Below are 57,671 nucleotides of genomic sequence, written 5' to 3'. Positions count from 1 at the left end.
CGGGGATCGTATTTGTAATCGGATTCAATCATATCCGTATTTCCTGCATGCATTTCAATAGGGTCATGATTGATGTCCCAATTGATTCCGTCTTTACTGAAACCGGCAAAAATATTCATCTGTACTGCCCTGTTGTCGCAACGGAACACTCCGGCAAATCCGTCCTCAAAGGGAATTACGGCACTATTGAATATACTGTTGGATGTTGGTATAGCGTATCTGTTAATGATCGGGTTTTCGGAAAACCTCCACATGATATCATTACAACCTTCCGGGCGATCCTGCCAAGGGATCATTACTGATTGAGCTGTCATAAAGTATTTTTTACTTTTTTATTTTTAATTATTATGAATTGATTTGTTGTTCTTTCTGATTTTCCGGATGAGGAAAAGGAACAAATAAAGTGACCAAAAATGCAGGAATGGTAGCAATCAGTACCCAGATAAAGAACATTTTGTATCCGATCCAGTCACTGATCATTCCACTGAACATTCCGGGAATCATTACGCCAAGATTCATAATCCCTGTTGCAAATGCGTAATGTGCCGTTTTGTGTTTTCCGGGTGCAATCTGCTGCATCATGTAGAGCATTAGTCCCACAAAACCAAATCCGTAACCGAAATATTCCACTACCACCGCAATTCCTACCGGTAAAAGATCTGCCGGCTGATAATAAGCCAGTAATGCATAGACCACAAATGGAATATTGAATGCACAGCATAGCCATATCAAAGATCTTTTCAATCCGCGGGCTGAGATAAAATACCCTGCCAATACGGACCCCAGGATGAATGCTGCAGAACCATATGTCCCATAAATAAGCCCGATATCGGAAGTAGATAATCCTAATCCTCCTAATGTTCTTGGAGCTTTAAAAAATAAAGGCGCAATTTTGATCGCAAATCCTTCTGCAAAACGGTACAGAATTATAAAGAGGATACACCATAGAATTTTCTTTTTGGTGAAGAAAGAGGTAATCACTTCCAATAGTTCCTGACGAACATTTCCGGCAGTCTTTCCATCTTTCCGTTCTTCTTTGTTTTCCTTCGGCAGAATGAAATAGTGGTAAATAGCCAGTACAAAAAAGAGTAATGCATAGATCACCATAATGATCATCCAGGCATGGGTTACCCCTTTTGTCTTTTCTAAAACCCCGGCAAAATAAACGAGTGCTCCACTGCTGATAATCTTCGCCAGGTTGTAAAAAGCACCTTGCCATCCAATATACTTTGCCTGCTCTTTATTGGTCAAAAACCCAATATACGTTCCGTCTGCTACCACATCATGGGTAGCTCCGCAAAATGCAACTATCGCAAAAAGGGCAATACTGTATTTGAAAAAATCATGCATTGGCAGGCTTAAGGCCACTAATGCAAACAGAATTCCTATCGCAAACTGAGTAAAAACAACGAAGAATTTTTTGGTTTTATAGATCTCCAGAAAAGGGCTCCAAAGAGGTTTTAATGTCCAGGAGAACATGATAAGGGCAGTCCAGAAAGTAATCTGCGAGTCCGAAACCCCCATATCTTTATACATGATTCCTGAAACCGCATTAATGGTTACAAAGGGCACTCCCATTGCAAAATATAATGTTGAAATCCAAAGAATCGGCTGAATCCGACGGGTTCCGGAGTTGTTTTTTCCCATATTTAAAATAAGATTCTAAATAAAAGAGAACATCTCAAAAATACATTCAGGCTAAAAAAACGAAACTATAAATTTTTTGGAGATTCTACTCTATTCTCCCGCCTTAATGAATGCATCAAATAAAAATCTGATCTTGAGATGTCTCTTTATTAATGAGTGATTCTGAATATTTTTTATTTCTTATCCCACCAAAGTTTTGTACCTCCGGTATCAGGACCGTTAAGCATTTGAGCGGCCTGCTGGTAATTATATAATGATGTTTTGGTATCAATAGTGAAAGGAATTCTCCTGATCATTGCTTCTGTACTGATAGCTCCGCCGCTGTCATTCTTTCTTACCTTGAAAAGAACCGGATATCCTGTTCTTCTCTGTTCAGCCCATGCTTCCGGTCCGTTTGGATAAAGGGATAGCCATTTTTGGGTAATAATTCTTTCTAATTTTCTTTCGTTGGTATCACCGTTATTCCACGCAATCGTAATGGTACTTAACTGGGGGTTTCCAACAAGTACGTTATTGTCTGCATTTTTCGGATCAATATAAGGTGCTTCAGTAGAAGTATTATCGGCAAGATAAGCAGCAACATTAGCACTTTTCCCCCATTCTCCGAAAGACTGCTGAACTCCGGTTGTATAGTTGGTTTGAATATCTCCTGCTCCTGCATATCCTCTCAAAGCAGCTTCAGCTCTAAGGAACCATGTTTCTGCAGCGGTGAATAATTTCATTTTACCATCGGTACCGGAAAAATAATCTCCGCTGGCAGATTTTGCCTGTGGCTGTGAGAACCCTCCGTACGTTGATTTACCATTTAATAAATCAATTCCCTGGCGGATTCCTATATATTTCCCCTGCAAGCTTGGGTCAGATGCCGGAATAGCATATGCTGGAAGTCTTGGGTCATTATATCCGTTCATATATGCCATCAAAGGGGCTCCGATTAAACAGTCTCCCCATGAGTAAATGATAAAACTTAATTCTGACTGTCCTACACTGATCAACGCATTGTCCGCATTATCCGTAATCAATCCTGCAGGTGAAGCCAATGCTTCTTCTGCATATTGTTTAGATTTCGCAGGATCAGCATAGCTCATTCTCATGGCTAACCTCAGCTTTAATGAATTGGCAAATTTTGCCCATTGCGCCATATTTCCGCCGTATACTAAATCTGCTTTTTTCAATGCCGATTTATCTTCTACGTTCTGTGTCGCTGGCATGGCAATTACTTTCTGCAAATCGTTAATAGCTGCGCTAAGATCAGCAATAAAATAATTGTAAGCTTCCTGTTGAGAATCAAAATCTGTAACTCCATTCGGATTGGGCTTTTCATATTTGCTGTAGACTACCGGGCCGTGACTGTCTGAAACTCTTGCTGCCGTAATAACTTTCAGAATTTTTTTAACAGCAAATGTTCCTGTAAAATCTACACCTTTATAGATTTCCTTAGCCGTATTATCGATGATAAGGGAGTAATTGAAAATATCCTGTTGTCTGGCAATGATTCTGTTATTCCATCCGTCCATCATCGAATAAGTAAGATTATTTACCCCTCCATTAAATGGTGTTGCTGTACTGAACATTCCACTGTACATATCTGCACTAAGGTTAGGGTACAGCTGATAATCTGACTGTAATCCTCTCTGCATGGATTTCATCGGATCAACAACAGCGATGAAATCAGCGTAAAAATTTTCAGGACCTCCTGCTTTTTCCTGATTATACTGTTCAAAGTCATTTGTACATCCTGAAGCAGAAAATAACAGTACAGCTCCGAATGCCAATATTTTAATATGATTGATTTTCATTTTCTTAATTGTAAAAGTTAGAAGTTAGCTTTTAATGATAATCCAATAGATCGGGTAACCGGTAATCCGAATGAATCTACCCCTACTCCACCAGGTGTATTTCCTGATACCTGCTCAGGATCAAATGGTGCTTTTTTGTAGAAGAAAAATAAGTTGGTTCCTACTAAGCTTACGGTTGCGTTTCTCATATATTTAGATTGAATATCGAAAGTATATGAAATGGAAGCCTGGCGTAAACGTATTGTTGTAGCACTGTACAGATAGGCTTCATCAATACCTTTTCCAAACCCTTCTGTTGTTCCTACTGCTTTATAGTAATCTTTTGCATTGGTTAAACCCGTGTAAGCCTGTCCCGCATTTGGTGTTCCCGGTGCATATACTGCATTTGGAATAGATACACCTCCAGCATCTCTTGCATCAGCTGTAGACTGACTAACTCCATAGATATCGTTTGCTTTTTCTGTAAGGGAAAGTACCTTCCCTCCAAATTTACCATCAATAAGGAAAGAGATTCCCAGCTTACCAATATTAAAGGAGTTATTGAATCCCATAATAAACTTAGGATTCGGATTGCCAAGATAAGAAGGAGTACCTTCTGCTAATGGGATTCCTTTTTCATTCACTAAAATACGTCCCTGATCGTCTCTTTTGAACTTGATTCCGTAAAGATCACCGAAAGATCCTCCCAATTTCAGTTTGGTGTATTCCCCTCCACCTGTTAATGAGAAAAGTTGGTTTTCTGATATAGGTAAGCTTGGTGGAAATAATTCAACAATAGTATTTTTGTTAGCCGATGCATTTAATGTAGTTGTCCATCCAAATTTTTCTGAACTGAAGACCTTATATGACAATGAAGATTCAAAACCTGTATTTCGGATTTTTCCTGCGTTGATATAATATGATCCAGGAGCTATTCCTCCGAAATAAGAATCTATTTTTGTTTCTAACAATTGATTACTCGTATTGGAGTTGTAGTAAGTAATATCAAAACTTAATTTATTACTAAACATCCTTAGCTCTGTTCCAACTTCAAAAGTTTTATTAAATTCAGGTTTCGGAAACAGGTCTTTATACTTAGGATCAGTAATGAATGAACTCTTTGGAAACACAAGTGTTCCCGCATCTACACCAACAGTATATCCTTTATTATATTCAATCATAGCATTGGAAATATTGGTAGGCAACCCTAATCCTACCGTTGCATAAGATCCTCTTACTTTCCAGAAACTAATGACTTCCGGAAGTTTGAAAACAGAAGATAACACAGCATTAGCTCCTACAGATTCATAGTCAAATCCCGTTCTCCCTGTTAAGGCAAGACTGGAATCCCAGTCATTTCTAAAAGTCATGTCCACATAAAACATATTTTTATACCCTACTGTAGCACTTGCAAATACAGATTGTACCTGCTTCTTCATATTGGTATAGATATTATGATATCCATCACCAGGGGATCTTTTTTTACCCCATTCAAGATTACTCACAGTGAAAAGGTTAGGGTTTGTCAGATATGCGTTATCAATTTGTCCTATTTTATTTCTTGTTGTATTGATACTTCCTCCTAACGTAAAATCTAAAGAGAAAGACTCACTAATTTTAGGACTACCGATAAGCAACACGTCCCCATATGTTGAAGAGTTTTCATAGGTATTCTTAAGAATTCTTCCATTAATTCCTTCCTTAACAGCCAGTAAAGTAGGTGCTGAAAAAGCAGCAATATCACGCTGACTGTCTGAAATATTCCAGCTATAATTTCCTCTCACTCTTGCCGTTAACCAAGGATTGATCTGGTAAGATAATGAAAGCGCTCCATAGGTATTTTTATTGCTTACAGTAACAGGATTACGGTTTAAAATCCAATAAGGGTTCTGTGTTGGTGGGTTTCCTTTAAAACTTCCATCCGGATTAACCTCCCACCAGTTTTGAGCAGGTAAAAATCTTTCTTTATTTAAATAAGTGTAATTATCTGGACCATACTGATCAAAATCTACTCCTCTTGGCAACCAGTACAAACTCGTCAAAGGAGAAAAAGATGCTCCGGGAGTCTGTCTGTTCTTACTTTCCTGTAATGAACCGATGAAGTTGGCATCTAATGTTAACTTATCATCCAGAAACTTACTTGAATTTCTGAAAGAAACGTTATACTGATCAAAATAAGACATGGGAACCACTCCTTTGTTGGTGGTATTTCCGATTGAGAAATAACTTGTTGATCTCTCATTTCCTGACTGGAAAGAAAGGCTATTTACCCAAGTTGTTCCTGTCTGAAGGAAGTCTTTAAGATAATCTTTAGAAGATCCTTTTGCGCCCCAGCTTTCTACTGACTGTCCCGGCTGTGATCCCGATACAGAAGGGTCATAAGACAGATAACTGTGCTGTAGTTTTGGAAGACTATAAGCCCTGTCCACTGTAAGGCTGGAGCTGTAAGTAATTGAACTTTTCCCTGCACGTCCTTTTTTAGTTGTAATCAGGATAGCCCCATTACCTCCGGCAGAACCGTACAATGTAGAAGCAGAAGCTCCTTTCAGGAAGTTGATGCTTTCAATATCATCAGGATTGATGGAGCTCAATACATCCCCCGGATCCGGCATATTGGAATACTGTCCGATATCTGCTGATTTTCCTGTTCCGTTGATAATGGGAATACCATCAATCACATACAGTGGCTGTGCACTGTTGACAGACTTATCTCCTCTCATGACCACCCTTACGGAGCTACCTACACCATTGGTTCTGTTGATCTGCACATTGGAAACTTTTCCGTTGATCGAATTTAATAGATTGGGAGTTTTCACTTCTGTAAGCTCATCCCCGCCAATCTGCTGACTGGAATACGTCAAAGAGCGGGCCTGCCTTTTTATCCCCAAAGAGGTGACCACGACCTCCTCAATACTGGTTGTCTTCGTAGTATCGGCTGTTTTTTTCTCCTGTGCATTCGCAGTGAGTGAAAAAACAAACAGAACGGGTATAACTGCTTTTCTCATAAGGTATAGATTCGTTAGATTTAATTGAGAATCAATGACATTACTTTATTTTTTAATACAAAAAAAATTATTGTTCTTTCAGCAAAATTTTGCCGTTTATGTATTAAATTATTTAAAGTTTTGTTAAGATTTAATTCACATTCACAAATCTAAATTTTGTAACCAGTCTGATATAATACTATTTTATCATAAAACGATATTATTTTTTCAGCAATTAATTTTAAAAGACATTAAAACCCTATATATCAACATAATACAACACTCTCCAAACATTAATAAAAAGAGGATTTATTCTGATATTCTGACAAAATAAAAGAAGATTTTTGCACAGAATTTTAGTGCAAAAAATAGTATGTTAAAAAGAAAAAATAAATTTTTAAAACGTATTATTCAATCTTTTTAACTCCTTTGAACTGTTCTCTAAATTCGGTTGGAGTTGTCTTTTTGATCGACTTAAATACTTTATTAAAGTTGGCGATATTATTAAAGCCAGCCTCAAAAGCAATTTCAAAAACAGTCAGATTCTTTTCCATCAACCAGCGTGCAGCATAGCTGATTCTTATCTCGTTAAGATAATTGATAAAGGTTTTTCCTGTTCTTTTTTTAATAAACCTATTGAACGTCACATTGCTCATATTCACCAATGATGCTGCATTATCCAGTGTAATTTTGTTTTCAAAATTTTTATGGACAAAATCATGAACCACTTTCATTTTATCATTATCTGCGAAAGTTTCAAGTTCAATACTATACGAAGATAAAAGTGTTTTATCCTCTGCCACAGCCAGTTCATTCAGAATCTTCATAATTTCTATGAAAGATTCAAAGCTGTTCATCTTTGAAAGATTGAGAAACGAATCTTTTAGTTTCTCGGCAGTTTCTGTAGAAAAAAGAATTCCCCGGATGGAATCTTTCATAAGATTATTGATAGGTTTCAGGATATTTTTCTCCATCAGTGACTGATTAAAGAAATCCTGATTGAATTGTATGGTAATTTCGTGGGTCTTTCTGTTCTTACATCTGTAATTAGCCCAGCAATGCGGTAAATTTGGACCTACCAACACCAATTCTATATTTCCGATCTCTCCGGTATGATCTCCCACCATTCTTTTGTAGCCCTTCCCTTTATAAATAAAATTGATTTCTATTTCCGGGTGGTAATGATATGGAAAGTCAAATGAGGCCTTAATCCTGTCAAACACGAGAAAACTATCCTCAGGAGATAGTGGAGTTATTTCTCTCAGAATATTTTCTAATTCGCTCATACAGGCAGTTATGAAAAAAAGTTAATACTTTTAGGTTACAATACAAATCTTTGTAAAAATGATAAAATAATATCAATGTAAAAACATATTTCCAATTTATTTTTATTTCAATTTTATATATCAAACATAAGAAATCATAGGTTGGATAATTTAATACGGATCAAATCATGCTTTTTTGTATCTTTAAACTAAAGTTAAAGGATGCCGCAACAGCTTATTTTTGAAGACCACTATAAAAGACTCGGACTGGAAGTATTTTCAGAAGAGAATCTGGAGAATTTCAACGGAAGTCGGTTCTCTTCAGATATTAAAGTATTTTTTATTCCTTCAGGATATGAACTTACAGTAGATTTTAATCATTATAAAACAAAGAAACCTTCACTTTTCTTCCTCACCAACCAACATTTGAGTATCCAAAAAGGCAAAGATGAATCTATTCTTCTTTTCTACAACCGCGATTTCTACTGTATCCAGATCCATGATAAGGAAGTGGCTTGTGACGGGCTTCTCTTTCATAATGTATTTGAAATTCCTTATGTGGAACTTGACAACTCAGAAGCCACACTTATAAAATCCCTGTTCCAGAATATTCAGGATGAACTTGAAGGGAAGGATTCTTCCGCAGAAGAAATGATCAGAACCTATGTAAAACAAATCATCATTAGGGCTACCCGCAAGTGGAAGAAACAAAATCTGGATAATGATACGCTCAGAATACCAGGCAGTGAGCTTGATATTTTCAGAGATTTCAGCAGACATCTGGAAATTCATTTCAGAGAAAAACATAATGTCGCTGATTATGCAGAGCTTCTTCACATCGCTCCGAAAACTTTAACTCATAAATTTAAAAACTTAAAGCTGGAGTCTCCCAACCAGTTTATCATTAACAGAATTTTATTAGAAGCAAAAAGGTTACTTTTTTATACGGATAAACCTGTCAAAGAAATTGCTTATGATCTGGGTTATGAAGATCCGGCTTATTTCAACCGCCTTTTCACCAATAAAACAGGAAGCACTCCCGCAAATTTCAAAAAAAAACTATAACACGGGAAAAAAGTACAATATTTAAGTCTTTTTATCTATTGAAAACTCCTTATCACAGACATACCTTTGTAACATCAAAATCAAACAACAATACTAAATACAAAAAAACAAACATTATGAGACGTAACGCAACAGCCGTTTGGAACGGTACCATTAAAGAAGGAAAAGGACATTTAACAACTCAGAGTACAACTTTAAACCAGACTCAATATTCTTTCAACAGCCGTTTTGCGGATGGTGTAGGTACCAACCCCGAAGAATTACTGGCAGCAGCCCATGCAGGATGCTTCACGATGAAACTGGATGCAGAATTATCTCAGGCAGGTTATAATCCTGAAGAATTAAAGACGACTTCTGTCATTACCCTTGATCCCAATATTGGTAAGATTACAAAATCTGAATTGACATTAACCGCTAAAGTGCCGGGAATCTCAGAAGAGGAATTCCAGAAATTTGCGAAAATTGCAGAAGAAGGATGCCCTGTAAGCGCCGCATTCAACTTTGAAATTACTTTGAATGCTACTTTGGAAAACTAATTTAAGTATTCATTCAATATCAATAGAAACGGGCTAAAAGTCCGTTTTTTTAATTTAAAAAAAATCCATTGGCTTCAGCCAAAACTTAAATCCAAAACATTCAAATTAATTATTCGTCCTCAATAAAATATACCGAGTGGTATATTTTTGTATATTTGCATCATATTTAAACATTTATAATGTCAAAGGCAGAAAAAACAAAACAGCATATCATTGAGAAAACAGCAACTCTTTTTAATACCAAGGGTTATATTTCCACATCGCTGTCAGACATTACCCAAGCAACCGGATTGACGAAAGGCAGCATTTATGGAAATTTTGAAAACAAGGATGAAGTAGCCATTGAGGTTTATAAATACAATGCCGCCGTGTTGAGTAAAACCCTCAGCCGCTCCTTTGGCAATGAATTCCCTACGTCATTGGATAAGCTCCATGCATTTATAGATTTTTACCGAAAAAACTGGACGTTTGTCTTTGCCAACGGCGGATGTCCGCTGATGAATGCTGCTACGGAAGCTGATGATTCATTTCCTGCTTTAAAAACTCAGGTGAAAAGGTCTTTTACACAATGGATGACCAAAATATCAACTACTATCGCTGAGGGCCAAAATAAAGGTGAAATTGATCAAAAAATCAATGCTGAGCAATATGCTTCCCTGTTCATCATGCTTATTGAAGGTGGAATTCTGCTTTCAAAAACAATGGGAGATCAAAGTTATCTCAACCATGCCTTGGATAAGGTTGCCCAAATGATTGATCATGAACTCAATATTCTTCCATCATAAATTACACCATATGGAAACAAAAAAAGTGGCTATTGTAGGATACAACAGAATTCCTTTTGCCAGAATGAATACCGCTTATTCAGAGCAGGGAAATCAGGATCTTCTGCTTGCTTCTCTGAACGGATTAATAGACCGTTATCACTTAAAAGGAAAACGACTCGGAGAGGTTGCCGGCGGCGCAGTCATTAAACATATTTCCGAAAGCAACCTCATCAGGGAAACGGTGATGAATACAACGCTGGATCCCGCTACTCCTGCCTGTGATCTTCAGCAGGCATGTGATACAGGAATTGAAGCAGCTGTTTATATTGGGAATAAAATTGCCCTGGGTCAGATAGATTGTGGCATTGCCTGCGGTGTGGAAGCCATGAGCAATATTCCATTTGAGTCTTCACCAAGGTTAAGAAAAGCCATGCTCAAAGCCAATAAAGAGAAATCAGCGTTTGGAAAAATAAAACAACTGCTAAGCCCGAAGTTGAAAGACTGGATGCCCATTCCTTATAAAGGGCAGGAACCCAAAACAGGTCTTGTGATGGGTGAACATACAGAAATTACTGCCCAATATTACAATATACCAAGAGAAGAACAAGATCAACTGGCATTAAAAAGCCATCAGAACATGGCAAAAGCTTATGATGAGGGATTTTTTGATGATATGATCACTCCAGCTTTTGGGCTGGATAAAGATAATAATCTGAGACGTGACAGCAGTATTGAAAAATTATCGCAGCTGAAACCTGCTTTTGATAAGCAAAACGGAACCTTAACGGCAGGAAATTCAACTCCATTTACAGATGGTGCTTCTGCAGTTTTGCTGGCCAGCGAAGAATGGGCGATAGCCAATAATCTTCCCGTCTTAGCTTATATCACTTTTTCAGAGCTGGCAGGAATAGAATATGTTGAAAATAAACAGGATTTACTTCTAGCTCCTGTTTTTGCAGCAGAGAGAATGCTTAAAAAAGCAGGTATGAATTTGTCAGACTTTGATTACTACGAAATTCATGAAGCATTTGCAGCACAGGTCCTGGCTACCATAAAAATCTGGGAAAATGATGAGCTGGCCAAAAAGTTCGGATTGGAAAAAGCGCTGGGAACAATAGACAGAAATAAACTGAATGTAAAAGGAGGAAGCCTTGCAGCCGCCCATCCTTTTGCTGCAACCGGAGGAAGAATTATCGCAACACTGGCAAAATTACTTCATGAAAAAGGCAGTGGGAAAGGGTTTATATCCATTTGTGCAGCCCGTGGACAGGGAGTAACGATGATTTTGGAAAAGTAATAAAAGCCTCATCCTATATTCAAAAGAGCAGATTCTTTTATTATGCAGTAAATAATATGATTGATTATTCGTCTGCAGAGAAAGAAAATTGATAATATTGCAGTGCAAAAATTAGCTGATAAAAGAAGTAATTAAAATAAAACATGGGATAAACAGGGTTTATCTTATGAAAGTCTAATCTATTAAAAAATAGTAACTACATATGAAGAGAGTTGTCATTACAGGATTAGGTGCTGTGACACCTTTGGGAAATAATGTTGAAGATTTTTGGCAAAACAGTATTAAAGGAGTCAGCGGAGCAGGACTCATTACCCATTTCGATACGGAAAAATTTAAAGTACATTTTGCCTGTGAGGTAAAAGGCTTTGATCCAAAAGTATATCTGAATCATAACGAAATCAAGAGAAGTGACCTGTTTACACAATATGCCATGTATGCTTCTGCGGAAGCGATTCAGGATTCAGGTCTGGAGCTTGAAAAAATGGATCCCTTCGACACAGGAGTCATCTGGGGAACAGGACAGGGCGGAATGTGGACTTTTGAAAAAGAAGTAATGGATTTCGCTGCTGGAGATGGAACGCCACGTTTCAATCCTTTCTTTGTACCGAAGTTTATCGCCAATATGGCTTCGGGAATGATTTCTATGAAATATGGTCTTCAGGGAATCAATTATACAACAGTTTCTGCCTGTGCTACAGGAAATACGGCATTGATGGATGCCTTCAATTATATCCGTTTGGGAAAAGCCAAAGTAATCATCAGCGGTGGTTCTGAAGCAGCTATCACTCCGGCTTCTATCGGAGGGTTCTCTATTATGAAGGCCATGTCGACAAGAAATGATGATTTTACAACGGCCAGCCGACCTTACGATGCAGACAGAGACGGATTTGTAATGGGTGAAGGTGCAGGAGCCCTGGTGCTTGAAGAATATGAACATGCTGTTGCCAGAGGAGCAAAAATTTATGCAGAATTAGCAGGAGCCGCCATGACTGCAGACGCTTACCACATGACAGCACCTCATCCTGATGGCGTTGGAGCTATTAAAGCAATGCAGCTGGCTGTGAAAGAAGCAGGAGCCAATATGGAAGATATTGATTATATTAACCCTCATGCTACTTCCACTCCATTAGGAGATATGGTTGAATTAACAGCCATCAATAAAGCATTTAAGGGAAGTAAAAACCTTGATATCAGTGCCACAAAATCCATGACCGGCCACTTATTGGGTGCTGCAGGAGCGGTGGAAGCCATTCTTTCAATCAAAGCTATTCAGAATGGAATTATTCCTCCAACGATTAATCTTCACAATATTGATGAAAGTATTCCTAAGGATATCAATATCGTTTTCGGAGAAGCGAAAGAAAAGAACATCAATTTTGCGTTGAGTAATGCCTTTGGATTCGGAGGACATAATGCCACTGTAGTATTTAAGAAATTCAGCTAATCAGATTAAATAATTGAAAATCCCTGTATGAGAACCATGCAGGGATTTTTTATTTATTTTAAAATTTAAAAAGCAGCCAAAACTGACTGCTTCAAACATAACGAATTATATACCCCTTATAAAGAGATTGACTTGTAACTATTGAGCATCCGGGATAAAAAAATCATCGGCATTTTCAGCAATCGGAATATAGAGTCTCTCCCATTCTTTGCTTTTCACCATATCCCAGCTGTGGCCGGTTCCTTTAAGGTCTTCTGCAAGAAGAACTACTCCCGGTTTAATCATAAAAGTAGAACCATCTGTTACTTTAAATCGTATATTGCCCTTGATGGTAATCACATATTGTCTTCTGGGAGCCGGATGTGCATTTTTTTCCCACTCCTCCGTTTTATTGCTCATCCAGAATGTTGTGGTATTCATATGTTTAAGAGTAGGTATTTTCCCTTTCTCAAAAGAGCATGAGCCGTCAGGATTATTAATTAATCTTATGGCAGGAATAAACTCAGTGGAGCTCTCCGCAGTAACGCTCACATGGTTGTGTTTTTTATGTTGTGCATTCATAAATCCTACAGTACTTACTACTAAAACAAGGCTTAAGCCCTTAATGATGTTTTTCATTATAAATTTAAATTTTTATTTTTAATTATAAACAGTATCGTAAACCAGCATTCTGTCAAAGAATGGTTTATATTTCTGAACCAAAGCAAGATGTTCAGGAAGTTTCCCATACGCTTCAAGCTCTTCCAGACTATCGAATTCCATAGAAGCATTATAAGTAAATGTGCTGTCTAAAACGCTTCTCGGGCTGGAAGCTGCCGGCTTTCCGTAACGGAGATTCTTCTGATAAGGAAGCTTTTTAAGGCCTTCAAAAAAATTTTCAAACTCTTTTACTTCAGGCCCGGAAAGGTCTTTTCTAAGCCAGAACAACAAATAATGGAAGTACACTTTTTTCTTTTTTTTAGGATTAAACATGGGTAAAGCAGAGGCAAACATATTTCCTGAGATCAGCAGCAAAGCAGAAGCCTGGACTGAGCGAAATAAAAATTTTCTTCTTTCCATTGTCATTTATTTTAATTAAAATCTATTCTGTATTTAAGGACAAACTGCCATTTCCGATCAGAAACTACGGCATTGTTTGAAGGGTCATTGGTGTAAACAGGTCTGTTCTGAGCGTCAAAGGTTAAACGGGAAGACATTCCGTTCATCAGCAGAGATATTCCTGCATCATAGATCACAGCATTATCATGAAGTCCTTTCAGATCTGACAGCTGCATTCCTACGGCAGGCTGAAGCTGAAGACTTTTCTTTTCTTTGTCCAGATAAGGCAGGGTTCCTCCCAGTTGTACATAATATGTATTTCCGGTTCCGATAACAGGCATTGCATTTCCTGCTCCATTCAGACTCGCTTGTGTAACATCTACAGAAGTCGCAGGATTATTGGTACCTACATACCGGATATAATTGGGTCCGTAGTCGTTATGCATCGCCATCCCATAAGCGCTTATTGACGTTCCTTTTTCTTTATTCAGTGGTGCATCATAAAATAAATCTACTGCAAAGCTTTTCATATCATCATTCACTGTATTTTTACCGGAATCCAGATGCCATAATGCATTGTGAATATAATCAAACCCCGCTCCCAGACTCAGTACATTCTTCTTCCCTACATAAGTTCCTGCATTAAAGGGAGTGGAAATATTTTCCTTGTCCAAAAAAGCATATCTGAAATATCCTGAGAAGTCTTTTCCGGGGGAGTTTTTACTAAAGGAAGCTACATTCAGTTTCGGATCAGAAGTTGCCATGGTATAAGGATCAGCCAGTACCAGACGATAATCAAATCTTCCGAGCTGTCCTTTAATATAGGCACTCAATTCCCTTACGGTATAATCTGTTGCTCCCGTATTGGAGGTTGCATAAGCTGGCAGGTCGTATAACAGCGTATTCAAAGGTCCTGTAGTAAATCTTGAAAGGCCGCGCCATGTAGAACGTCCTGCCCCAAAAGCAATTTTATCATTAAAAGCGTATTCAGCATAAGCATCCAAAAGGTCAAAATAGTTACTTCCTTTTGCATTGACATTCACGTTGGTAGTTCCACCCTGCAATACAAACATCAGCTTTTCTGTTGGTTTATAAGTCATTTTTACACGAACTCTTCTAAGCGAAAGGTCAGACAGGTCTGATTTTGCTTCGTTATTGACAAGGCTTCCAGGGTTAAGCTGGGTATATCTGGCCCACAATTCTGCATATCCGCTAAAGGAAATATATCTTGAGTGATCTTCATTGAAATAATGAGTCAATCCGGGATTATTAAAATCATTTTTTTTCTGGGCTTCTAATTTCCCCATAAGTCCTAATAAGGAAAACAACGCAATTGCTGTTTTGAAAGAGGTAGTCTTCATATTTTTCTATTCTTATCTTTTGTTGATTTCAACGGGACAAAATTAGATTGCTAAAAGGCCGACAGGTATTAGAAATCTATTAGAAACCTTATAGAAAACTATTAAAAGGGGGAATGTTTTCTGATAAAAGAAAAATATAAAATACCTTTGTACAGTGCTTTGGGAATAAATGAAAGTCAGGCTTTTAAAATCAAAAAAACGCTTGAAAACCAACACCCTTATTCATCGTATTTCTTTATGAAAATTTTAATTGTAGAAGATAATTCACGCGTTTCAAGCCTTTTGAAAAGAGGGCTGGAAAGCCAGCAATATCAGGTTTATATTTCGGAAGATGCAGAAGATGCGATTGTCCTGCTGAATAAAATAACATTTGATCTGGCCATTACGGATATTATGCTCCCGAAAATGAGTGGTATTGATCTGTGCAAACTGATCAAACAGCAATATCCTGACCTCCCCATCATCATGCTTACCGCTCTTGGAACGATTGATGAAAAAATTGAAGGATTTGACGCCGGGGCAGATGACTATATGGTGAAACCTTTTGAGATTAGGGAGCTCTATGTGAGAATCAAAGCCATTCTGCAGAGAAGATCAATTAAAAATAAAGAAGCCTATCTGAACGATCTGGAATATTATGACCTGAAAATTGATAAGAAATTTAACAGGGTTTTCAGAAACGGAGTGGAAATAGAACTCACTCCCAAAGAATTTAAACTCCTGGTATTTCTGGTAAGCAATGCCGAAAGAATTCTTACCCGTGAAGAAATTGCCGAAAATGTGTGGGGAAATCATTTCGACACAGGAACCAATTATATTGATGTCTATATTGCTTATTTACGAAAAAAGATTGATAAAAATTTTGATCATAAACTGATTCATACCAAACCCGGAGTAGGATTCATTTTTGCTTCACAATTATGAAAATAGCAACCCGAACAGCACTCATTTATTCCATCCTTACGGCAGGCATCCTATTTTTGTTTGCCTACGTTCTTTATTTTGTTTCTGAAAAAAACAGAGAAGATGAATTCAATGACCGGCTGGGATACAAAGTGATCTGGCGTTCAGAATTTATATTTGATGCCAGAATCAGTGATGAAAAAATCCGTGAACTTCACCAGCGTAACCAAAAACTTCTGAATGAAGCAGACATCAGTGTTTATAACAGCAAAAAAGAGCTTACCTTCACAGATGTTCCTCCTCTCAAAAGCAATGAAAAATACCTGAACAAAATTACCCGGTCCCATAAAAACAGAATATTCTGGCAGCAGGGTGACCGTCAGTATATTGCCATGCAGTTTCCATCCAACGGAGAAAAATATTATATCATCGGAAGCGCAGTTGATGTTACGGGAAAAGCCCATATTTCTGAGTTTAAAAAAGATATTATCATCATCTACATCAGCTCCATTGTTATCATCTTTATTATAGGATTTCTTTTTTCCTATTATACGCTTAAGCCTTTAAAGGATATCATTCTCCAGATCCGTGATATTTCAGAGCACAACCTTAATAAACGGCTGGATATTCCCAAAGCAAAAGATGAGATTTATGAACTAACGGAAACTTTTAATTCTACCTTCAACAGACTTGAAAAATCCTTCAACAATCATAAGCAATTCGTCACCACTATTTCCCATGAGTTCCGGACACCTCTTTCTACCTTAATTGCTGAGCTTGAGCTTGCCAAGGAACTTAACGTGACCCTGGATGACTATAAGCTTTCTATTGACAATGCCCTGCAGGATGCCAATGATGCTTCGGAACTATCTTCTGCTCTTTTGGATTTTGCCAGAGCCAGCTATGATGTATCACAAATCAGTTTTACCAATCTACGTCTGGATGAGATTTTGGCAGAAGCCAAGCTTGCATTGCTGCAGAAAAATGCCAGTTACAAAATCGGGATCAATTATATGAGCAATGCCTCAGATGATGATGAAAACAATTATGATTTTTATGGCAATCCTTACCTGCTGCAGGTTGCTTTTTCCAACTTAATAGAGAATGCCTGTAAATATTCGGCAGACAAAAGCTGCCATATTGAGATAGAAACCCAACAGGAACATATCAAAATCCATTTTATTGATCATGGGATCGGTATTTCAGAAAAGGATCTTTCAAAAATTTTTGATCTTTTTTACCGCGGTTCCAATAAGAGTTTCGAAAAAGGAAACGGAATCGGTCTTTCCATTGTAAAAAGAATTGTAGAAATACACGAAGGAAAATTGACTATCAATTCTGAAGTATCCAAAGGAAGTGTATTTACTGTGGAATTTCCTTCCAAAAATTAAAAAGCAGTCAAAAATGACTGCTTTTTTAATCTTACGCTTTCAACCATTCTGAGGAAGAAAGATAATTCTGATCAGGATAATAGATGAACAGACAGTTTTTGCCTTTAATCGTATTGATTATAGATTGTGTCAGTTCTCTTGGGACGGCAGGGCATCCCCAGCTTCTTCCGATTCTTTTGTGCATCGCAGCAAATGCATCACTCACATAATCCGCACCATGCATTACAATTGCTCTTCTGTATGCAGCATCATTAAAGCCCTTATCCATTCCCAATAATTTCAGAGAGTATCCGTTATCACCCTGATAGGTTGCATCCGTGATATAAAATCCCAGGCTGCTCTGCAGCGAACTTTCCTTGTTAGAAAAATTCGTCGCAAATTCTTCGCCGGTATTTTTTCCGTGTGCTACCAATGAGTTGAACAGAACTTTTTTGTCTTCGAGGTCAATGATCCAAAGTCTTTTTGTGTTAGAAGACATAGAAAAATCGCAGATAGTCAATAAATGCGAGTCCTGGGTAAGCAATCCTGCTTTTTTTAAATTTTCATAGCCAGTCAATGCTTTTGAGAACACATCATAATTCAGTTCATGCCCCGGCTCAAATGCAATGGATTGGTACAGTGCTTCTGATGAAGACACTGCTGCAGTGTTCTTCTCAGATTTCGTTTCAGCTACTTTTTCAGTTTTCGTTGTTTTCACATTCTCACTTTTCGCCACCACTTTTGGGGAAATGTAGAATGAAGTCGTCACCATGTAAACAAGGCCTAATACGCTATAAAATCCTTTCATTCAATACTATATAAATCCAAATTAGTGGGGCAAAATTATAAAAACATAACTACCAAGGGGTTATAACTCTACAAAGTTTAACGCTATTTAAGAAACTTTAACGTCCTGATTTTGTGAATTAAAGCATTTATTTTTGAGAATCCGGAACGAATTCCAGGCTTACAGAATTCATACAATATCTTAATCCTGTAGGTTTCGGACCGTCATCAAAAACATGTCCCAGATGGGAATCGCATCTTTTGCAAAGTACCTCTACTCTATCCATACCGTACGACTGATCTCTTACATAATAGACTCCTTCTTTATCAGCTTCAAAGAAACTCGGCCAGCCGCAGCTGCTGGAAAATTTTGATGTCGAACGGAACAGATGATTTCCACATACCGCACAATAATATTCTCCTACCTCATCAAATTCGTAATATTTTCCTGTAAAAGCTCTTTCTGTTGCCGCTTCTCTGGCTATTGCGTATAGATCCGGAGCAAGGATTTTTTTCCATTCTTCATTGGAAACATTGAGTTTTGAAGTATCTGTTCTGGAGTAATATGGATTGCTTTTTGCTTGTGTATTTTCCATAGGAGTTTTTTTAATAGGTTCATATTTCTGCGTACATGCCTGCAGAATAATTAATTGGGTTATTGAAATTAAAAATTTCATCGTAAATTTTAATTCTTTAACCACGAATGGTTTCATAACCAAATTTAGTAAATTTGAGAATATGAATGACGAAGCAAAAAGAAAACAACTTAGAAAATATAAAGCATTTGCCACCGGATTATTTGTCCTGATGGCTGTTATTTTCATTGTTACCACTATTTTACAGAAGTCTGATAACTCTCACTGGATTGGCTATGTCCGGGCCTTTGCTGAAGCTGCTATGGTGGGGGCACTTGCTGACTGGTTTGCGGTAACGGCCTTATTCCGGCATCCTCTTGGCCTTCCCATTCCCCACACCAATCTGATTGAAAACAGTAAGCAGAGACTGGGAGACAACCTTGGAAATTTTGTAGTGGGGAACTTCCTTTCACCTCAGAATATTCGCCCTTACATCCAAAAGCTTAAAGTTTCCAATTTTGCCGGAGAATGGCTGGCAAAGGAAAAAAGCCAGGACATTTTGATTAAAAACCTTTCGGATATTGTTCTTGATATTCTCAATAAACTGGATGATTCTACAGTAAGCCAGTTTATCAGCAAAAAGGTGTCTGAAATGACGGATGATATCAAGCTTAACAAAGTGGTTGGAAACGGAATCGGTTATATACTGGAAAAAAATGATCACCAGAGAATCATCACCAATCTTTCAAAACAGATCAAAGAATACATCATTGAAAACGATGAAATGATCCAGGAGAGAGTAAAAAAAGGCAGTTATTCGTTCATTCCATCTTTTGTAGATAACAAAATTGCTGATAAAATTGCCGACGGACTTTCTGATTTTTTCAAAGAAATAGAAGAAGATCCCCAGCATGAAGTAAGAGCATTGATCACTCAGAAAATTCATGAATTTTCCGTTGATCTGAAAGAAGATCCGAAATGGGATGAGGAATTTAAAACGATTAAAAACGGTCTTCTCAAAAATGATAAACTGGATGAATATTCCAATGATATCTGGGTTTCCATTAAAAGGACATTGATGAAAGAACTTCAGGAGGAGGATTCCGCTTTGAAAAATTACCTTTCAAAAAATCTGAATGAGTTTGCCCGGAATTTAAAAACAGATGAAAACCTTCAGAATAAAATTGACCATTGGGTTCGCGTAACGGCTTATAAATACATTCTGAAAAACACTCATCAATTCGGAAACCTCATCAGTACTACCGTTGGGAACTGGCAAGGAAAAGAGCTCAGTGAAAAACTGGAACTGGAAGTAGGGAAAGACCTGCAGTTTATCCGGGTCAACGGAACGCTGGTAGGAGGTTTGGTAGGACTGATTATCTATACCATCGCACACTTCTTCATTTAAAAAAACTAAAATCCACGACAACTCAACCATGAAAAAAATTTTCAGTGTCTTCTTTTTCTTTTTCCTCACTTTTTTTATCGGTCAAAAAGTTGAATTAAAGAAAGTAACAGATTCTTCCCAGACTTTTACAGGAGAAATCGGAGGAATACCAATTACTGTTGAACTTAGCTACACTGGCATTGTCGATTGTGATCAATACCAGCATTATGTGGATGGATGGTATTATTATGACAAATACAAAAAGAAAATCCCGCTTACCGGAATATATGACTATTATGGAAATTTGTCGCTGTATAATTTTGGGACGAAACAAAAACAGAATTCGAAGCTTTTGAAAGAGCAGATCACTTCTCTTCAGAAAGTGGAAAAGACGGATGAAATAGCCCAGAAATTAGCCCCAAAGGAATCTATTGTATTTGAAAATAGCAGCCGGAATACCAACCCTGTTCCCGGACATTTTTATCTGAATGGAAAAGCTCAGCCTGCAAAATTGTTTACAGGCAATACGATGATCTACCGTCTCAACAATTATCTGTACTTACCGAATAACAAGAAAATCAACACCTATGATTTCATCAATAAAGCAGGTGGAAACGAGCTAATATCTTATTCCTCAGGAGAAAACGGGAACAGGATTTTACTGTATTTTGAGGAAATATCAAATTTTAATGCCTGCGGGCAATGCGGGGCAAGCAATGGAGAGAAAGGCTACCGGGTTCTTTACTTCACAAAAGACTGGAATTATAAAAGCTATGAAGAATTCCTGACTGAGAGCTGCCGCGAAAATATATATGATGTTAGCAAAACGAAATCCAAAGATAAACAAACGATTATCTATAAAATCGGTAAATCCGAAAGCACTCCACCCCATACGCTTACAGTAAATATTAAAAACGCATCTGTTGTAAAGTCAAAATAAAAAAGAGAGTCATATCAACTCTCTTTTATTTTATCTCGGTAACCTGGTGGCTCTTTTTAGTAATTCCTGATTGATGTCGTTAATCAGTTCCGGGCCTTCATAAATAAATCCAGTATATAGCTGAACCAGTGTAGCCCCTGCATCCAGCTTCTCCATCGCATCCTTAGCAGAGTGAATTCCTCCTACTCCAATGATTGGAAATGCCCTGTTACTTTTATCAGCAAGGTATTTGATCATTTTTGTACTTCTCTCACGGATGGGTTTTCCACTTAATCCACCATTTCCTATCTGTGCTAAAACTTCCGGAGACGTTTTCAGCCCTTCTCTGTTCACGGATGTATTGGAAACTACAATACCATCTATTTTTGTTTCTGCGATCAGTTCAATAATTTCATCTAACTGATTGTTATTCAAATCCGGTGCAATTTTAAGCAGTATAGGTTTCTGTACAGATTTTGACTGGTTTATCTTTTTCACTTCCGTAATCAGTTCTCTCAGATAGTCTACATCTTCCAGTTTGGCGTGGCTTCCTACATTCGGGCAGCTCACATTCAATACAAAGTAATCTACATGAGGATGAAGACCTTCAAAACAGTCTAAGTAATCCTGGGTATAGTTTTCCGGGTTTGTATCTGTATTTTTTCCGATGTTTCCACCGATAATTATTTTTCCTTTATTGGATTTCAGTTTTTCAATAGCTGCTTCAAGACCATCATTATTGAATCCCATTCTGTTGATGATTCCGCCATCTTCAATCAAACGGAACAATCTTTTTTTAGGATTTCCGGCTTGCGCTCTTGGAGTTACCGTCCCGATTTCTACAAATCCGAAACCAAGATCTCCCAATTCGTTAAATAACACTGCATTTTTATCGAAACCAGCAGCCAGTCCTACAGGATTTTTAAATTTCAATCCAAAGACTTCTCTTTCCAGACGTTTGTCTTCAATAGGTTTGGGTAAAAACAGTTTGGTAAGAAATCCAAAATTTTTAAGCATTGAAAATGTAAAATGATGAACTTCTTCAGGATCAAATTTGAAAAGGATCGGACGAATGAGCGATTTGTACATTGAAAAAAAGTTTTACAAAATTACTCATTTTAAAATTAATGTTGGATTGATGTATGATATTTTATCGAAATATCTCATATATAGCATCTATAACATATACATATTGGTAAGATAATTTTTTTAAACGCTACGATTGCAAAGAAATAGGACAATCATGAAAACATTTGGTTCGCAAGGGCGTTTCACTAAGCGAAGTACACATTATCAGTCTTTGCTGAACGAAGTGCACTCCCGATCGGAAATAAAAGCTATTTATCAATAACTTTGCGAGCATTGCGTTAAAACAATAGAAACAGAGAAATACCTTCACCATCCTTGTCAAGGTTTAAAACCTTGACAAGGATATTTAAAATCTTAAGGTTTTAATGAAGAGTACGCACTCAGATCGAATTTCAGGATATCTCCTACTCTTTTGAACTCTTCATCTATAGTGGCATTTATTGTAATTCTCTCATTAGAAACAGGATGGTTAAAAATCAACTGATGGGCATGAAGCGTCATTTTGTTGATGTCAAATGTCTGAAGCCACAATTTATTTTGTTTGTTACAGCCATGTTTGCGACAGCCCAGGATCGGATGGAGAATATGTTTAAAATGTTTTCTCAGCTGATGAAATCTTCCCGTTTCAGGAATGGCTTCTACCAAAGAATATCTCGAAGTCTGGTGTTTTAAAAAAGGCAAATCTATTTCTGAAGTCTGCAAACGGCGATAGTTTGTAACGGCATTTTGCTTAACTTCATTTTCATTAACCAAGTCATAATCAATCGTTTCTTCTTCTTTTGTCCAACCCCGAAGAATGGCCAGATATTTCTTCTCTACATCGCGTGATGCAAACTGCTCGCTCATGATTCTAAGAGTATCTTTATCCAGAGTAAAAAGCAGAACCCCCGAAGTTTTCCGGTCTAACCGATGTACGGGATACACTTTTTGCCCGATCTGTTTCTTCAACTCCTGAATAGCATATGTATCAGCTTCTCCGGCATAAAAAGATTTATGAACCAGTAATCCGCTGGGTTTGTTGATGGCAATAAGATGCTCGTCACGATAAAGAATTTCTAACATCCGGCAAAAGTAAAGATTTTTCGATTGATATTATATGCTGCCATCTTTGTAAACCTAACAGGTTTAGACATTCCTTTATCAATAGCCCCGATCTGAGAGAAAATCCCGCAGTGAGGCGGCGGCGCGAAGCAGAGCCGCCGAGCGAGGAATTGCAACGGAGAGCGGGTTCCCGGCTCCTGAAAAATTAAATTGTCAATATTTATCTGTTTATTAACTGCTTTTTTTATTGAATCTCATGATTTTGGATCCAAATTGCTATTTTTGCATTTCAGACGTAAAAAAATTATGGCAAAGCAAGAAGATGTTTTCAAGAAAGTGATTTCTCACGCTAAAGAATATGGTTTTATTTTCCCATCGAGTGAGATCTATGATGGTTTATCCGCTGTTTATGATTATGGACAGAACGGTGCTGAACTAAAAAATAATATCAAACAATATTGGTGGAAAGCTATGGTACAGCTTAACGAAAATATTGTCGGCATTGATTCGGCGATCCTTATGCATCCTACAACCTGGAAGGCATCGGGCCACGTAGACGCTTTCAACGATCCATTGATTGATAATAAAGATTCTAAGAAACGTTTCAGAGCAGACGTTTTGGTGGAAGATTATTGTGCTAAAATTGAAGATAAAGAGAATAAGGAAATCGAAAAGGCAGCTAAAAGATTCGGTGAGGCTTTCGATAAAGATCAGTTTGTATCTACCAATCCAAAAATTATTGAATACAGAGCAAAAAGAGAGGCTATTCTTTCAAGACTGGCAAAATCTCTGGAAAATGAAGACCTTGCTGATGTAAAAGCTTTAATTGAGGAGCTTGAAATTGCAGATCCTGATACAGGTTCTAAAAACTGGACGGAAGTAAGACAGTTCAACCTGATGTTCGGGACAAAGCTTGGTGCTTCTGCTGACAGTGCTATGGATCTTTATCTGAGACCTGAAACGGCTCAGGGTATTTTCGTTAACTTCTTAAACGTACAGAAAACTTCACGTCACAAGCTTCCTTTCGGTATTGCACAGATCGGTAAAGCATTCAGAAATGAGATTGTTGCGAGACAGTTCATTTTCAGAATGCGTGAATTCGAACAGATGGAAATGCAGTTCTTTGTAGCTCCGGGAACAGAACTTGAATTCTACGAACAGTGGAAGCAGAAACGTCTGAACTGGCACAGAGCTTTAGGTTTGGGAGATGAGAACTACAGATTCCACGATCACGAAAAGCTTGCTCACTATGCTAATGCTGCGGCTGATATTGAGTTTAACTTCCCATTCGGATTTAAAGAACTGGAAGGTATTCACTCAAGAACAGATTTCGACTTAAAAGCTCATGAGAAACATTCCGGCAGAAAGTTACAGTTCTTCGATCCTGAAAGAAACGAAAATTATGTTCCTTATGTAGTGGAAACTTCAGTAGGTTTAGACAGATTATTCCTTTCCATATTCTCTCATTGTTTAAGAGACGAAGTGTTGGAAGACGGTTCAGAAAGAACGGTTTTATCTTTACCTCCGGCATTGGCACCCATTAAAGCAGCTATTCTTCCATTGATGAAGAGAGATGGTTTAGCAGAATATGCTGAAAAGATCTTCAATGATCTGAAATATGATTTCAACCTGTTCTATGAAGAGAAAGATGCCATCGGAAAACGTTACAGAAGACAGGATGCCATTGGTACTCCATACTGTATCACTGTGGATCACGATTCTCTTACAGATCACACGGTAACCATCAGAGACAGAGATACGATGCAGCAGGAAAGAGTTCCTGTTTCAGAGCTGAGAAGAATCATTGATGAAAAAACGAACTTCAGAAATTTACTTTCTCAATTATAGTTACAAAGCCCTGGTTTCAGGGCTTTTTTATTTTTCGCAACATATGGGTTAATTTATTATTTTTATCCCTCAAATTTTAACCATGAAAAAAATAACGCTGATGATGTTTGGTCTGATCCAGACATTTGCTTTTTCCCAAACTCAGGACCTGACAACTCTCGCTGCCGGCGACCATGTGGGGATGAATGCTCTATTCGATGATAAAGACAATCTGTACGGTTACGTTTCTCTCTATTCTTATGGTAAATCCGGTGACAAGACCAAGAAATTTGAGTATGTAATTCTTGATAAAAACCTCAACCCTGTTGCCAATAAAGAGTTTGAGGGAGATATCACGGCTGCTTCTTATCTGGGATATGTTGATTTTAAAGGTCAGATTATTTTAAAGCCTTCCATGATGGATTATTCTCTTGTGAAGAGCAAAGAAGTCTTTACTCCGGTTTCTATGGTAATCGATCCGAAAACCAACTCTATTACCCGAAAAATATATTATGATTATCTGGAAAACGGCACTTTCAAAGAGATCAACGAACCGAAGAGCTGGAAAGAACAACGTAAGGAAAACCGTGATGAGAAAAAAGAGAAAGGCTATAACTACGTTTCTGCGGTAGGAGAACTGAAAGAAGGCGGTTATTTTGCTGTTGAATACAAAGATTACGGCAAGTATGAAAACAGCAACAGCCTCATGAGGTTTGATGAAAACAAAAAGGAAATCTGGAGGTATCAATACAACACAGACGGCAGCAAAAAACTGTACACTACCCTTTCTGTTCTGGAAAGGGATGAGAACAATATGTACTGCATTATGAAAAAAGTGAATGACAAGCAGAAAACATTCAGCCTCATGGTTCTTGATATGAAAACCGGAAAAGAGAAATCCAGCAAACCCATTACCGGATTATCTGATGATACCATAGACAATATTGAATCTTTCTACTCCAATTACAGAAAGCTTGATAATGATAAAACCTTTGATGATAAAGTAGTTTTGCTGGGAAGAAACTATGATAACTCAGAATCAGTAGGGTTTGCGAGAATGCTCCTCAACAAATCCGATTTCTCTGTAGATACGAAAACAATTAATTACGAGCCCAACATCTCTGCTTTTCTCCCGAAGCTCAATAGAAATGGTATGGTAGAAAGCGGATACATGCTTCAGACTAAAGACATGTACTTTATGAATGATGGAAGTGTGGGTATTTTATCAGAAAAGTATAAGCCGGCCGGTCAGTATAACGCACCAAAGACGACTGATCTTGTGTACATCTACACGGATAAGGATTTTAAAGTGAAAAATGTTCAGGTTTTTGAAAAGGAAAAATCAAAATGGGTGAACAGCGATTATCTGTTTTCACAGTACCTTAACGGAGGAAAAGATGTGGTGTTTTTCTATCGTGACTATCAAAAAGATGAAGTCACCAAACAGAAAAGATGGAATCTGTTTATCAATACCATTATTGATGGAAAATTCAAACAGGAGATTATTCCGATCTCTGAAAAGGACAATTATGCCGTTACGCCGTATGTAGGAAAAGAAGGTTATATCCTGCTCCGGGAGTATAACGAGAAAGAGAAATTCAATAAAATCCGTTTGGAGAAATTAAATTACTAAAATAATAAGAACCCTGACGAAACATCAGGGTTCTTTCTTCATGTTTTGACCTAAGCCAGCGGGATTTTTATTATTTCAAAAACGGGTTCCCTTCCACTAAGCTCAGGACAATAGCCCGTTCCTATCTTGATATTTCAATCATTTATAATTAAAATCAGTTTGCTTTTGCCAGCGTCTCATTCGTCTGATAAAAGTCTGCTATATTCTTTATTTCATCAAGGCTTAAGTTCCACATAAAGTTCAGAAACTGCTGGTAGCTTTCACTTTGATTTTTAGGTTCTATTCTATCCAGATACCGGTTCAGATTATAATTTTTTCTCGCCTCATATATTTTAGAGAAACATCTTCCCAGCCAGCTTTTATAATATTTTTCTTCCTCTTCATCCTGCAGAAACTGCATGGCAGCATAGATTCCCAGTCCGTAATCTTCCGAATGGAAATAATTGGGTAAAATCTCCATCCTTGCAGTTTTTCTTAATGTTAAAAAAAGATCTGAAGGTTTTTCCGGACTCACAGAAGTACCAAGCTCTGTAAAAGTCCTTTTAAGCGCTTCTATTCTTCTGGAAACTTCAGGATGCGATGCCAGAGAATCTTTGTTCAGCTTTTCTTTATAAAAGTTATAATTGTACAGGGAAAAATCTTCCTTTTTCATCCATTTCTCATTGAATGCCTGCCTGGGAAGATTAAACAGTTTTTTATAGGTTTCCACCTTTAATTCCCGGGGAGAGATCGTATCAAAATCCTGTAACCTCTGAAGAGCATTGACGAATTCTGTTTTCCTGAAATCACTGTTTTTAAAAATAACATACCCTAAAGAATCTGCCTGTATTTCATTTTGTCTTCTTTCCACGCTTTTCTTGTAGACTCTGTTTTTAAAAATATCGAAAGCCTTCTGGTTCTGGCTCTGGCTTCTGCTTGTCGTAGTGGATTTGATATTCTCAACCACCAGTTTGTCCTGTTTATCCTGTTCTATAATTTTCAAAAAAGTCTTCAGAGAGTGTTCCTCTATTTTATGTCCAAGTTCATGGGAAATCACTGCAGCAATCTGTTCCTCATTATTCAGCCAGCTGTAAAGCCCCATATTGATGACAAAAGTTCCGTCAGCAAGGCAATAGGCATTGGGAGTGTTGTCTTTGGCAATCAGAATTTTCAGATCGTGAGGAATTGTGGGATTATTCTTTTTAAGACGTTGAATCATAGACTGTATGCTGGTTTCAAATTCAGATTTAAAAATAAAATCCTTATTCTTCACCTGCTTTTCGAAATCAGTTCCGAATTCTTTATAAATTTTGGATAATTCAGAGCCTGTTTTCCCGGAATATTGGGACTTTAATCTCTTTACAGTTGCTTCATTATTCCCTTCAAAACTCTTTAAAAATGCTTTTCTCTGTATATAATCTGCAGTATCTATCGGTTTATACATCTGGGCTGTTCCCAGGATTGAAAACAGGAAGTACCCCAATACAAAAATTTTTCTGGTCATAGTTTTCATCAATAAGAACAAAAATAACTTATTTGCTGATTCATTTTAAATTTTATAACCAAATTATTTTAAATTTGTTAAAGACCCATTCATAAAAAATGAGAATACTAAAATATATGATAGGCGGGGCTGTAGCCGGTGCGGCAGCAGCTTATTTTCTGGGATATGATTATTTATTCAATGGCATTTCCAAAACCTATCTGAAAGGAAAATCAAGCGCCCATATTGATGATGGAAATCTTTTCCCGAGCAATCCTGTTGCAACAGAAGAACCCAAACTCTGGGAGGAAGATCCGGACTACAATAAAACAGAATTACCTAAACATTTAGTTGAAAACTTAAAACACTCCCGAACAGCAGCTTTGGTAGTGATAAGGAATGGAAAAATTCTTCATGAACAATACTGGGAAGGCTACAACCAGCTATCACAAACCAATTCTTTTTCTATGGCAAAAGCAGTGACGGTGATGCTTCTGGGAAAGGCACTGGAAGAAGGAATTATTCCAACTCTAGATGAAAAGTTCTCAGATTTTTATCCCGAATTTAAAAACAAACCCTTTGGAAATCAGGTTACCCTTAAGAATTTGGCCCAAATGGAAGCCGGACTGGACTGGAATGAAGATTACAACAATCCTTTTCTGCCCAATGCTAAAGCCTATTATGGAAAAAGCCTTGTAAAAGCTGTATTTTCCCGGAGATTTAAAGAAGAACCCGGAGTCAGATTTGAGTATCAAAGCGGCTCGACACAGCTTCTTGGTTTTGCACTCCGAAAAGCGTTGAATCAATCACTGGCCACCTATTTATCCGAAAAATTCTGGATTCCTCTGGGAATGGAACAGAATGCCAAGTGGAGTACAGATGATCACGGTATGGAAAAAGCCTATTGCTGTATTCATTCCAATGCAAGAGATTTTGCCAAACTTGGACAGCTTTTTCTGGATGATGGGAAAGCGGGAGATCATCAGATTCTCAATGCAGACTTCATTGAAGAGATGAGAACTCCTACTGAAAAGTCTCAAAACATTTATGGAATGGGACTTTGGATTAATCATGACAACCCCATCAAACATTATTATTTCCTGGGATTACAGGGACAATATATTATCATGGTTCCGGAGCATAATATGGTTATTGTAAAAACCGGGAGCTATTCCAGTAATCCTAAGAATGACAGAGGAAGACCTGACCAGGTAAAATTCCTTGTGAATGAAATTGTAGAACTATTCCGATAAACAGTATGGAAAAACATAGCGTAAAAGTTGATGAATACATTGAAAAATCTCCTGATTTTGCAAAACCTATCTTAAATTATCTTCGTGAAATCATTCATGAAGCCTGCCCTGATGCGGAAGAAGCCATCAAATGGAAGTTTCCCACTTTCATGTATAAAGGGAAGATTTTATGTTCCATCACCGCTTTCAAGCAGTATTGCAGCCTGGGATTCTGGCTGCATCAGGAAATGAAAACTTTAAAGGAAATAGAAACAAATACTGAAAAAAGTTCAATGTTCAGTTTGGGAAAAATAACCCGTCTTGAAGATCTTCCATCCCAACCTCAGCTGAAAAGAGCAATTAAAGAAGCCATGGAGCTTACAGATATGGGCGTAACGATGAAAAAAGCACCCCCATCCAGGATAGAAATGGAAATTCCTGATTATTTTCAATCTGCTCTGGATACTCAGCCGAAAGCAAAAGAAATTTTTGAAAAAGCTTCACCATCTTTCAGAAAAGAGTATATTGCATGGCTTACAGAAGCCAAAACAGAAGCTACCAGAAATAAAAGATTGGAACAGTCTTTGGAATGGATAGCCGAAGTTAAAGGCCGCAACTGGAAGTACCAGAAAAAATAAAAAACACACACAATGAAGAAAAAAATTATTCTCTTTTTCTTCCTGATTATTTCAATTTTTACATTCGCTCAGGAATTTGATTTTGAGGGACAATATAAGTATGCCCGTATACTATCGTCCAAAAATCCGGACAGCTCAGAAATTGTTCTGAATAAGATTATAGATTCTGCATGGAAAAGAAATCTCCCGGAATTTTTAGCAAAAGCTTATTATTTAAAGTCTTTCAACAGCTATCTGAGATCTGATGCTGAGAAAAGTCTTGATTTTGCAGATAAGGCGCTTACAATAGCTATACAAAGCGATTACAGCATCGGAAAGGCGCTCGCATACAGAATGCAGGGAACCCAGTACGCAAAGCTCGGTCTTCTTAAAGAGTCTTCTGCCAGCCTCCGAAATGCACTCGCTGAAGTAAAAAATAATAATACCGAGGAAGGACATGAGCTGAAAGGAATGATCTATAATTCTTTTTTGATCCTTCTTAACAAGGAACAGTATAAAGAGAAAGCGTATTATTCCAAAAGTGCCATCCAGGAATTTCAGAAGCTTAAAAATGTCAGCAGAAGAAATGAACTGTTAATTTCCGCTTATACCAATATGGGATATAATTTATCTGAGGTAAAAAAATTCAGGGAGGCCAAACCTTATTTTGTAAAAGCCCTTTCGCTGGTAGGGGAAAACAATTATTATCTTCGGGCAAACATCCTGAATGATATCGGATTTTCTTTTTCAAAACAGAATAAACCGGACAGTGCGGTGCTTTATTATCAGAAATCGCTGGCCATTGTAGATCGGTATGGATTCAATGAAAAAAAGATTGAGGTAACTAAAAATCTTGAAGAAGCCTATGCCCAGCTTCACGACGATACCAATACCAAAAAATATAAAATTGAAAATCTTAAATTAAAAGACAGTATTGCTTACAATAAGGCCATGGCCGTCAACAAAACACTTTCTAAAAAAGAAGAAAGTTTTAATCAGCAGCTCAATGAAAGCCATTCTGTCTCAAAAGGGCTTATTATTGCGTGTCTTGCTTTGATAATTATTTTAGGAGCTGTGATTTTCAAGACCCTCCGTCTCCGTAAAAAACATAAAGAAGCTGTTTCCAGAATTTACAGAGAAGGCATTTCACCCGTTATTTATGAGGAAGATCCACAGGAAATTTCTGAGGATATTCAGGCAAAAAATACCTCTACTCCAACAGAAATAAAAATTTCGCCGGAAGTAGAGGAAAACATATTACAGGGATTAAAAATATTTGAAGAAAACCTTGAGTTTAACAACAAAAACATTTCGCGTTACAATCTTGCCAACACATTGGATATCAACACAAAATATCTTTCAACGGTTATTAAGAAACATAAGAAATTCAATTTCAACCAATACATTAATCATCTGAGGATCAATTATATTATTAACCAGTTGAAAAATGAACCTCAATACAGAAAGTATAAGATCAATCACCTTGCAGAAATTACGGGATATTCCTCCCACAGTGCTTTTTCTCTTGAGTTCAAAAAGATTACGGGACTTCACCCGTCTGCTTTTATCAAAACCCTTGATGAAATCTCCTGATTACTGTTCTGCTATGGTAAGATTATTATAGCCACCCGTATTGTTGAGCGAAAAATTAGCGAGGTTTGAATTATTTAAATTAAACCAGATGTAAGGCATCAGCCTCTGCCCTGCTGTCATGTAGAATGAAGCAGTACAGTTACTTCCTGCATCAATATTTCCTACGCTGTTTGAGGACATGGTATTGGCACATTTTACGGTGTTGATAATATTGGTGACAGCCAGTCCGGCCGTGTTATCATAAAGCTGCCAGATGGCTTCTATCTGAATAGGATTTAAAGGATCTGTTGTATAATTAATGGCCAGCGGAGCCAGATCTGTAGTGAAAGTGGCTACATAAATTCCATTTCTGGGAGCTGTAAAAATACCTGTCGCAGCATTAAAGCTCGTCCCGGAATTGCTTTCAAAAGTTTTACTCCAGTCTACAAGATAATTGCTCGCTCTGTTCTGTAAACCCGCAGTTATAGTGGGAGCAGCAGGAGTTGCCAGTTTTACATTATTTGTCGTTTTGGCTGCAATAACGATTACTTTATTACTGGCAGGCTGTGCTGTGAGCAAAGGAAGCCATTCATTTCCATTGGAATATTCCACACCGTTGTTATACCGTACGGCACCCTCATCTGCGGCTGCAGCTGTAAGGGCAGATGTTCCAAAACCAATGGCTCCGTTTCCGGAATTTCTGGCATCCACTTTTACGGCTGGAACCAAAGTTCCAACTCCTATTTTCCCTGCACTGTTCACAAGGATATCATTACTCTGCTGGGCTGGAGTAAATACAGACCCTGAAGCAGGATTATCTTTTTGTCCGTCAATATGCAAAATGCCCTGCGGATTTGGGGTATTGATTCCAATTTGTGAAAATGCACACTGGAAGCTTAACGTCATTAAAATCAGTAAACAATTTTTTTTCATCATGTATGTTTTTATAATCCGAAAATACTTAAAGAGGTAAGCGTAGAATCGGTATCCAGGGTTTTTGAACTTCCCAGTTTCTGATTCAGGCTTACGGTAATATTATCACCCTGGTTCAGGTTGAAAATACCTGAGCAGTTTCCTGCGACGCGGTTTCCAATGGTATTGTTTCCGGGATAACTTCCTACACATTTGAAAACTTTACCGGTTGCGGAAGAGGTGGAATTGGTCTGGATCAAGGTTTCATATCTTGAATCGTCTGCAATACTTCCGGAAGCCAGTGAAAAGGTAAAGGATACAATATATACCCCAGCTTTTGAAGCTGTAAAAGTTCCTGTACCGGCATTGAAACTGCTGTTCACATCTGTTTTTTTAGTCCAGCCCGTAACGGCAGTCTGTACTCCATTGCTGAAACTTTGTATGGAAGCATTTTCGGCATCCACAAAATCATTGGGAGCCTTATGAGCCAGTGCTACCCAAGCTGTTCCGTTGGAATAGCTCAGATCCTGAGTTCCGGAATTATACCTCATCGCTCCTGCCTTTGCTGCAGATGCAGATTGTGAAGTTCCTCCGATTCCAATAGCATTCAGGCGTTCCCCTGATCTCAGATCCAGTCTTGTTTTGGGAGTTTTTTTTCCTACTCCTACATTTCCGGAAGAAGTAATGACTACGTCATCATAATAACTGGAAGGTATTGAAGTATTTGTATTTTTCTGTCCGTCAATGTGTACCGTTCCTTCCGGAGAAGACATATTGATTCCTATCTGAGCCTTCATCACTATGCTGCTGCAAATGACCAGGGCCAGTCCTAATTTTTTTATCATATTCAATGTGTTATTGTTCCAGAATAGAAAGATTTACAAAGCCATATTCATTGCTTGCAGAAGAAGTATCGGTTCTCAGACTCAGGTTGCCATTATAGACAGACTGATAGATATACGGCTGAAGCGTGTCTCCCTTATTGAGCTGAACGCCTGCAACGCAAGATCCTGCCACCTGTGCCTGTTTTGAGATATTGGAGTAAGATTTCACGCATTTTTTTACCGTACTGCTTCCGTTTACAACATATCTTGCTTCTGAAAAATAGCCTGAAACAATAGGAATTCTTACAAAGTCATACGTAAAAGAAATAAGATATACTCCTGTTCTGGGCGCTGTAAAAATACCTGTTCCGGGAGTAAAGTTTCCTGTCGGGTCGGAAACTTCTGTCCAGCCTGTAATACCTGTAGCAGTCTGATAGGGAATTTTAACAGCAAAGTTCGCTGCCTGAAGGTTGGCTACCACTACTGCCTTTGTTGGGGAAGAAATAAGATCCTGCCATACAATACCATCCGAATACTGCATCTTTCCACCATTCAGCGGATTATACCGTACAGCACCTCCGCCTGCAGCTGATGCTGTCTGACTGGTTTCTCCTATTCCGATTGCATTATCAGTATTGGTGGCTGAGCGCGTATCGATTCTGGTGGCCGGTGTTAAAGTTCCGATTCCGATTTCTCCGGTAGAAGTGATGGCAACATCATTGGAAATTTGGGTAGAGGATGGAGCTCCGGATGAGGGATTATCTTTGGCCCCATCCACATGGAAAATAGTTTGAGGGCTTGAAGTATTAATACCTACTTGAGCTTTTGAATAGCTTATGGTAAAGCATAAGGGAACCAGAATTCCCTTCATCAAAATACTTAGATTTTTCATTTAATTTGTGGTTTTAAAACGAGTACATTTCTTGGTCAAAGATAAATGTAAAAGCACGTCCCACACAATAGCCCCGCTTAAGACACAAACACTTAAAACATTGATAACAAGTAAAATAGGACATTATTTTACATTATCAAAATACGGAATTTTATTATTTTACCATAAAACTGAACCTTATTTCGTAAGAAATTTTTAAAGAATTTATGCTTTTGGATGGAAAAGATTATTTCAGAAAAGATTGAATGTCATTAAGAAGTTCATTATATGATCTCCCATACTCCGATCTCAATATTGTTCCTGTTTCAGACTCCTCAATAATGACATCATAGCCATTGGTCTTAAAATAGTCGTATGCTGAAATATAAATGAGAACATTCCCCTTCTTCAGTCCTAAAGCTGTAGTATCTGCGTCCCAGTAATCTACAAATTCATATCCGGAAAAGTCTTCCAGTTCAAGTTTATGTATGAAATTATTGATTTCAGGTATTTTATTTTCCATTCAATAAGAAATAATAAAAGGGAAAAATAAACAGAATTTTTGAATTAAAAATAATGTCAATGAAAATTTAAAGTTAATATAAGAGAAACTATTTAACTATTCTATGTCTTGGCAGCCCAATCTCATGTGCCTGTGGATAAGGTTTTCGAAAAGTCATACTCACATCTTCCTTAATCTGTCTGTGGATATCATATTGTTTTTCTTTATCATAAGCGTATCTGGGGTCTGGGATCATTGGCATTTTGGCCATCTTATGAATCGTTACAGTCGGAAAATGAAAATCTACTTCTACTGTTCCCAGTAATAAATAGCAGCCGCCACCCTGAAAGTCATAATTTTTCAGGCTATCCGGAAAATGGGCTGTATCAAAGTAATCTCCATTTGCATCAGTCCAGGTTCCGAAATACATCGTTCCTTTTTTGGTTGGAACATGCTTCCTTGAGATAAGATAGGCGAGCATTTTTACCTGTTTTTTATGATACTGCAGTAAATCTTTTACGAAAACAGATCCTCTGTATCGTGTTTGCAGTAAATCAAAAGGGCTGCATGAAACCGGAAAACCAATCAGTTCGATTTCGTCGAAAGCATCTTCAAACTGTTCTCTTTTTAACTTCGGAAGTTTAAACTCCTGAACGGGTTCTTCAATCAGCATAAGCCCTCTCTGCTCTGGTTTAAAATTGACCAATAGTAATCGGGCTTCCACCAACAGTTCATTTTTAGGTTTACCTGTGAATCTGAACGCGCCAATAAAAATAAGAATCTGTATTGTTTCAATACCAATGGGAATTCGTCTGATAAAATCTTCCAGCGATTTGTATGCTCCATTTTTTTCGCGTTCTTCAACAATACCATGTGCTACTCTTGTTTCGAGCCCTTCCAAAAGCATCAGCCCCAGGTAAATATCTGTTCCTTTAAGCGTTGTCTTATATTCACTGGTATTCACACAAGGAACCTGAACATTTCCACCTGACATTTTTGCTTCATGGATATAGACTTCGGTGCGGTAAAATCCACCTTGATTGTTAATCACAGAAACCATAAACTCCAACGGATAATATACTTTCAGATAAAGACTTTGGTAACTTTCCACGGCATAGGAAGCGGAGTGAGCTTTGCAGAAAGAATATCCGGCAAAAGACTCAATCTGTCTGTAAGCTTCAGCAGTAAGTATTTCCGAATGCCCCTTTTCTCTACATTTTTCAAAAAAATTAGCTTTTACCTCCTGAAGCTTTTTGATTGATCTTCCTTTTCCGCTCATTGCCCTACGTAAAATATCACCGTCTGCAAGAGACAGCCCTCCAAAATACTGGGCAATCTTCAGCACATCTTCCTGATAGACCATAATGCCATAAGTTTCCTTTAAGTGCTCTTCAAATATGGGATGAAAATATTCAAACTGCTCAGGATGATTATGTCTGAATATATACTCCCGCATCATACCGCTTTGTGCTACTCCAGGTCTGATAATAGAGGACGCGGCAACCAATATTCTGTAATTATCACATTTTAATCTTCTTAAGAGCCCTCTCATGGCCGGAGATTCAATATAGAAGCATCCGATAGTTCTTCCTATTGCCAAATATTCGTTAGCTTTCTGTTCATCTTTGGAAATCGTTGTATCCCAGATATTAATATCAATTCCTCTTGTTTTTTTTACAAGGTCTACCGTGTCTTTAATAGTACCCAGCCCACGTTGTGAGAGAATATCCAGTTTTTCCATTTTTATATCTTCTGCCACGTTCATATCAAACTGGGCAATCGGAAAACCTTTGGGGGGCATTTCTAATGCTGTGTAATGGGTAATGGGCTCTTCCGAAATAAGGATTCCACAGGCGTGCATACTTCTTTGATTAGGAAACTTTTCCAATAACTTACCATATTTCTGCACCTGTTCCACTACTGAATTCCGGTCATGAACTTCCATTGATTTACCTGCCAGATCATCCAACTCTTCCTTGGGCAGACCAAATACCTTTCCAACTTCCCTGAAAATTGATTTGTATTTGAATTCAACATTAGTTCCGCAAAAGGCGACATGGTCTTTTCCATACCTGTTGAAGATATACTCCAATATAGCATCTCTGTTCTGCCAGCTCCAGTCGATATCGAAATCGGGTGGTACCTGGCGGTTAAGATTGAGGAATCTTTCAAAATAAAGGTCAAGTTCCAGAGGGCAAATGTCTGTAATTCCAAGGCAGTAGCTTACAATGGAATTCGCGCCGCTTCCCCTGCCAACATGCATAAACCCCATACTGTTGCTGTAGCGGATAATATCCCAGGTGATCAGAAAATGGGCGCAGAAGTTCAGTTCATCAATAACTTTCAGCTCTTTTTCAACTCTTTCTTTTGCCGTCTCATGATCTTTTCCGTACCGTTTTTTCAATCCTAAATAGGCTAATCTTCTGAGAAGTTTTACATCAGACTCTTTAGATTTTTTATAGTGTTGCTTATTCTTTACTTTTCCAAAATCAAATTCAAATTTACATTGTTCGAGGAGGCTTTTCGTATTTTCAATAATCCGGGGATATCTTTCAAATGCCTTTATCATCTCCTGTTCGGAAATAAAATACTCAGATCTGCGGCAAACTTCTCTTTTGGTCAGCTTAGACAATAAGGTGTTGTGGTCAATAGCCCGCAGAATTTTATGCAATTCGTATTTTTCATCAGAACTAAAGGTAACAGGATGAAAAACAACCATTTTAGCGATGTATTTTTCATATTCGGGACGTATCAGAAAATTTAATTCTTCTATTCTTACTCCTATAAATTCATTGTCTTTCAATTCCCGAGGAATATTACTCATGGGATAAACAATAAATACATCTTTGAATTCAGGGGCAATTTCAGTCAGTTCTTTACCATTACAATTATGATCTGTAATCATTTTGTTGATCTCACCAATTCCTGAGAATTTTCTGGCTATGCCTACATAAAGAAGTTTCCCCCCGTTTCTGACCTCAACACCGGGAATAGGTTTTATTCCCAGCTCTTCACATGTTTTTTTAAAATCATAAATTCCCGTCACGGTATTGATATCAGTAAGCACCAGCTCTTTGATCCCTAAAGCCTTGGCTTGTTCTGCTAATTCCTGTATGGATAATGTTCCATAACGAAGGCTGTGAAAAGAATGACAATTAATAAACATGTTGAAAGATTTAAAATTATTTTCCGAAGTCAAAACCGGAGGCACGCCCTACCGCATCAGACCCAAAGCGGTTTTTGATATCATCCATTGTCTGATATAAACTCATTTGTTCCTCGGTGTCTTCAAATAGATTCATCTGATGGTTTCCGTGTACTAATCCTGTAAATCTCAGCCCTACCAAACGAAGCCTCATTCTCCTTGTATAGGCTTTATTAAAAAGGTCTAATGCTACCCTGGATAAAGTATGATCAGCAGAGGTATAAGACACTTTACACTGCCTGGTCTCGGTATCGAAATTGGCATATCTTATTTTTACCACCACTGTAGATGTCAGCCATTTTTCCTGTCTCAACTGATAGGCCAGCTGCTCTGCCATTCCCGATATCATCCGTTTTAACTCGATAATATCCATAGTATCATTGGTAAAAGTTCTTTCAGTTGAGACAGACTTTCTTTCGGAATAGGGAACAACAGGATTTTCATCAATTCCGTTGGCCTTTTTCCAGAGTTCCTTTCCGTTAACGCCGATCATCTGCTGCAGAACCAGTACCGGCATTTCAGATAAGGTATGAATCGTCCGGATTCCGATTCTTGATAATAACTGAAAGGTCTTATCACCCACCATTGGAATTTTTTTAATGGATAAAGGGTTTAAAAATGGCTTCACTTCCATTTCTCTGATTTCCAGCCTTCCAACAGGCTTTGCTTCTCCGGTACCAATTTTTGAAACGGTCTTATTGGTTGACAGCGCAAAACTGATCGGAAGTCCTGTTTCTTTGGTAATTGCCTCAGCAATTTCTTTGGTCCATTGGTAGCAGCCAAAAAACTTATCCATTCCTGATAAATCCAGATAAAATTCATCAATACTTGCTTTCTCCATCAGCGGAACTTTTTCCTGAATAATTTCGGTTACAGTATGTGATAAATTGGAATACATTTCATGATCGCCTTTAATAACTTTTGCATCAGGGCAAAGCCTAAGTGCCATACGAATTGGCATGGCTGAACGAACCCCAAACTTTCTTGCTTCATAGGAACACGATGCCACGACTCCACGGTCTCCACCTCCTATGATGAGAGGAATACCCTGAAGCTGCGAGTTATTACGCCTCTCGCAGGATACGAAAAATGTATCAAGGTCCATATGTACAATTGCACGATTCACGTTACAAATTTAGTTACGTTTTTAAACAAAATTTGTATTTTTGTTGTTACAATTTGTAACAATGTCAATTTTTTCAGATAACATACGCTTTTTAAGAGGTAAGAAAGAAAAAACTCAACAAGAGTTAGCGGATACTTTGAAACTTACCCGTTCCAGATACGTATCTTATGAAGATGGCAGATCCGAGCCACCTATCGAAATATTAATCAAAATTTCCAAGTTTTTCAATCTCAGTATTGACCTTCTTGTATCTGTTGACATCAGAAAGTACCCGTTGGAAGATATTTTAAAACTTCCTGACAATCGAATTGTCTTACCCGTTGTTGTAGATCAATTGGGAAATAACAGTATCGAAATCGTTCCGCAGAAAGCATCCATGGGATATTTATCAGGTTATAGTGATCCGGAATATATTGAAAGTCTGCAAAGGATTTCACTTCCTTTTTTAACCAACGGAAAATATAGAGCTTTTCCGGCTCAGGGAGACTCAATGCCTCCTTTTAAAGATGGTTCCTATATTATCGGGAAATATGTTGAAAATATTGATGACCTGAAACCGAATAAAAGTTATGTTTTTGTGACTTTGAATGATGGTATTTCTTACAAGAGATTGAAGACTAAAAAGAAAAAATCAATCACAGTGGTTTCTGACAATGCATTTTATAAGCCTTATGATATCCCTTTGGGAGAAATTATAGAGATATGGCAGTATGCATCAGGTATATTTCCTGAAGATTTTGATTCAACCAGTTTTGAAAATTATAATTTTAAAGATATATTTTCAGAACTAAAAAATAATATTACGGAATTAGAAAATAAGGTTCTTGCTATAAAAGATCAAACCATGTAACTAATTATAGATTAAATCATCCTCAGCCGTTCTTCCTCAAGGTCGAGCTGGTACAGCTGATGGCGGATAATTTCTTCATTAACGGAAATATCTTTATTCAGTTCTGAAAGAAACTGTCTCTGGCTTTCCAGCATTTCAAAAAAGATATCTTTGGTCTTTTCATTCATCCATTCGGTATTATTGGTCTGTATTTTTTCTTCCCATTGTTTCAGCATTCTTTCCAATCCTGCATGGCTGTTCAGTTCAGTTTCATGCTTGGTTTTAAGAAAATGGTAGACATGCTGCTTTAGTTTATATTTTATTTCTTCCCGTGTCTTTTTATCTTTTTCTTCATCTGTGAAATCATCAAATACATGTCCATATTTTATAAAGTAAGGCAAAGTAAGTCCCTGTACGAGTAAGGTAAGCAAGATTACCACGAAAGTAATGAACAGGATAAGGTTTCTGTTGGGAAAAGGGAGTCCGTTTTCAAGGGTAATCGGAATGGCCAGGGCAGCGGCCAGTGAGACAACGCCTCTCATTCCTGTCCATCCAAGCATCAAAGGCATCAGGAGACGTCTTCTTGCGGAAGAAGCACGGGGAGCGACACTTGGCCGGAAAATCAATGTAGCCAGCATGGCGGCATAAGAACTTATGATTCTGGCAGCAATCAGAATACCGGTCACCAACACTCCATATTGGATAGCAATTCTCAAAGGAATTCCCTCTGACCGCAGCCCTCCGACAATTTCAGGAAGCTCGAGCCCTATTATTAAGAATACGATGCCATTCAGAATAAATACGAAGCTTTCCCATACGCTATACCCCATGATACGGCTGGTACTGTTTAGAAATATCATTCGTTTTCCAGACATATACAACCCACCACAAACTACAGCTAAAACTCCGGAACAGTGAAACTGCTCTGCGACCCAATACATCAGATACGGTTCAATAAGGGTCAGGGCAATATCAGAAGAAGCTTCTGTAGGAAGCCGCTTGTGAGCCTGTACAAAAATCCATGCCAGTACTAACCCAATTCCTGCACCTCCGATTACCATCCATAAAAAATCCAGAGAAGCTTCCTGCCATACGAACTGTCCGGTTCCTACAGCAATCAGAGCAAACCGGAATATAATAAGAGAGGAAGCGTCATTCAACAGACTTTCTCCTTCCAGAATCGCAGATGTAGTGGATGGTATTTTTACAAATTTCATAATGGCTCCTGTACTCACAGCATCCGGTGGAGACACAATGCCTCCCAGCAAAAACCCGAGAGCAAGTGTAAATCCGGGAATAAAATAATTCGCTGTCACCGCTACTGCCAGCGCTGTAAAAAAGACCACTAAAAAAGCAAAGCTTCCGATAATACGCCACCATCTTTTCATTTCTTTAAAGGAAATTGACCATGCAGCCTCAAACAAAAGAGGAGGCAAAAAGATAAAAAAGATAAGATCCGGATTGATCTTTACCACCGGAAGACCTGGGACAAAACTAACAAGCAGTCCGAATACAACGAGTAAAACAGGATAAGCAATTTTTAATTTTGTAGCCCACATGTTGAGCAGCACAATAGCCACAATCATGGCCAATAAAAAAGGTAGGATGGTATGCATTGATATTGTGTTTTATCCGTCATATTTACTACTTCTATTTGATTTTTAAAAATTTAAAAACAATTTTTTCTTATTTTTTTGTGTATGGATGAATTTATCTCCTTCTAAATCTTTTTACTTTATGTTTTTCACCTCAGGTTGAATATTTATAGAATTTTAAATAAAACACGTCAAGTTTCGTCGCATCCGCGCTATACTTTTGTTCTACAAGAAAATAAGAAATATGGACAAAGTAACCTTAGAACGGATTCAGAAACTTCACCCGTTGGTAAGAGATGAAGTGAAGCAAATTATACAGGAATGTGATGAAGCACTTACCGGAAGAGCCAAAGTGCGGATCACTCAGGGATTAAGATCTTTTGAAGAGCAGGAAAAGCTTTATGCAATCGGAAGAATTACTTCAGGAAAAAAAGTAACCAATGCCAAGGCAGGGCAAAGCATTCACAACTATGGCCTTGCAGTAGATATCTGTCTTATGATTGACGGAAAAACAGCAAGCTGGGATACGGCAAAAGACTGGGATAATGACAACGTTGCAGACTGGTACGAATGTGTAAAAATCTTTGCCCGCCACGGCTGGGATTGGGGCGGAAACTGGAAAACATTTAAAGACCTTCCCCACTTTGAAAAAAAGACAATTCCCTCTAAAAAAGGACCTGTAAAAACCAGCTGGAGAACGCTTTTGAAGATGCCAAAAGACCAGCAGAATTACGTTATTTTTTAGTCTCATTTATTTGAAATTAAATATAATACGACACGTTCTGTCGCTTCCCCAGACTACCTTTGCTTTATAAGAAAACAACAAAAAAAGCAATGAAATCTAAGTATGGAATCTCCACAATTTTTAAAATATTCAACAGATTCTGTAGATGTAAGATTGCATGTGTCCTTTTAACAAACCATTAAAAATATCACATGAAAAAGACAACCATTCTTTCTTTGGACGGAGGTGGAATAAGGGGAATCGTAACCTGCATTATTCTGCGTTACATAGAAGAACAGCTCCAGTATTATGATAAGCCTTCCGCCAAGCTGGGAGATTATTTTGATCTGGTAGCTGGCAGCAGCACCGGAGGTCTGATTGCTTCTATTATTCTCTCTCCTGATGAAACCCGAAAAGCAAAATATTCTATTCAGAAAGGATTGGAATTATATGCTGAAAAGGGCGGCGACATCTTCCAGGTTTCCTTTTGGGAAAAACTGGTTAATCCATTCGGATTATTGAATGAAAAAATTTCCCAGGAAGCTCTGGAAAAAAATTTACATGATTTCTTTGGAAATTTAGAATTAAAAGAATTAATAAAACCCTGTTTGATAACAAGTTATGATATAGAAAACAGAAGAGCAAAGCTTTTCAACTCCTGGAAAGCCAACCTCAGCACAGACAATTTCTATGTAAGAGATATCTGCAGAGCGACTTCAGCGGCTCCTACGTATTTCAGTCCTGTTCAGATTAAATCAATGTATGGCCAGATTTTCAGTCTGATTGATGGCGGTATGTTTGCCAATAATCCCGCATTGTGCGCTTATGCAGAGGCAAGAAAGATTCCTTTTGCAGAAGTTTTAAAAAATCATCAGAAAGCTAACCGTCCCACGGTAAACGATATGATAATGGTTTCTATCGGAACAGGGATCGAAGCAAGGCCCTACTCTTTTAAAAGACTGGAAAAAGCAGGAAAAATTGGCTGGGTAAGCCCTATTGTTGACATTTTGATGTCTGCTAATGCAGAAACAGTGGATTACCAGCTGGAACAGATGTTTCAGACACTGGGACTTAGAAATCAAAAAAATTATTACCGTTTGAATCCTTCACTAAAAAATGCTTCTCCCGCCATGGATAATGTAAGAAGGTCCAATATTGAGAATCTGATACAGGCCGGACTGAGCTATATTGATGATAACCGAGAAACTTTGAACCAGATTGTTCAGAAACTCATCAAAAATAAAATATAAGCTTTTTACCTTATAACCACCTTATATAAGTTATTAAGATTATATTTAAAAATTAAAAAATCTTTTTTAAACACGTCAAGTTTTGTCGTTTCGCCCCACTACCTTTGGAGTATCAAAAAAGCACAGAACAACAATCTAAAAAACTTTAAGAAGCCTTTGAATTCAACATTTCCCTATGCTGAACAGCCTGAAATATGTTCAAAAAAATATAACCAACACCTTATCACACAAAACATGGAAACACCAGATCACAATACAGATATACTCATCGATGAAGATCTCTATACGATAGAATGGAGTGATATCGAAAATGCTGAGATGGATTATGAAAACTATCTCAATGACATTGAAAACTTCTTCAGAGAAGATTTTGAAAAAGGAATACCTGAAGAAGATATTTTTTAAATACAATTAAAAAAAACACGACAAGTTCTGACGCTGTCCGACATTACCTTTAAATCTCTGTAATACACGCACAGCAATCTCATTAAACAACCCCGAACCCCTTTGAATTCACCATTCACAAAATGCTGGACAGCCAGAACTATGTCTGAAAATATAACAATCATAAGCCTGTTATACCAAAATACAGGACATATAATCAATTTATTAACCAACAAATCACACAACGTTTATGAAAACAAAAGAAGAACTAAAAAAACATTTCGAAAACGGAGATATCCCGGTACAGGAAGATTTCTGGGCTTTGATGGACTCTTACTGGCATAAGGATGAAAAAATTTCTGAAAGCGCTATTGATTCAACAGAAAAAGTAATGCCATTTATTATTGATGAAGTAATTCTGGGAAATGCATTATCCATTTCTATTCCTGAAAATGTAAAAAAAATCAAGCAGGGTGCCTTTCAGTACTCAGGAATGGATTATCAAATCATTGAAGTAAACTTTAGTGAAGGGATTGAAGAAATTGAGGTTGGAGCATTTCAAGGCCAAAATATAAAGAAAATCAAGACTCCTTCTACTTTAAAAGTTATTGGCGATGGTGCCTTTTACAATCAATCAAATGGGGTGAATGGTTCAGATTCATTGGAAGAAATCAACCTCAATGAGGGTCTAACAACAATTGGAGATCATGCTTTTAACTGTCCCAGAGCAACTGCCATTGAAGTTTTATATATTCCCAGCACAGTAACATCTGTCGGACAAAATGCATTTGCAATTCCTTCGCTAAAAACAGTATCAGCGCCGTCCGGTCTGGATTTAAGTAATACAGGAATTCCTTCTACTGCTACAATCATCTATAGATAAAAACAAACATGAAAACAAAACAAGAATTAAAACTCTATTTCGAAAATGGAGATATCCCAAAACAGGAAGATTTTTGGGAATGGCAGGACGCTTACTGGCATAAGGATGAGAAAATTGACATGCGCAAGATTGCAGGTCTGGAGAATGGTACATTCAACATACTCTATGCTGAAATGGATGCTGATAAAAATGCTTCACTGGCTTTCTTTTCAAAAAGAAAAATTGTGATAAAAGAAGGAACACTCACTATTCCCAAAAATTTCACCGCAGGTCTGCAGGTAACTGACGTAGAAATCCCTGACTCTGTAACAACTATCCAGGAAAGCGCATTTAGTAACGGCGGCTTAACGACCTTTACAATTCCTCCAAAGGTAACCGAAATCCCTAACTGGGCTTTTTACAATAACAGATTAACGTCTTTACTTATTCCGGACAGCGTTATCAATATTGGAATACAGGCATTTACAGCCAATCAACTGAAAGAACTTCGTCTTCCTAAAGGAATAACGATTATCTCACAAGGTGCCTTCTCTGCCAATAAACTGACATCTGTTGAGATTCCCGATGGAGTAACAGAAATTCACTCGGATGCTTTTGTCAGTAATCAACTCACCTCAGTGACAATTCCGGCCAGTGTACTCAAAATTGAAAACAATGCTTTCAGAGTTAACCAGCTTACAAAAGTAACATTAGGCCCAGAAACGACCTATTTACCTTATTCTTTTGACAGCACAGTAGAAATCGTGGGAGGAAAACTCATCAATTAAAATTTTTAGAAAAATGAAAACAAAAGAAGAATTAAAAAAATATTTCGAAAACGGAGATATTCCGGTACAGGAAGAATTCTGGGAATGGCATGATTCATACTGGCATAAAGATGAAAAGATTCCTGCAGCTCAATTAGATTATGATCTGTCACAAAAAGCAGATGCAAATGCATCCAATATAAATCCGCAGAATGCGCAGCTTTGGAAAGAAAAAATTGAAACTCAAACAGCTATTCAGGCTCCGCAATTAAATGGAAATATCTTAACGGTATTTTATACAGGTGAGAATGGTGTCCAGCAAAGTAAATCGGTAGATTTAAGCAGTTTGGTAACCCGTGATATCAGTATTGAGAATGCTTCATATGATGCCTCTCAAAATATTATTACCATTACCCAGAATGATGGCTCTGCCTTTCAGATTAATCTTTCGGAATTCAGTATCACTCCCACCACCAATGCAGATGGAAGTGTTACATTGTCACAGGAAGGACAGGAAAAAGTTATCCTGAAAAAAGTAGCTGTAACAGGCAGTTATAATGACCTTTCTGACAAACCCACTTTTAGCGGGAATGATAATTTACAAAATGTCATCGACAGAGGTAACGGAACAACCAAACCTATTATTTTTCAGCCAAGCCAGGGCAGAGCAGGCGAAATCAATTTCAGTCCTACAACGTATTCCTTCTGGTTTGGAAATTTGAATACGGATCACACCGGAGCCTACGGATTGGGAATTGGTTATAATACATTATCAAAATTAACCACCGGAGCAAATAACGTAGCACTTGGTTCTTATGCTTTAAATGAAACCACTACGGGAAGATGGAATACCGCAACGGGTGTTTCAAGCGGAACTAAACTTACAACAGGTAATTTCAATGCTTTTTTCGGAACACAGGCGGGAACTGAAACAACAACAGGAAATGGAAATACGTATATCGGAGATGAAGCAGGAAACAAAAATATTGCCGGAACTAATAACACTGCGCTTGGGCTTGGAGCCGCTTATTCCTTAACTAATGGAACCCAGAATACCTTTTTAGGTGCTTTTGCGGGAAATATTCATGGAAAAGCGACAACTTCGGGTGCATGGGGATCGAATACTTTTGTCGGATATAATGCCGCCTCCACTACCCATGCTATGGGGGTTTGGGGTGACAACAATGTCGTTATCGGCTGTAATGCCCCGTTAGGAGGTTCAACCTTCAACAAACTGGTGATTGAATCCAATCCGGTAGCAAGACGCCATGATTTTGTAACGCCTTTAATTGGTGGAGACTTTGCTGCAAGAACATTGGATTTTGATGCTGTGGTTTCTGCAAAAAGAACACCTTTAGCGGATAACACCTATACAAAAGTAGCGGTTCTGAACGCCGGTAATGTACTTGGATATAAAAACTTATCAGACTTTACTGATTTCATTTCATTAACAGGAACTGGGACGGGAGCTCCAGTGACAGGTAATATCCAGTTTACAGATGAAGACCCGGAAGAGAGAATCATTTACAGAACTAATGAACTTGATGGTGTAAAAAGTGCACTCGGTTTATTTCCTGAATCTGTAATGATGTTTTCAGGCAATTTAGATGGAACAAATGCCTCCAGTGTAGATGTAAGTAAAGAAAATGGTGTTTTCGCTTATGGACAGGGCTCACGTTTGATGCTGAGTGGTGTAGGTGCCGCTTTAAGACAGACAAACGGTGGAGGTGTAAAAGGAATTTTTGCAAGTCCGAACATAGATGAACCTGTGCTTATAGAGCATGAAACAACAGATGCCAGAGGATTAAGTTCTAAAACTTATTTTGGAGACAATGCCCAGGAAAATGATTACATCCAGAAACAATATGCAGACAAACAGCATTCCTACAGTACCAAAGAAGAGCTGACAGGCGGAAAATGGATTAACGGTAAGCCTGTTTATAAAAAGACCCTGTATCTGAATCAGATTCCGAGAACAGGTGAAATCGATTTAACACCTGAATTCCCGGATCTTGAAACCATTATCTCCAACGAAATGTTTACAGAATGGGATGATCTTAAAGCAGCATTTGCAGGCAACCAATGGAGAACAAAAGCCTATATCACAATCGAAAGAGAAAGAGCCATTATTGAGCTGTTGAATGTAACTGATTACAATTATTCTCTTATCAATTCATTTACCCTAACCCTTGAATACACAAAAAAATAATCAGCCATGTCAACAAATAATACATCAACAGTAAAATCAGCATTTACTGTCGGAAAATCCCTAATAGGAGAAGGAATTATTAACTACAAAGAAACAAACCCTATGAATACCAATAACGCATCACAATCACTTTTCAGATTTGTAAGTCTGAGAAACCCGCAATTAACAGAAATTAAAGACAAAAACTTAGGATTTATCCACAGACCTAAAGGAGTAACCGGTGTCTTTGATACAGCAGTCGTTGGAAGACCTGCCAAAACTTTAAAATTTACAGCTATGAAAAGGGCTGCCGGTGAGTTTAACAATTCCGGATTCGAAAGCGAGAAGAAAATCGAAGAAGGAGCATTTAAAGACCTTCTGATGATCGGAAGAAAGCTTTCTAAAAAAGAAACATTAGAAAGCGCTGACTGGACGTTCGTTACGGATTATTACAAAAGCCTTATTAATACCAACAGACAGCTGAACGCAGAAGGAATTGCTATATTTTCCCAGCTTTGGAATAATTATATTTATCAGATTGTTACCCAGGGAGATTTCTATATTAAAGAAGCCATCAGCCACATTTTAATGGCTATTCAGCTTGGCTTTGCCAGCAATCAGGACCTTACTGATCAGGAAATCATCAAAATTAATGGAGAAAAACCATTGGAAAAAGCAATGGATGGAAAAATTATACTTCCTACCATTCTATTTTCAGAGGATACAGAAACGGCATCTTTAGTTTCATCTGCAAACGCTGAAGGTTACGAACCGGCTTTGGCAGCAAGAACGGTTCAAAGATTAGAGTCTGAAGCAAGAGCTTCTTTTGTATCCAGCAAAGCGGTCCACAGAAAAGAATCTCTGAACACACTGAATTCCGAACTGGAAAAACTTCAGAAAAAGTTCCATAAATCCAGATATCAGACTTACCAGGACGAGTATTCCAAATATATGGCAGAAAACAAAGAACGTTTGGAACTGTATGACAGAAAGCTGGCCGAAGTAGACAGTAAAATCACTCCGGACATGTCCGAAGAAGAAAAAGAACGTCTTTACAGCACTTTGAAAGAATATGAAGTTGCTCCTTTCGTATTTACGTACAAAAATGAAATCAATTTGGAAGATTTGCAGGCAAAGCTTTCTCCGGAATCTTTCGACCTTTTTGTGGAACTTTTCGGTGAATCCACAACCAGCCTAACTTCTGTGGCAGAAGATACAGACAGCCTTCAGATCCTTTCGCACGACACCTTAAGAATGGGTGCTCAGACCATTGTTCTTGATGATGAGATTGAAAGCTATGCTGATGCTTTACTTGTTGTAAGAAACAATATCTCTGCTTCCATGGAGACGGCACTTCAAAATAGTCCTCTTCCGGAACAACAGTATGCCAATATCGGCGGAGCTTCAATACCTCTTATTCAGAATACAGCCAGAACACCGATGGCATACAGCTTATATGCTCACAGCGCTTACGTAGTAGCAGGCAGCAGAGGATTTGTTAATTTTTCTTTTGAAGTTGAAGATGTTTCGTGGAGCGTTGCCAATGCTAAAATTACAGCTACAACAGATGCTGCCGGAACTTTCGAAGAAAATTACAGCAATATTTCTGTAGTTGATAATAAAATTACCTTACCTGCGGCTTTGGTAAACAGATTCAGAACCAGCTTCAGTTTCAAAATAGAAATTATTTTTGATAACGGAAGCCAGGCTTATGGAGAGATTGCCACACAATATCTGAAAGAAGACTTAAACCTTACCGGAATGCTGACTCTAAAGCGTGCAGCAGTTGAAAACCCGGGTACACCTGAACCAGTTACAACCCAAAAACGAAAAAATTTCGGGATCAAAAGATTGGGTGTAGCAGATTATATGAAAGTCGTGCAAAGTGTTCATGCTTATGTTCCGGGAGAAGTGTCCAATATTGAGAACGTTATGGCAAGCGAACTGAGACATAAGTCTTCCGTTTCCAGAGAATACTCTGAAATCACGGATACAACTTCCAAATCTCAGGAAACAGAGAAGATGTCAGACACTTCCAAAACTTCCAGAACGGATATGCAGACCGAAGTTGCGAAAGAAATTGAAAAGCAGCAAAGTATTTCTGCCTACACAAGATTCAGCTATGGAAATGACAGTGCCATGAAGTTTGAAATCGGAGCAGATTATGCCAATAACTCAGCACAGCACGACAGTACAAGACAAGCTGTAATGAAATCTCAGGAAATTACAGAAAGAGCAATGGAAAGAGTTCTTACTAAAATTTCAGAAGAAAGAGTACAGAAAATCATCAAGGAATATACGGAAACCAATGTTCATGAATATGATAACAGAGGAAAGGTAACCAACACTGATAATGCTGAAGCTGCACAGCCTAAACACATTACCGGAGTTTACAGATGGATCGACAAGAAAATGAAAAACCAGATCTACAACTATGGTAAGCGTACAATGTTTGAATTTATGGTTCCTGAACCTTCAAGATTACACCGTCTGGCTCTTACTGTTGCCAAAGCTCAGGTACTTAAAGCTCCTGTAGATCCAAGAAAAGCACCGGAACCATGGTTAATGGCAGATCCAAAATCGGCAACGATTGTACAGATCCAGCATTGGGCTCAGGAATACGGAGTAACTTTAGAGGCATTCCCGGAAGCAACCAAACAAGTAATTCATACAGCTTCCAGCGTTCCTCAGACAAATGATGATTTTGGAATTGACTATACACAGTTTACCATCCCGGACAATTATGCCGGAAAAAATGCAAGCTTTGCCTGCAGATCAACCAGAAACAGAGGTGGTGGATGGTCAGGGTCACGTTATTCTGAAGTGATGTTCTCTAACTTAAAAGGAGATATGATTGGCCGTTCTGAACGTGGTGGAGACCTTAATTTTGACGACGGGTCATCTGGTTTCAATATCACAGGTAATGTATCTTTCCAGGTGAAGGGCCACAACGTAAGAAGTTATACCATCAAAGTTGTTGTGAACTGTGAGCTGAGCGATGCCTTTATCAACAAGTGGAAAACAGACAGTTTTAATGATATTATTAAAGCCTATGAAGCTGCTTATGCCAAATTCCAGGAAGATCAGGCAAGGCTGGATGCAGAGCAAAAAGAAAAAGAAGCTCAGCTTAAAGAAAGACAGGATACTTTCTACCGTTATATGGAACATGATGTCTTAAAGCACAACTGTATCGCTTATTTATTACAGGATTACCTTTATACATTAGGCCAGGAAACAACTAACGGTGCCGATGAGAAAACAACCATGGATAATTTCCAGGTATACCTGAATGAAAATCTGGACAGATATACAGCCCTTGCCAAGTTTATGGAACAGGCATTCGAATGGGAAATCATGGATTACACCTTCTATCCTTACTATTGGGCTAACCGTAAGAGCTGGCAGGAATTCTATATCAGCGAAAGTATGGACCCATTGTTCAGAAGTTTCCTGCAGGCAGGTATGGCAAGGATTATCGTTACCGTAAAACCAGGTTTCGAAGCAGCTGTTCAGTTCTTCCTTGAAACAGGATTGATCTGGAATGGCGGTTCTGTTCCGGTAATCGGCGACCCAATGTACATGAGTATCGTAGACGAAATGAGACAGCCTACCGGAGAACCTCAGGGTAAATACTGGATTACCAGAATCCCTACTACCTTAACGATCCTTCAGGACAAATCCACAGGACTTCCGGTAAATCAGCCATTACCAATTTTCCCGGAAAATGCCCCTGAGAATTGTGAAAACCCATCAGAATTGGAGTTTGAAACAAGCTTCAGATTGGATGAAGATGCACAATTGTCACATAGTGACGGAGCTACAACATTGCCTACCACAATTGTCGGATAGAATTTACCTTAATGGCGGTGTGAAATATCACCGCTATTTTTTTACAATTTTTAATTTCAAAAATCTTAAAAAATGAAAAATATAGATATTAGAAACCTAGCAAAGATTGGTGTGGCAGATGTGGATGTTTATAAAACAGACAGAAGGAAATACTCAAAATATAAGCTTGAAGGTGATGTTACTTTTTATCGTTCAAAAACAAGTATTGAGGATAAATTAGGTAATGAGGATTCACAATATTTCGGAAAATTTGGTTATGACAGATATAGTTTAGTTACTTCACCACAAAAAAGCTTTATTTACTATTTTGATAAAAACGGTAAATCACTAAAAGATGCAAAAGCAATTTCTATAAACGACTATGTTTGCCCATATTTAAGTATTTGGCCTAAGACCGAGGTCTCTTTATATGTAAAAGCAAAAGGTACTTCCGGAGGCGAAGAAATACTAGAATATGAATGTAAAGAATGGGACAAAAATGCTCAAACATTTTCAAAAACCACGTCCAAACTGAATATAACAAAAAAAGATCCCGAAATACTAAATAATATAAAGTATTTCAAAATCAATATTGAATGTAAAGAAAGTTTTGAAAATGACATAAGTATTGTTGCTAAATACAACAACCAAATTGTTGGAAGGTTAATCGTAAAAGCAAACTCCAAACTTTATCGAACGACTATTCAGCCAGTATTAATCAATTTCGGTAAAAAAGCAAGTACAGAGTTAGCATCTCTGCCCAAACATGATGATTTTATTGAGAACAAACTTTTACCATATTTTAATAATAAATCTTTTAACCAGGCATACATTCAGGCTACATTAGCTCCTACAACGAAAACGGTTACCTTTTCTTTAGATGAATTTATGAACAAAAAGCTTTTTTTTACAGATGAAGGTAAACTAAGACTTGATAGGAGTCAAAAACTTGCCTATAATAATTTAATAGAATCAAGATTTGCAGCCTATAATTCTGACGCACAAGAAAAACAAACCATTAATGAAGAGCTAATGACTCTTGCTTATGAAATGATTCAAGGATTTAAGGATAAATTTAATTTTGGAAAAACTTCGGATTTAAAAAAAGCAGCTAAGTTTTACGAAGAAAAAAGAGCAACAAATGCATGGAAAAGTGATAGGGTGAACAAAGCTTATCAAAAATATAAAGAACTGAAAAAAAAATACAAAGGAGACAACACTATAAATAAGAACAATATTACTTACTTGTTTTATAGTAATGATCTCGAATCAGCAAGAACCAAAGGAGAAAAAGATAATGTCCGGGCATTCTCTGCAACTGGCTTTGGTACCGTTCATATTTTCAACCACGCCTTAGAAGCCAATAAAAGAGCGGAGAAAGAAAGAAAACAAGACGATAAAACAGAAGCTTTAATTATTCATGAATTAGGACATGCTTTTGGACTGAACCATACTATGGAAGATGTTGCTAAGCGTAGTGTAGAAAGAATACAGGGAGAAATTGATGCTAAAGAAAAAGAAATACAAAACTTCTTAACATTAAAGCAAAAAAGCTCTGAATATGAAAAATATATTCGTCTAGACTGGATATATAGTGGTTTATACGATATCCTTTCACAAAAGAAGGAAGAACTTTCAGTTGAAAGCTTTGAAAGCAGCTTTTTAGTGTATTTTATTAAAGATATAGAAGATAAATGCTGGTATTACGAGCACATGAAAGTTAAAAATATTTTTAATAGTGTTATTTTGCACATGGAAGAAAATATTGATGCTAAAGTTGTTGTATTACATGATCAAACTGAAACTGAGCAAGAAAAACAAGAAAGAGTAGAAAGAGAAACTCCTCTTACATTTAATTCAATTATTCAAACGCGTAGAAACGAGATTATAGCCTTACAAGCAAACAAATCCCGCCAAGAAAAACAAATAGGAATTGTTCTTCCCCAAACTGAAACTTTAGAAAACTTCCTAGACTATTCTCAATATGGAGATGCAGATGGAAATGAAGCAGCACCAAGAAACAGTAAGTTTGAGTATAAATCTTTTTATCAATGGCAATGGAAAAAAATGATTGATACTGGAGTTAAAAATAATTATCTTCGTTTGATAGAATAATAATTATGAAAAATAAATTAATAATCACACTATTTGCTACTATATCGACTATTATATGCTTTAAAGCTCAAAATCTTCCAGAAAAATTTGAAGAAAATAGTAAATATGGTGTTCGGATAGATGGTAAAAATGTAGTCCCTGCTATTTATGATGATGTCTCCACAGATTTTTTAGTAATAGCTAAAAAGGGTAATAAATTTGATTTGTATAATAATGATTTAACGCTCTTAGATCAGAATATTAAAGCATATGAATATTTTATTCCAATGGACATATTTCAAATAATTACCAAAAACAATAAAATAAAAACATTTAATAACAAAGGACAACAAATTGATGTTTCTAAACTGAAGATTGGATCACAAAAAGATCTATTTGTTAAAAGTGACAGAGCTCTGGAAAACTATACGATAACAAATAATGGTGTAACATATACACGTAAAGAATATTTTGGAAAGGAAAATTATCCGAGAGAATTCAATTATAAAATAATTAAAGATGGGAAAGATGCCAGGTTTGTAAACAATGAAAAAAACTTAATGATTTTATCATTTTATAATTCTCATATTTCAGATTACTTCGAAAAAACATCATCACCCGATTATACTGAAGAAACTCTTTACAAACCTCTAAAACATACATACATTATACTTAAATTAAATGGAAAGTATGGTGTTTGGGATTTCAAAGAACAAAAAGAAATTATTCCATTTCATTATAAAAAAATTATTCCTTATCAAAATTATTTGTATCTGGAAAAAGACGGATTGTCTACCTTCTATCCTAATATAGGTACCGATCCAAGATATAAAAAACTTGGACCTTATCTTGGAGCCTTCGCCAGGTTTGAAACTCCAGACGGTAAAATAGGCTGGGTAGACAGAAAAGGAAAAGAATATTTTGATCAATAATATATAAGCCACAGCAATGCTGTGGTTTTATATTTTTTAAACTGTCACATTCTTACTATATTCATCACATGTAAAATATTGAAGTAATTAAAGAATATAGCAGTATTGAGAGTTAAAGAAAAAGATTTAACATGTAACCGTTTAGATGGCGGAGGAGTTCCTATATATTATCACAATGGCAGCCCTTTTACAGGTATTGTTTTACGATACTATGACACTGGCGAGCTTTTGCGAAGAGGAATATAAAGACGGATATCAGGAAGGATGGTTCAGATCTTATCATAAAAACGGTAAAAAATACACAGAATACAAAGCCCATAACAACGTAGAATACAACGGGACTTATAAAAATCACTTTATTATGAAAGAAGAAAAAATAGATAAAATCATAATTTCTTTGAAAGATGTAAAAAAAAATGGATTATATAATCCAGATGGTACCTATGTAGGCTTTGATGTACGCACAGAGGACTATAAAGAAAGTCCTGAATGGAATGAATTTGATTTCAAAAAAGAAGTTTTTGAAGATCTTTTAGGAGATGACTTTGGGAAGAAAGACTTTTACTATGAACCCAACACATGGGAGTTTGTTGTTGATGCACTGGAAAATAAAATTAGAGATGTACTGAAAACAATGAAAAAAGTACCGGAAGAGCATACCAAAAATCCTATGGAATATTTGAAAACTTACAAAAATGAACATTTTGATCCTATTACAAATCGTTCTATTTTTTATGAAGATGTTAAAGAATTTCTTGGTGAATTATATCATTATAATATTCGGGAAAATGTCAGAGATAAAAACTTATATTATTTTCAACTTTTTTACAATCATCTAAAAAGTAGTTTCAAAGAAGGTTTCCCTTTGTATATTACGGCAGCCACTATTGAAGACCAAAAATAAATGTCTATTTAAAACAAAAATAAAACACGACACGTTTTGTCGCATGAACCGCATATATTTGTCCTATAAAACTTTACCATGAACGCAGCTCCGCTGCACCCTAAAAATAGAGAAATGAAGAAAGATTTTTATCTGACAAGATATGCCTTAATAATTAAAAGATTAGAAAGTTCTCCGGCTACCTATTCACAGCTGGAGGACTATCTTTTAAACTCTTTTGAATTCCAGGATGCGGGAATCAAGAGCTACTCTATCCGTACCCTGCAGAGGGATATCCGGGAGATTTCCGATCTTTTTAACCTTTCTATTCACAACAAAAAAAAGGGTGACAACCGATATTATATCGAAAGCCGCCCGATTATGGAAGTGGATGAGTACAATCAAAAACTACTCGAATCTTTTCAGGTAAGCAATGCCCTGAATCTTCATCCGGACTTTTCAGATTTCATCTTTTTTGAAAGCCGAAAACCCACCGGCGTAGAACATTTTTATGACTTGTTCTTTGCGATCAGAAATAAAAGAGTTGTAAGTTTTGAACACTACAATTACAAGAACAAACTTATGACCTCCAGAAAAGTACACCCTTTGGCTTTAAAAGAATCTAAAGACCGATGGTATCTTATTGCCATTGATACAAAAGATAAAGTTTTAAAATCATTCGGGCTGGACAGAATTAATTATCTGGACGTATCCAAAAATCAGTTCAGGGAAAAGTATAAATACAACTTCAGGGAGCATTTCAAAAATGCATTCGGAGTGATGAACCTGACAGAACAGAATCCACAGAATATTGTTCTGAAATGCAGCCGCCACCAGGGAGAGTACATCAGAAGTTTCCCTCTTCATCAGTCACAGAAAGAAACCAAAGAAACTCCGGAAGAGATCTATTTTGAATTCTTCCTCCACCCTACTTATGATTTCATGCAGGAGATTCTTTCTTACGGAAAAGAAGTAACCGTTCTGGAACCGAAAGGTTTAGTTGATGACATCCGCAATCATTTGCAGGAATCTTTGAACCGTTATCTTGAAAGCTGATCATCAGGAATATATTTCATATTTTTTGTTATATTTACATAAATATACCCTTATTGAAAACTTTATTCATTGGCATCAGCTGCTTTATCTCTTCCTTTTTTCTCGCACAGCAGAAAGAAGAGTTCAGACTTGTAAAGAGTTATTATAATCAGCACAGAAATATGCTGAATAAAGAGTTCAAAAAGAAATTTGATGCAGAATCCGATACTTCAAAAAAGGCTGCGATAAAGGGAGATTTCCTTTTTTTCATGAAAAAAATGGATAGTATTGAAAACAATGCCCTGATCGGAGCTTTATTAAAAGTCAGAAATCTGGAGGACCTTCAAACCATCAAAAATCAGGCATTCAACTCATCTGAAAAGTTTTCAGATGCTGAAAAAATTGCGGATTATCCCGGAGGCATCAATTCTTTGAGGCAGGAAGTAGCCAACCTGCTGTATGTGGATGGAGTATATTCTAAAGAGAAGATGATAAAAACGGATGTTGACTTTATTGTTGAGAAAGATGGAACAGTCAGTAATGTCCGTGCACAGGGAGACAATTTCACCTTTAACAGACAGGCAGAAATTGCTTTATATTCGCTGACGGAAAAATTTTCCCCTGCAATGATAAAAGGTGATCCTACGATTTACCGCTTTAAACTTCCTTTAACCTTAACGATAACGGATTAAATGTTTACCGACGAATATTACATGAAAATGGCACTGCAGGAAGCAGAAGCCGCTTTAGAAAAAGATGAGGTTCCTATCGGATGTGTAGTAGTTTCCAACAACAGAATCATTGCAAGAGCCCACAATCTCACGGAAACATTAAATGATGTGACCGCCCATGCCGAGATGCAGGCCATCACCTCTGCTGCCAACTTCCTGGGAGGAAAATACCTGAAAGACTGTACGCTTTACGTAACGATGGAACCTTGTGTTATGTGCTCAGGTGCCCTTTCCTGGTCTCAGATCTCGAAAGTAGTGATTGGGGCGCGGGATGAGCAAAGAGGTTTTATCAATAAACATCTTTCCCTCCATCCGAAAACTGAAGTTATTACGGGAATCATGGAGGTAGAATGCTCTTCTATTGTTAAAGAATTTTTTAAAAGCAAAAGATAATTTAAAATAAAAGCCAGAGGATATTGCAATTCTCTGGCTTTCAATTGACACTCTCCCACAAAGTGTGTAAGTTAAAAAGTCAAGGCTTGGATTTTATAATCTGAGCCTTTTTTCAAAAATAAGCATAAATTGGTTGAGAAC

At 37.4% G+C, this 57,671-nt stretch carries 48 protein-coding genes (1 of these 48 running past the window's edge); 28 read left to right on the top strand and 20 right to left on the bottom strand.

Annotation, left to right across the window (positions count from 1 at the left end; translation table 11 throughout):
* From DEU40_RS02360 to DEU40_RS02340, 5 genes are all read right to left on the bottom strand, one after another.
* Window positions 1-314, bottom strand: partial view of a glycoside hydrolase family 130 protein gene (locus DEU40_RS02360; protein ID WP_110008362.1) — the start only. It extends 658 nt beyond the left edge of the window; 314 of the gene's 972 nt are visible here — the first part of the coding sequence; its start codon is at window positions 312-314; its stop codon lies beyond the left edge, outside the window.
* 31 nt (window positions 315-345) lie between these two features.
* The gene (locus DEU40_RS02355) at window positions 346-1,647 is read right to left on the bottom strand and encodes an MFS transporter (protein ID WP_110008361.1); all 1,302 of its coding nucleotides are present in this window, start codon (window positions 1,645-1,647) and stop codon (window positions 346-348) included.
* 173 nt (window positions 1,648-1,820) lie between these two features.
* A complete protein-coding gene (locus tag DEU40_RS02350; protein ID WP_110008360.1) occupies window positions 1,821-3,446 on the bottom strand; it encodes a SusD/RagB family nutrient-binding outer membrane lipoprotein in 1,626 nt (541 codons plus the stop codon).
* Window positions 3,447-3,463: 17 nt separating this feature from the next.
* Window positions 3,464-6,430: a SusC/RagA family TonB-linked outer membrane protein gene (locus DEU40_RS02345; protein WP_110008359.1), complete on the bottom strand. Its 2,967-nt coding sequence runs from the start codon at window positions 6,428-6,430 to the stop codon at window positions 3,464-3,466.
* Window positions 6,431-6,816: 386 nt separating this feature from the next.
* On the bottom strand, window positions 6,817-7,695 hold the full coding sequence (locus DEU40_RS02340; protein WP_110008358.1) for an AraC family transcriptional regulator: 879 nt from the start codon (window positions 7,693-7,695) through the stop codon (window positions 6,817-6,819).
* A gap of 201 nt (window positions 7,696-7,896) precedes the next feature.
* On the opposite strand from DEU40_RS02340, the gene DEU40_RS02335 reads away from it, so the two are divergent.
* From DEU40_RS02335 to fabF, 5 genes are all read left to right on the top strand, one after another.
* Complete coding sequence (locus tag DEU40_RS02335) at window positions 7,897-8,739, top strand: helix-turn-helix domain-containing protein (protein ID WP_110008357.1); 843 nt, start codon at window positions 7,897-7,899, stop codon at window positions 8,737-8,739.
* Window positions 8,740-8,855: 116 nt separating this feature from the next.
* A complete protein-coding gene (locus DEU40_RS02330; protein ID WP_002982623.1) occupies window positions 8,856-9,275 on the top strand; it encodes an OsmC family protein in 420 nt (139 codons plus the stop codon).
* A 179-nt stretch (window positions 9,276-9,454) separates the two neighbouring features.
* Complete coding sequence (locus DEU40_RS02325; RefSeq protein WP_110008356.1) at window positions 9,455-10,060, top strand: TetR/AcrR family transcriptional regulator; 606 nt, start codon at window positions 9,455-9,457, stop codon at window positions 10,058-10,060.
* Window positions 10,061-10,070: 10 nt separating this feature from the next.
* A complete protein-coding gene (locus DEU40_RS02320; protein ID WP_110008355.1) occupies window positions 10,071-11,339 on the top strand; it encodes an acetyl-CoA C-acetyltransferase in 1,269 nt (422 codons plus the stop codon).
* Window positions 11,340-11,541: 202 nt separating this feature from the next.
* On the top strand, window positions 11,542-12,783 hold the full coding sequence (gene fabF / locus DEU40_RS02315; RefSeq protein WP_110008354.1) for a beta-ketoacyl-ACP synthase II: 1,242 nt from the start codon (window positions 11,542-11,544) through the stop codon (window positions 12,781-12,783).
* 138 nt (window positions 12,784-12,921) lie between these two features.
* Here the strand turns inward: fabF and DEU40_RS02310 are convergent, their stop codons facing one another.
* Genes DEU40_RS02310 through DEU40_RS02300 form a run of 3 tightly spaced genes read right to left on the bottom strand, consistent with a single transcriptional unit; the run spans window position 12,922 to window position 15,182 of the window.
* Window positions 12,922-13,401, bottom strand: a complete 480-nt coding sequence (locus DEU40_RS02310; RefSeq protein ID WP_227941155.1) for a hypothetical protein — start codon at window positions 13,399-13,401, stop codon at window positions 12,922-12,924.
* 21 nt (window positions 13,402-13,422) lie between these two features.
* The gene (locus DEU40_RS02305; RefSeq protein WP_181397926.1) at window positions 13,423-13,842 is read right to left on the bottom strand and encodes a Dabb family protein; all 420 of its coding nucleotides are present in this window, start codon (window positions 13,840-13,842) and stop codon (window positions 13,423-13,425) included.
* A gap of 11 nt (window positions 13,843-13,853) precedes the next feature.
* Window positions 13,854-15,182, bottom strand: a complete 1,329-nt coding sequence (locus tag DEU40_RS02300; RefSeq protein ID WP_110008352.1) for a porin — start codon at window positions 15,180-15,182, stop codon at window positions 13,854-13,856.
* 237 nt (window positions 15,183-15,419) lie between these two features.
* Here DEU40_RS02300 and DEU40_RS02295 point away from each other — a divergent pair, with 237 nt between their 5' ends.
* Complete coding sequence (locus DEU40_RS02295) at window positions 15,420-16,106, top strand: response regulator transcription factor (RefSeq protein WP_110008607.1); 687 nt, start codon at window positions 15,420-15,422, stop codon at window positions 16,104-16,106.
* Complete coding sequence (locus DEU40_RS02290; RefSeq protein WP_110008351.1) at window positions 16,103-17,476, top strand: sensor histidine kinase; 1,374 nt, start codon at window positions 16,103-16,105, stop codon at window positions 17,474-17,476. The genes DEU40_RS02295 and DEU40_RS02290 overlap by 4 nt, the downstream gene beginning before the upstream one ends.
* A 31-nt stretch (window positions 17,477-17,507) precedes the next feature.
* Here the strand turns inward: DEU40_RS02290 and DEU40_RS02285 are convergent, their stop codons facing one another.
* On the bottom strand, window positions 17,508-18,263 hold the full coding sequence (locus tag DEU40_RS02285; RefSeq protein WP_062673223.1) for a murein L,D-transpeptidase catalytic domain family protein: 756 nt from the start codon (window positions 18,261-18,263) through the stop codon (window positions 17,508-17,510).
* Between the two features lie 127 nt (window positions 18,264-18,390).
* On the bottom strand, window positions 18,391-18,837 hold the full coding sequence (gene msrB / locus DEU40_RS02280) for a peptide-methionine (R)-S-oxide reductase MsrB (RefSeq protein ID WP_228406425.1): 447 nt from the start codon (window positions 18,835-18,837) through the stop codon (window positions 18,391-18,393).
* A gap of 142 nt (window positions 18,838-18,979) precedes the next feature.
* Between msrB and DEU40_RS02275 the strand changes: the two genes are divergently transcribed.
* Together DEU40_RS02275 and DEU40_RS02270 are read left to right on the top strand one after the other, a co-directional pair.
* A complete protein-coding gene (locus DEU40_RS02275; RefSeq protein ID WP_110008350.1) occupies window positions 18,980-20,224 on the top strand; it encodes a DUF445 domain-containing protein in 1,245 nt (414 codons plus the stop codon).
* A gap of 28 nt (window positions 20,225-20,252) precedes the next feature.
* Window positions 20,253-21,143, top strand: a complete 891-nt coding sequence (locus tag DEU40_RS02270; protein WP_110008349.1) for a hypothetical protein — start codon at window positions 20,253-20,255, stop codon at window positions 21,141-21,143.
* Between the two features lie 30 nt (window positions 21,144-21,173).
* Here DEU40_RS02270 and DEU40_RS02265 read toward each other — a convergent pair whose 3' ends face one another.
* Together DEU40_RS02265 and DEU40_RS02260 are read right to left on the bottom strand one after the other, a co-directional pair.
* A complete protein-coding gene (locus DEU40_RS02265; RefSeq protein WP_110008348.1) occupies window positions 21,174-22,211 on the bottom strand; it encodes a quinone-dependent dihydroorotate dehydrogenase in 1,038 nt (345 codons plus the stop codon).
* Window positions 22,212-22,565: 354 nt separating this feature from the next.
* Window positions 22,566-23,273 carry a pseudouridine synthase gene (locus tag DEU40_RS02260; protein ID WP_110008347.1) on the bottom strand — a complete coding sequence of 236 codons (708 nt, stop codon included), beginning with the start codon at window positions 23,271-23,273 and terminating at the stop codon, window positions 22,566-22,568.
* Between the two features lie 285 nt (window positions 23,274-23,558).
* Between DEU40_RS02260 and DEU40_RS02255 the strand changes: the two genes are divergently transcribed.
* Together DEU40_RS02255 and DEU40_RS02250 are read left to right on the top strand one after the other, a co-directional pair.
* Window positions 23,559-25,100 carry a glycine--tRNA ligase gene (locus DEU40_RS02255; protein ID WP_110008346.1) on the top strand — a complete coding sequence of 514 codons (1,542 nt, stop codon included), beginning with the start codon at window positions 23,559-23,561 and terminating at the stop codon, window positions 25,098-25,100.
* A gap of 82 nt (window positions 25,101-25,182) precedes the next feature.
* Window positions 25,183-26,712, top strand: a complete 1,530-nt coding sequence (locus DEU40_RS02250; RefSeq protein WP_110008345.1) for a hypothetical protein — start codon at window positions 25,183-25,185, stop codon at window positions 26,710-26,712.
* A 154-nt stretch (window positions 26,713-26,866) separates the two neighbouring features.
* Here the strand turns inward: DEU40_RS02250 and DEU40_RS02245 are convergent, their stop codons facing one another.
* Window positions 26,867-28,195: a M48 family metalloprotease gene (locus DEU40_RS02245; protein WP_228406424.1), complete on the bottom strand. Its 1,329-nt coding sequence runs from the start codon at window positions 28,193-28,195 to the stop codon at window positions 26,867-26,869.
* Window positions 28,196-28,293: 98 nt separating this feature from the next.
* Here DEU40_RS02245 and DEU40_RS02240 point away from each other — a divergent pair, with 98 nt between their 5' ends.
* The 3 genes from DEU40_RS02240 to DEU40_RS02230 are packed head-to-tail and all read left to right on the top strand — an operon-like array spanning window position 28,294 to window position 31,616.
* Window positions 28,294-29,427, top strand: a complete 1,134-nt coding sequence (locus DEU40_RS02240) for a serine hydrolase domain-containing protein (protein WP_110008343.1) — start codon at window positions 28,294-28,296, stop codon at window positions 29,425-29,427.
* 5 nt (window positions 29,428-29,432) lie between these two features.
* Entirely contained in the window at window positions 29,433-30,044 is a 612-nt protein-coding gene (locus tag DEU40_RS02235; RefSeq protein WP_110008342.1) for a YdeI/OmpD-associated family protein, read from the top strand.
* A 12-nt stretch (window positions 30,045-30,056) separates the two neighbouring features.
* Complete coding sequence (locus DEU40_RS02230) at window positions 30,057-31,616, top strand: tetratricopeptide repeat protein (RefSeq protein ID WP_110008341.1); 1,560 nt, start codon at window positions 30,057-30,059, stop codon at window positions 31,614-31,616.
* Here the strand turns inward: DEU40_RS02230 and DEU40_RS02225 are convergent, their stop codons facing one another.
* The 6 genes from DEU40_RS02225 to dinB all read right to left on the bottom strand — a co-directional run bounded on the left by DEU40_RS02225 (window position 31,617) and on the right by dinB (window position 39,035).
* Window positions 31,617-32,531 carry a hypothetical protein gene (locus DEU40_RS02225; RefSeq protein ID WP_110008340.1) on the bottom strand — a complete coding sequence of 305 codons (915 nt, stop codon included), beginning with the start codon at window positions 32,529-32,531 and terminating at the stop codon, window positions 31,617-31,619.
* Window positions 32,532-32,539: 8 nt separating this feature from the next.
* The gene (locus DEU40_RS02220) at window positions 32,540-33,352 is read right to left on the bottom strand and encodes a hypothetical protein (RefSeq protein ID WP_110008339.1); all 813 of its coding nucleotides are present in this window, start codon (window positions 33,350-33,352) and stop codon (window positions 32,540-32,542) included.
* 10 nt (window positions 33,353-33,362) lie between these two features.
* Window positions 33,363-34,223 (bottom strand): hypothetical protein, encoded by an 861-nt coding sequence (locus DEU40_RS02215; RefSeq protein WP_110008338.1) that lies wholly within the window; start codon window positions 34,221-34,223, stop codon window positions 33,363-33,365.
* 226 nt (window positions 34,224-34,449) lie between these two features.
* Window positions 34,450-34,725 carry a hypothetical protein gene (locus tag DEU40_RS02210; RefSeq protein ID WP_110008337.1) on the bottom strand — a complete coding sequence of 92 codons (276 nt, stop codon included), beginning with the start codon at window positions 34,723-34,725 and terminating at the stop codon, window positions 34,450-34,452.
* A gap of 88 nt (window positions 34,726-34,813) precedes the next feature.
* The gene (locus DEU40_RS02205; protein ID WP_110008336.1) at window positions 34,814-37,870 is read right to left on the bottom strand and encodes a DNA polymerase III subunit alpha; all 3,057 of its coding nucleotides are present in this window, start codon (window positions 37,868-37,870) and stop codon (window positions 34,814-34,816) included.
* A gap of 16 nt (window positions 37,871-37,886) precedes the next feature.
* On the bottom strand, window positions 37,887-39,035 hold the full coding sequence (gene dinB, locus DEU40_RS02200; protein WP_110008335.1) for a DNA polymerase IV: 1,149 nt from the start codon (window positions 39,033-39,035) through the stop codon (window positions 37,887-37,889).
* A gap of 61 nt (window positions 39,036-39,096) precedes the next feature.
* Between dinB and DEU40_RS02195 the strand changes: the two genes are divergently transcribed.
* The gene (locus tag DEU40_RS02195; protein WP_110008334.1) at window positions 39,097-39,885 is read left to right on the top strand and encodes a LexA family transcriptional regulator; all 789 of its coding nucleotides are present in this window, start codon (window positions 39,097-39,099) and stop codon (window positions 39,883-39,885) included.
* Between the two features lie 11 nt (window positions 39,886-39,896).
* On the opposite strand, the gene DEU40_RS02190 is transcribed toward DEU40_RS02195, so the two are convergent.
* Window positions 39,897-41,480, bottom strand: coding sequence for a Na+/H+ antiporter (locus DEU40_RS02190; protein WP_110008333.1), 1,584 nt, complete (start codon window positions 41,478-41,480; stop codon window positions 39,897-39,899).
* Between the two features lie 223 nt (window positions 41,481-41,703).
* On the opposite strand from DEU40_RS02190, the gene DEU40_RS02185 reads away from it, so the two are divergent.
* The 13 genes from DEU40_RS02185 to DEU40_RS02125 all read left to right on the top strand — a co-directional run bounded on the left by DEU40_RS02185 (window position 41,704) and on the right by DEU40_RS02125 (window position 57,530).
* The gene (locus tag DEU40_RS02185) at window positions 41,704-42,204 is read left to right on the top strand and encodes a M15 family metallopeptidase (RefSeq protein ID WP_110008332.1); all 501 of its coding nucleotides are present in this window, start codon (window positions 41,704-41,706) and stop codon (window positions 42,202-42,204) included.
* Between the two features lie 191 nt (window positions 42,205-42,395).
* Entirely contained in the window at window positions 42,396-43,433 is a 1,038-nt protein-coding gene (locus tag DEU40_RS02180) for a patatin-like phospholipase family protein (protein ID WP_110008331.1), read from the top strand.
* Window positions 43,434-43,667: 234 nt separating this feature from the next.
* Complete coding sequence (locus DEU40_RS22300) at window positions 43,668-43,838, top strand: hypothetical protein (protein ID WP_167497887.1); 171 nt, start codon at window positions 43,668-43,670, stop codon at window positions 43,836-43,838.
* A 229-nt stretch (window positions 43,839-44,067) separates the two neighbouring features.
* A complete protein-coding gene (locus DEU40_RS02170; RefSeq protein WP_110008329.1) occupies window positions 44,068-44,700 on the top strand; it encodes a leucine-rich repeat domain-containing protein in 633 nt (210 codons plus the stop codon).
* Window positions 44,701-44,708: 8 nt separating this feature from the next.
* Window positions 44,709-45,467 (top strand): leucine-rich repeat domain-containing protein, encoded by a 759-nt coding sequence (locus DEU40_RS02165; RefSeq protein ID WP_110008328.1) that lies wholly within the window; start codon window positions 44,709-44,711, stop codon window positions 45,465-45,467.
* 13 nt (window positions 45,468-45,480) lie between these two features.
* Window positions 45,481-47,655 (top strand): hypothetical protein, encoded by a 2,175-nt coding sequence (locus tag DEU40_RS22295; protein ID WP_181397925.1) that lies wholly within the window; start codon window positions 45,481-45,483, stop codon window positions 47,653-47,655.
* A 6-nt stretch (window positions 47,656-47,661) separates the two neighbouring features.
* Window positions 47,662-51,483, top strand: a complete 3,822-nt coding sequence (locus DEU40_RS02155; protein ID WP_110008327.1) for a hypothetical protein — start codon at window positions 47,662-47,664, stop codon at window positions 51,481-51,483.
* A 72-nt stretch (window positions 51,484-51,555) separates the two neighbouring features.
* Complete coding sequence (locus DEU40_RS02150; RefSeq protein WP_110008326.1) at window positions 51,556-53,577, top strand: hypothetical protein; 2,022 nt, start codon at window positions 51,556-51,558, stop codon at window positions 53,575-53,577.
* A gap of 5 nt (window positions 53,578-53,582) precedes the next feature.
* Complete coding sequence (locus DEU40_RS02145; protein ID WP_110008325.1) at window positions 53,583-54,488, top strand: hypothetical protein; 906 nt, start codon at window positions 53,583-53,585, stop codon at window positions 54,486-54,488.
* Window positions 54,489-54,663: 175 nt separating this feature from the next.
* Window positions 54,664-55,392: a hypothetical protein gene (locus tag DEU40_RS02140; RefSeq protein WP_110008324.1), complete on the top strand. Its 729-nt coding sequence runs from the start codon at window positions 54,664-54,666 to the stop codon at window positions 55,390-55,392.
* Window positions 55,393-55,470: 78 nt separating this feature from the next.
* Window positions 55,471-56,427, top strand: coding sequence for a helix-turn-helix transcriptional regulator (locus DEU40_RS02135; RefSeq protein ID WP_228406423.1), 957 nt, complete (start codon window positions 55,471-55,473; stop codon window positions 56,425-56,427).
* A 53-nt stretch (window positions 56,428-56,480) separates the two neighbouring features.
* Window positions 56,481-57,098, top strand: coding sequence for a hypothetical protein (locus DEU40_RS02130; RefSeq protein WP_228406422.1), 618 nt, complete (start codon window positions 56,481-56,483; stop codon window positions 57,096-57,098).
* Window positions 57,099-57,530 carry a nucleoside deaminase gene (locus DEU40_RS02125; RefSeq protein WP_062673172.1) on the top strand — a complete coding sequence of 144 codons (432 nt, stop codon included), beginning with the start codon at window positions 57,099-57,101 and terminating at the stop codon, window positions 57,528-57,530.
* Window positions 57,531-57,671: the final 141 nt, after the last annotated feature.

Source organism: Chryseobacterium sp. AG844, from assembly GCF_003182335.1.
GTDB classification, from domain to species: Bacteria; Bacteroidota; Bacteroidia; order Flavobacteriales; family Weeksellaceae; genus Chryseobacterium; species Chryseobacterium cupriresistens.
Note: the sequence above shows the minus strand (reverse complement) of the source record. Positions and strands in the feature narration are given on the sequence as shown.

Excerpts from the sequence above, each read along its gene's own strand:
- DEU40_RS02355 (WP_110008361.1), bottom strand. The coding sequence starts at position 1,647 with ATGGGAAAAAACAACTCCGGAACCCGTCGGATTCAGCCGATTCTTTGG.
- DEU40_RS02350 (WP_110008360.1), bottom strand. The coding sequence starts at position 3,446 with ATGAAAATCAATCATATTAAAATATTGGCATTCGGAGCTGTACTGTTA.
- DEU40_RS02345 (WP_110008359.1), bottom strand. The coding sequence starts at position 6,430 with ATGAGAAAAGCAGTTATACCCGTTCTGTTTGTTTTTTCACTCACTGCG.
- DEU40_RS02340 (WP_110008358.1), bottom strand. The coding sequence starts at position 7,695 with ATGAGCGAATTAGAAAATATTCTGAGAGAAATAACTCCACTATCTCCT.
- DEU40_RS02335 (WP_110008357.1), top strand. The coding sequence starts at position 7,897 with ATGCCGCAACAGCTTATTTTTGAAGACCACTATAAAAGACTCGGACTG.
- DEU40_RS02330 (WP_002982623.1), top strand. The coding sequence starts at position 8,856 with ATGAGACGTAACGCAACAGCCGTTTGGAACGGTACCATTAAAGAAGGA.
- DEU40_RS02325 (WP_110008356.1), top strand. The coding sequence starts at position 9,455 with ATGTCAAAGGCAGAAAAAACAAAACAGCATATCATTGAGAAAACAGCA.
- DEU40_RS02320 (WP_110008355.1), top strand. The coding sequence starts at position 10,071 with ATGGAAACAAAAAAAGTGGCTATTGTAGGATACAACAGAATTCCTTTT.
- fabF (WP_110008354.1), top strand. The coding sequence starts at position 11,542 with ATGAAGAGAGTTGTCATTACAGGATTAGGTGCTGTGACACCTTTGGGA.
- DEU40_RS02310 (WP_227941155.1), bottom strand. The coding sequence starts at position 13,401 with ATGAAAAACATCATTAAGGGCTTAAGCCTTGTTTTAGTAGTAAGTACT.
- DEU40_RS02305 (WP_181397926.1), bottom strand. The coding sequence starts at position 13,842 with ATGGAAAGAAGAAAATTTTTATTTCGCTCAGTCCAGGCTTCTGCTTTG.
- DEU40_RS02300 (WP_110008352.1), bottom strand. The coding sequence starts at position 15,182 with ATGAAGACTACCTCTTTCAAAACAGCAATTGCGTTGTTTTCCTTATTA.
- DEU40_RS02295 (WP_110008607.1), top strand. The coding sequence starts at position 15,420 with ATGAAAATTTTAATTGTAGAAGATAATTCACGCGTTTCAAGCCTTTTG.
- DEU40_RS02290 (WP_110008351.1), top strand. The coding sequence starts at position 16,103 with ATGAAAATAGCAACCCGAACAGCACTCATTTATTCCATCCTTACGGCA.
- DEU40_RS02285 (WP_062673223.1), bottom strand. The coding sequence starts at position 18,263 with ATGAAAGGATTTTATAGCGTATTAGGCCTTGTTTACATGGTGACGACT.
- msrB (WP_228406425.1), bottom strand. The coding sequence starts at position 18,837 with ATGGAAAATACACAAGCAAAAAGCAATCCATATTACTCCAGAACAGAT.
- DEU40_RS02275 (WP_110008350.1), top strand. The coding sequence starts at position 18,980 with ATGAATGACGAAGCAAAAAGAAAACAACTTAGAAAATATAAAGCATTT.
- DEU40_RS02270 (WP_110008349.1), top strand. The coding sequence starts at position 20,253 with ATGAAAAAAATTTTCAGTGTCTTCTTTTTCTTTTTCCTCACTTTTTTT.
- DEU40_RS02265 (WP_110008348.1), bottom strand. The coding sequence starts at position 22,211 with ATGTACAAATCGCTCATTCGTCCGATCCTTTTCAAATTTGATCCTGAA.
- DEU40_RS02260 (WP_110008347.1), bottom strand. The coding sequence starts at position 23,273 with ATGTTAGAAATTCTTTATCGTGACGAGCATCTTATTGCCATCAACAAA.
- DEU40_RS02255 (WP_110008346.1), top strand. The coding sequence starts at position 23,559 with ATGGCAAAGCAAGAAGATGTTTTCAAGAAAGTGATTTCTCACGCTAAA.
- DEU40_RS02250 (WP_110008345.1), top strand. The coding sequence starts at position 25,183 with ATGAAAAAAATAACGCTGATGATGTTTGGTCTGATCCAGACATTTGCT.
- DEU40_RS02245 (WP_228406424.1), bottom strand. The coding sequence starts at position 28,195 with ATGACCAGAAAAATTTTTGTATTGGGGTACTTCCTGTTTTCAATCCTG.
- DEU40_RS02240 (WP_110008343.1), top strand. The coding sequence starts at position 28,294 with ATGAGAATACTAAAATATATGATAGGCGGGGCTGTAGCCGGTGCGGCA.
- DEU40_RS02235 (WP_110008342.1), top strand. The coding sequence starts at position 29,433 with ATGGAAAAACATAGCGTAAAAGTTGATGAATACATTGAAAAATCTCCT.
- DEU40_RS02230 (WP_110008341.1), top strand. The coding sequence starts at position 30,057 with ATGAAGAAAAAAATTATTCTCTTTTTCTTCCTGATTATTTCAATTTTT.
- DEU40_RS02225 (WP_110008340.1), bottom strand. The coding sequence starts at position 32,531 with ATGATGAAAAAAAATTGTTTACTGATTTTAATGACGTTAAGCTTCCAG.
- DEU40_RS02220 (WP_110008339.1), bottom strand. The coding sequence starts at position 33,352 with ATGATAAAAAAATTAGGACTGGCCCTGGTCATTTGCAGCAGCATAGTG.
- DEU40_RS02215 (WP_110008338.1), bottom strand. The coding sequence starts at position 34,223 with ATGAAAAATCTAAGTATTTTGATGAAGGGAATTCTGGTTCCCTTATGC.
- DEU40_RS02210 (WP_110008337.1), bottom strand. The coding sequence starts at position 34,725 with ATGGAAAATAAAATACCTGAAATCAATAATTTCATACATAAACTTGAA.
- DEU40_RS02205 (WP_110008336.1), bottom strand. The coding sequence starts at position 37,870 with ATGTTTATTAATTGTCATTCTTTTCACAGCCTTCGTTATGGAACATTA.
- DEU40_RS02195 (WP_110008334.1), top strand. The coding sequence starts at position 39,097 with ATGTCAATTTTTTCAGATAACATACGCTTTTTAAGAGGTAAGAAAGAA.
- DEU40_RS02190 (WP_110008333.1), bottom strand. The coding sequence starts at position 41,480 with ATGCATACCATCCTACCTTTTTTATTGGCCATGATTGTGGCTATTGTG.
- DEU40_RS02185 (WP_110008332.1), top strand. The coding sequence starts at position 41,704 with ATGGACAAAGTAACCTTAGAACGGATTCAGAAACTTCACCCGTTGGTA.
- DEU40_RS02180 (WP_110008331.1), top strand. The coding sequence starts at position 42,396 with ATGAAAAAGACAACCATTCTTTCTTTGGACGGAGGTGGAATAAGGGGA.
- DEU40_RS22300 (WP_167497887.1), top strand. The coding sequence starts at position 43,668 with ATGGAAACACCAGATCACAATACAGATATACTCATCGATGAAGATCTC.
- DEU40_RS02170 (WP_110008329.1), top strand. The coding sequence starts at position 44,068 with ATGAAAACAAAAGAAGAACTAAAAAAACATTTCGAAAACGGAGATATC.
- DEU40_RS02165 (WP_110008328.1), top strand. The coding sequence starts at position 44,709 with ATGAAAACAAAACAAGAATTAAAACTCTATTTCGAAAATGGAGATATC.
- DEU40_RS22295 (WP_181397925.1), top strand. The coding sequence starts at position 45,481 with ATGAAAACAAAAGAAGAATTAAAAAAATATTTCGAAAACGGAGATATT.
- DEU40_RS02155 (WP_110008327.1), top strand. The coding sequence starts at position 47,662 with ATGTCAACAAATAATACATCAACAGTAAAATCAGCATTTACTGTCGGA.
- DEU40_RS02150 (WP_110008326.1), top strand. The coding sequence starts at position 51,556 with ATGAAAAATATAGATATTAGAAACCTAGCAAAGATTGGTGTGGCAGAT.
- DEU40_RS02145 (WP_110008325.1), top strand. The coding sequence starts at position 53,583 with ATGAAAAATAAATTAATAATCACACTATTTGCTACTATATCGACTATT.
- DEU40_RS02140 (WP_110008324.1), top strand. The coding sequence starts at position 54,664 with ATGGCAGCCCTTTTACAGGTATTGTTTTACGATACTATGACACTGGCG.
- DEU40_RS02135 (WP_228406423.1), top strand. The coding sequence starts at position 55,471 with ATGAACGCAGCTCCGCTGCACCCTAAAAATAGAGAAATGAAGAAAGAT.
- DEU40_RS02125 (WP_062673172.1), top strand. The coding sequence starts at position 57,099 with ATGTTTACCGACGAATATTACATGAAAATGGCACTGCAGGAAGCAGAA.